At 39.2% G+C, this 57,671-nt stretch carries 57 protein-coding genes (2 of these 57 cut by a window edge); 46 read left to right on the forward strand and 11 right to left on the reverse strand.

Features of this window, described 5'->3' with window-relative positions; translation table 11 throughout:
* The 8 genes from COJ96_RS04675 to COJ96_RS04710 form a co-directional block, all read left to right on the forward strand.
* Positions 1-1,455 carry the 3' portion of an aldehyde dehydrogenase family protein gene (locus COJ96_RS04675; protein ID WP_098571815.1) on the forward strand. The gene continues 63 nt to the left of window position 1, outside the view, so only the last 1,455 of its 1,518 coding nucleotides appear in the window; the start codon falls outside the window, past its left edge; the stop codon is at positions 1,453-1,455.
* Between the two features lie 84 nt (positions 1,456-1,539).
* Positions 1,540-2,415 (forward strand): 3-hydroxyacyl-CoA dehydrogenase, encoded by an 876-nt coding sequence (locus tag COJ96_RS04680; RefSeq protein ID WP_098571816.1) that lies wholly within the window; start codon positions 1,540-1,542, stop codon positions 2,413-2,415.
* On the forward strand, positions 2,412-3,617 hold the full coding sequence (locus COJ96_RS04685) for a 3-oxoadipyl-CoA thiolase (protein ID WP_098571817.1): 1,206 nt from the start codon (positions 2,412-2,414) through the stop codon (positions 3,615-3,617). Before COJ96_RS04680 ends, COJ96_RS04685 begins: the two co-directional genes overlap by 4 nt.
* Positions 3,618-3,802: 185 nt before the next feature.
* On the forward strand, positions 3,803-4,579 hold the full coding sequence (locus COJ96_RS04690; RefSeq protein ID WP_098571818.1) for an enoyl-CoA hydratase-related protein: 777 nt from the start codon (positions 3,803-3,805) through the stop codon (positions 4,577-4,579).
* Positions 4,580-4,677: 98 nt separating this feature from the next.
* Positions 4,678-5,577 (forward strand): phenylacetic acid degradation operon negative regulatory protein PaaX, encoded by a 900-nt coding sequence (gene paaX / locus COJ96_RS04695; RefSeq protein WP_098571819.1) that lies wholly within the window; start codon positions 4,678-4,680, stop codon positions 5,575-5,577.
* A 135-nt stretch (positions 5,578-5,712) separates the two neighbouring features.
* Positions 5,713-6,672: an NAD(P)H-dependent flavin oxidoreductase gene (locus COJ96_RS04700; RefSeq protein ID WP_098571820.1), complete on the forward strand. Its 960-nt coding sequence runs from the start codon at positions 5,713-5,715 to the stop codon at positions 6,670-6,672.
* Positions 6,673-7,106: 434 nt separating this feature from the next.
* A complete protein-coding gene (locus COJ96_RS04705) occupies positions 7,107-7,457 on the forward strand; it encodes a DUF485 domain-containing protein (RefSeq protein ID WP_098571821.1) in 351 nt (116 codons plus the stop codon).
* Positions 7,457-9,007: a solute symporter family protein gene (locus tag COJ96_RS04710; RefSeq protein WP_098571822.1), complete on the forward strand. Its 1,551-nt coding sequence runs from the start codon at positions 7,457-7,459 to the stop codon at positions 9,005-9,007. Before COJ96_RS04705 ends, COJ96_RS04710 begins: the two co-directional genes overlap by 1 nt.
* Before the next feature lie 164 nt (positions 9,008-9,171).
* Here COJ96_RS04710 and COJ96_RS04715 read toward each other — a convergent pair whose 3' ends face one another.
* Positions 9,172-9,630 carry an Lrp/AsnC family transcriptional regulator gene (locus COJ96_RS04715; RefSeq protein WP_098571823.1) on the reverse strand — a complete coding sequence of 153 codons (459 nt, stop codon included), beginning with the start codon at positions 9,628-9,630 and terminating at the stop codon, positions 9,172-9,174.
* Positions 9,631-10,004: 374 nt separating this feature from the next.
* On the opposite strand from COJ96_RS04715, the gene COJ96_RS04720 reads away from it, so the two are divergent.
* From COJ96_RS04720 to COJ96_RS04740, 5 genes are all read left to right on the forward strand, one after another.
* Entirely contained in the window at positions 10,005-11,144 is a 1,140-nt protein-coding gene (locus tag COJ96_RS04720) for a Leu/Phe/Val dehydrogenase (RefSeq protein WP_098571824.1), read from the forward strand.
* A gap of 25 nt (positions 11,145-11,169) precedes the next feature.
* Entirely contained in the window at positions 11,170-12,237 is a 1,068-nt protein-coding gene (gene pdhA / locus COJ96_RS04725; RefSeq protein ID WP_098571825.1) for a pyruvate dehydrogenase (acetyl-transferring) E1 component subunit alpha, read from the forward strand.
* Complete coding sequence (locus COJ96_RS04730) at positions 12,237-13,259, forward strand: alpha-ketoacid dehydrogenase subunit beta (protein ID WP_098571826.1); 1,023 nt, start codon at positions 12,237-12,239, stop codon at positions 13,257-13,259. The genes pdhA and COJ96_RS04730 overlap by 1 nt, the downstream gene beginning before the upstream one ends.
* Before the next feature lie 12 nt (positions 13,260-13,271).
* Positions 13,272-14,558 carry a dihydrolipoamide acetyltransferase family protein gene (locus COJ96_RS04735; protein WP_098571827.1) on the forward strand — a complete coding sequence of 429 codons (1,287 nt, stop codon included), beginning with the start codon at positions 13,272-13,274 and terminating at the stop codon, positions 14,556-14,558.
* A 368-nt stretch (positions 14,559-14,926) separates the two neighbouring features.
* A complete protein-coding gene (locus tag COJ96_RS04740) occupies positions 14,927-16,303 on the forward strand; it encodes an amino acid permease (RefSeq protein ID WP_098571828.1) in 1,377 nt (458 codons plus the stop codon).
* Between the two features lie 136 nt (positions 16,304-16,439).
* On the opposite strand, the gene COJ96_RS04745 is transcribed toward COJ96_RS04740, so the two are convergent.
* Positions 16,440-17,069 carry a class I SAM-dependent methyltransferase gene (locus tag COJ96_RS04745; protein WP_098571829.1) on the reverse strand — a complete coding sequence of 210 codons (630 nt, stop codon included), beginning with the start codon at positions 17,067-17,069 and terminating at the stop codon, positions 16,440-16,442.
* A gap of 170 nt (positions 17,070-17,239) precedes the next feature.
* Here COJ96_RS04745 and COJ96_RS04750 point away from each other — a divergent pair, with 170 nt between their 5' ends.
* The 11 genes from COJ96_RS04750 to COJ96_RS04805 all read left to right on the forward strand — a co-directional run bounded on the left by COJ96_RS04750 (position 17,240) and on the right by COJ96_RS04805 (position 29,603).
* Positions 17,240-18,046, forward strand: a complete 807-nt coding sequence (locus tag COJ96_RS04750; protein ID WP_218936497.1) for an RQC domain-containing protein — start codon at positions 17,240-17,242, stop codon at positions 18,044-18,046.
* A gap of 239 nt (positions 18,047-18,285) precedes the next feature.
* On the forward strand, positions 18,286-19,287 hold the full coding sequence (locus tag COJ96_RS04760; protein WP_257148433.1) for a PhnD/SsuA/transferrin family substrate-binding protein: 1,002 nt from the start codon (positions 18,286-18,288) through the stop codon (positions 19,285-19,287).
* Positions 19,288-19,599: 312 nt separating this feature from the next.
* Positions 19,600-20,343: a class II aldolase/adducin family protein gene (locus tag COJ96_RS04765; RefSeq protein ID WP_098571831.1), complete on the forward strand. Its 744-nt coding sequence runs from the start codon at positions 19,600-19,602 to the stop codon at positions 20,341-20,343.
* A gap of 45 nt (positions 20,344-20,388) precedes the next feature.
* Positions 20,389-21,639: a Rieske 2Fe-2S domain-containing protein gene (locus COJ96_RS04770; RefSeq protein ID WP_098571832.1), complete on the forward strand. Its 1,251-nt coding sequence runs from the start codon at positions 20,389-20,391 to the stop codon at positions 21,637-21,639.
* Between the two features lie 2 nt (positions 21,640-21,641).
* Positions 21,642-21,905: a hypothetical protein gene (locus COJ96_RS04775; protein ID WP_098571833.1), complete on the forward strand. Its 264-nt coding sequence runs from the start codon at positions 21,642-21,644 to the stop codon at positions 21,903-21,905.
* 99 nt (positions 21,906-22,004) lie between these two features.
* The gene (locus COJ96_RS04780; RefSeq protein ID WP_180229979.1) at positions 22,005-23,087 is read left to right on the forward strand and encodes a TAXI family TRAP transporter solute-binding subunit; all 1,083 of its coding nucleotides are present in this window, start codon (positions 22,005-22,007) and stop codon (positions 23,085-23,087) included.
* A 47-nt stretch (positions 23,088-23,134) separates the two neighbouring features.
* The gene (locus COJ96_RS04785) at positions 23,135-25,102 is read left to right on the forward strand and encodes a TRAP transporter permease (RefSeq protein ID WP_098571835.1); all 1,968 of its coding nucleotides are present in this window, start codon (positions 23,135-23,137) and stop codon (positions 25,100-25,102) included.
* A gap of 59 nt (positions 25,103-25,161) precedes the next feature.
* A complete protein-coding gene (locus COJ96_RS04790) occupies positions 25,162-25,839 on the forward strand; it encodes an isochorismatase family protein (protein WP_180229980.1) in 678 nt (225 codons plus the stop codon).
* Positions 25,840-26,073: 234 nt separating this feature from the next.
* On the forward strand, positions 26,074-26,868 hold the full coding sequence (locus COJ96_RS04795) for an IclR family transcriptional regulator (protein WP_142332958.1): 795 nt from the start codon (positions 26,074-26,076) through the stop codon (positions 26,866-26,868).
* Positions 26,869-27,072: 204 nt separating this feature from the next.
* Positions 27,073-28,299 carry a Gfo/Idh/MocA family protein gene (locus COJ96_RS04800; RefSeq protein WP_098571838.1) on the forward strand — a complete coding sequence of 409 codons (1,227 nt, stop codon included), beginning with the start codon at positions 27,073-27,075 and terminating at the stop codon, positions 28,297-28,299.
* Positions 28,300-28,382: 83 nt separating this feature from the next.
* On the forward strand, positions 28,383-29,603 hold the full coding sequence (locus COJ96_RS04805) for an MFS transporter (RefSeq protein ID WP_098571839.1): 1,221 nt from the start codon (positions 28,383-28,385) through the stop codon (positions 29,601-29,603).
* Between the two features lie 221 nt (positions 29,604-29,824).
* Here COJ96_RS04805 and COJ96_RS04810 read toward each other — a convergent pair whose 3' ends face one another.
* Positions 29,825-30,607 (reverse strand): VOC family protein, encoded by a 783-nt coding sequence (locus COJ96_RS04810; RefSeq protein WP_098571840.1) that lies wholly within the window; start codon positions 30,605-30,607, stop codon positions 29,825-29,827.
* Positions 30,608-30,681: 74 nt separating this feature from the next.
* Here COJ96_RS04810 and COJ96_RS04815 point away from each other — a divergent pair, with 74 nt between their 5' ends.
* Positions 30,682-31,569: a hypothetical protein gene (locus COJ96_RS04815; RefSeq protein ID WP_142332959.1), complete on the forward strand. Its 888-nt coding sequence runs from the start codon at positions 30,682-30,684 to the stop codon at positions 31,567-31,569.
* A 115-nt stretch (positions 31,570-31,684) separates the two neighbouring features.
* Here the strand turns inward: COJ96_RS04815 and COJ96_RS04820 are convergent, their stop codons facing one another.
* Both COJ96_RS04820 and COJ96_RS04825 read right to left on the reverse strand, forming a co-directional pair.
* Complete coding sequence (locus COJ96_RS04820) at positions 31,685-32,701, reverse strand: TDT family transporter (protein WP_257148434.1); 1,017 nt, start codon at positions 32,699-32,701, stop codon at positions 31,685-31,687.
* A 216-nt stretch (positions 32,702-32,917) separates the two neighbouring features.
* On the reverse strand, positions 32,918-33,820 hold the full coding sequence (locus COJ96_RS04825; RefSeq protein WP_098571842.1) for a VanW family protein: 903 nt from the start codon (positions 33,818-33,820) through the stop codon (positions 32,918-32,920).
* A 167-nt stretch (positions 33,821-33,987) separates the two neighbouring features.
* On the opposite strand from COJ96_RS04825, the gene COJ96_RS04830 reads away from it, so the two are divergent.
* The 3 genes from COJ96_RS04830 to COJ96_RS04840 all read left to right on the forward strand — a co-directional run bounded on the left by COJ96_RS04830 (position 33,988) and on the right by COJ96_RS04840 (position 36,137).
* Positions 33,988-34,407, forward strand: a complete 420-nt coding sequence (locus COJ96_RS04830) for an RrF2 family transcriptional regulator (protein ID WP_098571843.1) — start codon at positions 33,988-33,990, stop codon at positions 34,405-34,407.
* A gap of 110 nt (positions 34,408-34,517) precedes the next feature.
* Positions 34,518-34,910: an IDEAL domain-containing protein gene (locus tag COJ96_RS04835; protein ID WP_098571844.1), complete on the forward strand. Its 393-nt coding sequence runs from the start codon at positions 34,518-34,520 to the stop codon at positions 34,908-34,910.
* A 102-nt stretch (positions 34,911-35,012) separates the two neighbouring features.
* Complete coding sequence (locus COJ96_RS04840) at positions 35,013-36,137, forward strand: NADH-dependent flavin oxidoreductase (RefSeq protein ID WP_180229981.1); 1,125 nt, start codon at positions 35,013-35,015, stop codon at positions 36,135-36,137.
* A 118-nt stretch (positions 36,138-36,255) separates the two neighbouring features.
* Here COJ96_RS04840 and COJ96_RS04845 read toward each other — a convergent pair whose 3' ends face one another.
* Complete coding sequence (locus COJ96_RS04845; RefSeq protein WP_373561652.1) at positions 36,256-36,672, reverse strand: DoxX family protein; 417 nt, start codon at positions 36,670-36,672, stop codon at positions 36,256-36,258.
* Positions 36,673-36,814: 142 nt separating this feature from the next.
* Entirely contained in the window at positions 36,815-36,946 is a 132-nt protein-coding gene (locus COJ96_RS28190; RefSeq protein ID WP_142332961.1) for a YjcZ family sporulation protein, read from the reverse strand.
* A gap of 404 nt (positions 36,947-37,350) precedes the next feature.
* Between COJ96_RS28190 and COJ96_RS04850 the strand changes: the two genes are divergently transcribed.
* From COJ96_RS04850 to COJ96_RS28445, 8 genes are all read left to right on the forward strand, one after another.
* A complete protein-coding gene (locus COJ96_RS04850; RefSeq protein WP_098571845.1) occupies positions 37,351-38,121 on the forward strand; it encodes a transporter substrate-binding domain-containing protein in 771 nt (256 codons plus the stop codon).
* A gap of 60 nt (positions 38,122-38,181) precedes the next feature.
* Positions 38,182-38,826, forward strand: coding sequence for an amino acid ABC transporter permease (locus COJ96_RS04855; RefSeq protein WP_098571846.1), 645 nt, complete (start codon positions 38,182-38,184; stop codon positions 38,824-38,826).
* Positions 38,823-39,551 carry an amino acid ABC transporter ATP-binding protein gene (locus COJ96_RS04860; protein WP_098571847.1) on the forward strand — a complete coding sequence of 243 codons (729 nt, stop codon included), beginning with the start codon at positions 38,823-38,825 and terminating at the stop codon, positions 39,549-39,551. Before COJ96_RS04855 ends, COJ96_RS04860 begins: the two co-directional genes overlap by 4 nt.
* A gap of 184 nt (positions 39,552-39,735) precedes the next feature.
* Complete coding sequence (locus tag COJ96_RS04865; protein WP_098571848.1) at positions 39,736-40,737, forward strand: macro domain-containing protein; 1,002 nt, start codon at positions 39,736-39,738, stop codon at positions 40,735-40,737.
* 78 nt (positions 40,738-40,815) lie between these two features.
* Entirely contained in the window at positions 40,816-41,469 is a 654-nt protein-coding gene (locus COJ96_RS04870) for a vWA domain-containing protein (RefSeq protein ID WP_098571849.1), read from the forward strand.
* A 148-nt stretch (positions 41,470-41,617) separates the two neighbouring features.
* Positions 41,618-41,977, forward strand: a complete 360-nt coding sequence (locus tag COJ96_RS04875) for a protoglobin domain-containing protein (protein ID WP_098571850.1) — start codon at positions 41,618-41,620, stop codon at positions 41,975-41,977.
* Positions 41,978-42,229: 252 nt separating this feature from the next.
* Positions 42,230-42,856, forward strand: a complete 627-nt coding sequence (locus COJ96_RS04880; protein WP_098571851.1) for a TetR/AcrR family transcriptional regulator — start codon at positions 42,230-42,232, stop codon at positions 42,854-42,856.
* 137 nt (positions 42,857-42,993) lie between these two features.
* Complete coding sequence (locus COJ96_RS28445) at positions 42,994-43,170, forward strand: hypothetical protein (protein ID WP_180229982.1); 177 nt, start codon at positions 42,994-42,996, stop codon at positions 43,168-43,170.
* Positions 43,171-43,286: 116 nt separating this feature from the next.
* On the opposite strand, the gene COJ96_RS04885 is transcribed toward COJ96_RS28445, so the two are convergent.
* Entirely contained in the window at positions 43,287-44,429 is a 1,143-nt protein-coding gene (locus tag COJ96_RS04885; RefSeq protein WP_098571852.1) for an SLC13 family permease, read from the reverse strand.
* Between the two features lie 194 nt (positions 44,430-44,623).
* Complete coding sequence (locus COJ96_RS04890; protein ID WP_098571929.1) at positions 44,624-45,319, reverse strand: AIM24 family protein; 696 nt, start codon at positions 45,317-45,319, stop codon at positions 44,624-44,626.
* A gap of 302 nt (positions 45,320-45,621) precedes the next feature.
* On the opposite strand from COJ96_RS04890, the gene COJ96_RS28450 reads away from it, so the two are divergent.
* Complete coding sequence (locus tag COJ96_RS28450) at positions 45,622-45,759, forward strand: hypothetical protein (RefSeq protein ID WP_180229983.1); 138 nt, start codon at positions 45,622-45,624, stop codon at positions 45,757-45,759.
* Between the two features lie 137 nt (positions 45,760-45,896).
* Here the strand turns inward: COJ96_RS28450 and purF are convergent, their stop codons facing one another.
* Positions 45,897-47,276 (reverse strand): amidophosphoribosyltransferase, encoded by a 1,380-nt coding sequence (purF, locus tag COJ96_RS04895; protein WP_098571853.1) that lies wholly within the window; start codon positions 47,274-47,276, stop codon positions 45,897-45,899.
* Positions 47,277-47,471: 195 nt separating this feature from the next.
* Here purF and purK point away from each other — a divergent pair, with 195 nt between their 5' ends.
* The 8 genes from purK (at position 47,472) to purD (ending at position 55,548) form a co-directional block, all read left to right on the forward strand.
* Entirely contained in the window at positions 47,472-48,599 is a 1,128-nt protein-coding gene (gene purK, locus COJ96_RS04900; RefSeq protein ID WP_098571854.1) for a 5-(carboxyamino)imidazole ribonucleotide synthase, read from the forward strand.
* A gap of 64 nt (positions 48,600-48,663) precedes the next feature.
* On the forward strand, positions 48,664-49,383 hold the full coding sequence (purC, locus tag COJ96_RS04905; protein WP_098571855.1) for a phosphoribosylaminoimidazolesuccinocarboxamide synthase: 720 nt from the start codon (positions 48,664-48,666) through the stop codon (positions 49,381-49,383).
* Positions 49,376-49,630: a phosphoribosylformylglycinamidine synthase subunit PurS gene (gene purS / locus COJ96_RS04910; protein WP_098571856.1), complete on the forward strand. Its 255-nt coding sequence runs from the start codon at positions 49,376-49,378 to the stop codon at positions 49,628-49,630. The genes purC and purS overlap by 8 nt, the downstream gene beginning before the upstream one ends.
* Before the next feature lie 12 nt (positions 49,631-49,642).
* A complete protein-coding gene (gene purQ, locus COJ96_RS04915) occupies positions 49,643-50,326 on the forward strand; it encodes a phosphoribosylformylglycinamidine synthase subunit PurQ (RefSeq protein WP_098571857.1) in 684 nt (227 codons plus the stop codon).
* Positions 50,313-52,601, forward strand: a complete 2,289-nt coding sequence (gene purL, locus COJ96_RS04920; protein ID WP_098571858.1) for a phosphoribosylformylglycinamidine synthase subunit PurL — start codon at positions 50,313-50,315, stop codon at positions 52,599-52,601. The genes purQ and purL overlap by 14 nt, the downstream gene beginning before the upstream one ends.
* A gap of 14 nt (positions 52,602-52,615) precedes the next feature.
* Positions 52,616-53,650, forward strand: coding sequence for a phosphoribosylformylglycinamidine cyclo-ligase (gene purM / locus COJ96_RS04925; RefSeq protein ID WP_098571859.1), 1,035 nt, complete (start codon positions 52,616-52,618; stop codon positions 53,648-53,650).
* A gap of 2 nt (positions 53,651-53,652) precedes the next feature.
* Positions 53,653-54,231: a phosphoribosylglycinamide formyltransferase gene (gene purN / locus COJ96_RS04930; protein ID WP_098571860.1), complete on the forward strand. Its 579-nt coding sequence runs from the start codon at positions 53,653-53,655 to the stop codon at positions 54,229-54,231.
* 54 nt (positions 54,232-54,285) lie between these two features.
* Positions 54,286-55,548, forward strand: a complete 1,263-nt coding sequence (gene purD / locus COJ96_RS04935; RefSeq protein WP_098571861.1) for a phosphoribosylamine--glycine ligase — start codon at positions 54,286-54,288, stop codon at positions 55,546-55,548.
* Between the two features lie 183 nt (positions 55,549-55,731).
* On the opposite strand, the gene gltC is transcribed toward purD, so the two are convergent.
* Entirely contained in the window at positions 55,732-56,634 is a 903-nt protein-coding gene (gltC, locus tag COJ96_RS04940; RefSeq protein WP_098571862.1) for a glutamate biosynthesis transcriptional regulator GltC, read from the reverse strand.
* Positions 56,635-56,762: 128 nt separating this feature from the next.
* Between gltC and gltB the strand changes: the two genes are divergently transcribed.
* A protein-coding gene (gltB, locus tag COJ96_RS04945; RefSeq protein WP_098571863.1) for a glutamate synthase large subunit crosses the window boundary here: on the forward strand, positions 56,763-57,671 show its start. Its footprint extends 3,645 nt past the window's final position; 909 of the gene's 4,554 nt are visible here — the first part of the coding sequence; the start codon lies at positions 56,763-56,765; its stop codon lies off the right edge, out of view.

Raw genomic sequence — 57,671 nt, forward strand, 5'->3', positions numbered from 1 at the left:
ATCATCAATGGCGAAAAGGTAGAAAGCAGCAACGGCGCTACGTTTAAAACATATAATCCTGCTACTGGCGAAGTCATTGCGGAAGTAGCAAAAGCGTCAAAAGAAGATACAGAAAAAGCCATTCAAGCCGCTCGCAATGCCTTTGATTTTGGCAAATGGAAAAAATCACCGGTTAATAAACGTTCTCGTGTGTTAAATAAAATCGCTTCGATCATGCGTTCAAGATTTAATGAATTAGTAGAGTTAGAGATTTTAGATACTGGCAAATCTTTGCATGCCGCACAAGGTCAAGTGATGCAGGCAATTGAAGACTTCGAATTTTATGCAGGTGCCATCGTAGGACATGGCGGTACGGTGAACCCTCTGCCAGGACAATTCCACAACTATACTGAAAAAGAACCTGTGGGTGTTTGCGCGCAGATCATTCCTTGGAATTACCCATTAATGATGGCTGCATGGAAGATTGCTCCTGCCATCGCTGTCGGATGTTCAGTTGTTGTAAAGCCTGCTAGTTTAACACCGCTTACAGCTATTATTCTTGGAGAAATTTGTTTTGAGGCGGGAGTACCTGAAGGAGTCGTGAATATCGTTCCAGGTTCAGGTGCAGAAGTTGGAAACTACTTAGTGGAGCATCCACAAGTGGATAAAGTAGCCTTCACTGGTTCTACACCAATCGGTAAAGATATCATGGCAAGAGCGTCACAAACGTTAAAGCGTGTTACATTAGAGTTAGGCGGTAAATCTCCTAATATCGTATTTGACGATGCTGATATCGATGCAGCGGTAGACGGTTCTTTATACGGTATTTTCTACAATACAGGTCAGTCATGTGAAGCCCGCTCACGTTTATACGTACACGAAGACATTTATGAAGAATTTGTAAGTAAATTTGTTGAAAAGACAAAGAAATTGAAATTAGGAAATCCATTTGACAAAGAAACACATGTTGGTGCGATTATTGATCAAGGCCAATGGGATGTAGTAGATGGTTATGTGAAATCTGCCATTGAAGAAGGGGCAGAGATTTTGGCCGGCGGTAAAGGGGCAAAAGTCGAAGGCTTTGAAAATGGATTCTGGTACGAGCCAACTGTTATTGCAAATGTTAATCATGACATGAAAGTAGTTAAGGAAGAAATTTTTGGACCAGTTGTCGTGATCATGAAATTTAAAGATGAAAAAGAAGCCATCAAATTAGCTAATGATACTGAATTTGGGCTAGGTTCAGCTGTTTGGTCGAAAGACGGAGCACGTGCTACTCGTGTAGCAAATCAAATTCAAGCTGGTATCGTAATGGTGAACTGTCCGTTCTCAGCCATGCCTGGAACACCATTTGGCGGTTATAAACAATCCGGTTTTGGCCGTGAGCTATGCATTGAGACGCTTGATCTATATACGGAAACAAAAAGCATTATTTCGTACTATGGCAGCCGTCCGTTAAATCCATTTGGTGTGTAATTCTATGATGAGTACGGATAAAGCTCCTAATGAGTTTTATTCGTACTCATTTGCATAATAGTGTGTTGAATAAGGAGGACAACGATGATTAATAACATTGTAGTAGTAGGTTCGGGTGTAATGGGAAGAGGAATTGCCTATGTAGGAGCAGTCGGCGGATACTCGGTTACATTAGTGGATGTGAATGAAGCGGCATTAGAAAATGCCAAAAAGGAATTGAACAGCATTTTTGAAAAAGGATTATCCCGCGGGAAAATATCTGCTGAAACGGTAGAATTGTCCAAGAGAAATCTTTACTATGCTACTAATTTACAAGAAGCGGCCAGTGAAGCGGATTTAGTGATTGAGGCGGTTCCTGAGAAAGCTGAAATCAAAAAAGCGGTATTTGAAACGATTGAAAAATATGCACCAGCTCATTGTTTCTTTGCGACAAACACTTCAACAATGAGTCCTACGGAAATTGCTTCATACGGAAACCGTACGGAAAAAACAATAGCGATGCACTTCTTTAATCCGGTTCATAAAATGCCGCTTGTAGAAATTATTCGCGGCTTGGAAACAAGTGATGAAACAGCACAAGTGATTAAAGAAGTGGCGGAAAAGATGGGAAAAGAAACAGTTGTCATTAATGAGTTCCCTGGATTTGTCACAAGCCGTATTAGCGCCTTGGTCGGTAATGAAGCTTTTTACATGCTTCAAGAAGGGCTGGGTACACCTGAGGAGATTGATAAAGCCATTAAACTGGGATTGAACTACCCAATGGGTCCTTTTGAACTTGTAGACTTGGTAGGATTAGATGCCCGATTAAATAATTTAAAGTATTTGCATGAGAAGCTTGGTGAAAAATATCGTCCGGCTCCGTTATTAGAGCAATATGTGAAGGCAGGACGTTTAGGTCGAAAATCAGGCAAGGGAGTATATGATTATACTACCAAAGAAAAAGAGGCGGTTAAAAAATGAGAGAAGTTGTAATCGTAGATGCTGTTCGAACACCAATTGGCAGATATAACGGAGCATTAAAAAGTGTACGTCCAGATGACTTAGGTGCGGTTGTCATCAAGGCGCTTGTAGAACGTAATCCAGCTCTTCCAGCTGATGAAATTGAAGAAGTAATCTTTGGAAACGCAAACCAGGCAGGGGAAGATAATCGTAACGTAGCCAGAATGTCGGCTTTACTGGCAGGTCTTCCTGTTAGCGTTGCGGGTACAACAGTGAACCGTTTGTGCGGTTCTGGATTAGATGCTGTCATGTATGCAGCGAGAGCGATTGCGATTGGAGAAGGGGACATTTACATTGCCGGCGGAACGGAAAGTATGACACGTGCGCCTTTCGTTATGGCAAAGCCTGATAAAGAATTCCCTCGCGGTGGTATGGAGCTTCAGGACACGACGATTGGCTGGCGCTTCACAAACAAAAAGTTAGAAGAAATGTACGGCGTAGACACAATGCCGAAAACAGCTGAAAATGTAGCTCAGCGCTTTAATGTTTCGCGGAGTGATCAGGATCAGTTCGCTATTGAGAGTCAGCAGCGAGCGAAAAAAGCGATGGAAGAAAATCGTTTTGCAGAAGAGATTGTCCCTGTCGTATTTAAAGATCGAAAAGGAAATGAAATTGTTGTCGATACGGATGAGCATCCTCGTCCAGATACAACATTAGATAAACTGGGAAAATTAAAGCCTCTGTTTGAAGGAGGCACGGTTACTGCGGGTAATGCTTCAGGTGTCAATGACGGAGCATCAGCGTTATTGATCATGAGTGCCGATAAGGCGAAGGAATTAGGATTAAAGCCTTTAGTGAAGTATGTAGTAGGAGCGACAGCAGGATTAGAGCCGGCTATCATGGGATTAGGACCGATTTTTGCTACAAGAAAAGCGCTGCAGCGTTCTAATCTAACGGTAGAGGATCTCGGATTAATTGAATTGAATGAGGCATTTGCTTCTCAATCTTTGGAATGCATCCGTCAATTGGAACTGGATACAACTAAAGTGAATGTAAACGGAGGGGCGATTGCGTTTGGCCATCCGCTTGGGGCAAGCGGAGCCCGTATCTTAACAACCCTTATATACGAAATGAAGAAACGTGATGAAAAATACGGCCTTGCGACGATGTGTGTTGGTGTTGGGCAAGGAATAGCGGCAATCGTAGAGAATGTAACAGAATAACGGGAGGGCCCTTATTTGACGACATGCCAAGTAAGGGTTTTTTTACAAATAGGCTGTGTTAAAGATTAATGTTGTTTTTTGCGCTCTGTTGACCTTCGTTCCAGGCACGAAGACTCCTGCGGGNNCTGGAACGGAAATCAACAGATAAGTTTAACACAGCCTACAAATAAAAAGAGGTGTAGAAAATGTCTAATGTTTTGTATAAAATAGAAGATAGTATAGGGTATGTAACAATAAATCGTCCTGACGTATTAAATTGTTTTGATTATGAGACATTAAAGCAATTACAAGAAGTGGTAGATACTATTGAGCTAGATCCTGAAGTGAGAGTAGTTATTTTCACTGGAGCAGGTGAGAAGGCTTTTAGTGCAGGTGCTGATTTAAAAGAGCGTAAAACTTTAACCGATGTACAAGTAAGAAGAAACGTAAAAGCAATTCGGGATGTATTCAACAGCATCGCATCTCTTCCACAGCCAACGATTGCGGCGGTAAATGGGTATGCGTTTGGCGGCGGGTTTGAATTAATGTTAGCCTGTGATTTTTCCATTGCAGTAGAGGAAGCGAAACTGGGACTCACAGAGACGAGCTGGGCGATCATTCCTGGCGCTGGCGGTACGCAGCGGTTACCGCGGTTAATTGGCGAGGCAAAAGCGAAAGAGCTGATTTTTACCGCGCGAAAAATCTCTGCTTCAGATGCTTATGGTTGGGGAATACTGACGAGAGTTGTTAAGCGGGATGAACTAATGAAGTCCTGTGAAGAGTTTGCAGCAGAAATGCTGAAAAATGGTCCCATTGCTTTAAAGCAGGCGAAATATGCAATTAATCAAGGGATGAATGCAGATTTGCAAACTGGATTGGCAATTGAGTCGAAAGCCTATGAAATAACAATTCCAACCGAAGATCGATTAGAGGCTTTACAAGCGTTTAGTGAGCGGAGAACGGCTAATTTCACTGGAAAATAAAAGTTGCGTTAATCAGCATTGGACAATAATAGATCTCTAGTCTCCACTTCTTTAAAATCAAACAGATCCAGGCGGTGCAAACAGAAAGAGGGAGATAAATGAGTACTGCTAATACGCAGTCCATGATTTTTACGATTTATGGCGATTACTTACGTCATTATGGAAATAAGATTTGGATTGGAAGTTTAATACGCTTATTAAAAGAATTTGGACATAATGAACAGGCTGTTCGGGTTGCTGTTTCGCGTATGTTGAAACTAGGGTGGATTCAGTCAGAGAAAAAGGGGAATAAAAGTTATTATTTTCTAACTTCTCGAGGTGCTAACCGTATGGAAGAAGCCGCGGGAAGAATTTTCAAGCTGAATCCTCATGAATGGGATGGAAAGTGGCGAATCCTTATGTATACCATTCCGGAAGAAAAAAGACAAATTCGGGATGAACTCAGAAAAGAATTACTTTGGAGTGGCTTTGGAAGTTTTGCCAATGGCTGCTGGATATCTCCCAACGCCTTAGATAAGGAAGTTGAGCTCTTAATCGACAAATATGATATTAGGCCATACGTTGATTTCTTTTTATCAGAATATAAGGGGCCGAAGGAAAGCCAATCGCTAGTAGAGAGAAGCTGGCCTTTATCTGAGATTGAAGAAAAGTATGAACAATTTATCTCGGATTACAGCAGGAAATACATTGTGCATCAAAGTATCATGCAAAGAGGCGAGATGACCGATGCGGAATGTTTTGTTGAGAGAACGAATCTTGTTCACGAGTATCGGAAGTTTTTATTCACTGATCCCGGTTTGCCGAAGGAACTTTTACCTGCGCGCTGGAGCGGTAACCATGCGGCGTTGTTGTTTAGTCAATATTATAAATTATTAGCTGAGCCGGCTAACCGCTTCTTTGAAGAGGTTTTCCAGGAAGATAATGATTTAAGGCGTAAAGATCAATCATACGATGCTTCTGACCATCATTTAATAAGCGATCAAATAAAAAACTCCTAGAGGGAAGCGTGCCTCTAGGAATTTTTTTGGTGCATTCTTTTTTGAAAAAAATGCATATTATGGCCCTTTATGTATGAATATGATTGTGTTTAAGTTGATTCTATTATAACATTATTTATAAGGGGAGTGGTAAAAGTGAAATATATAACGGAACAATTGCATATTAAATACCCTATCATTCAAGGGGGCATGGGAAACATCAGCAATGCGCCTCTCACGGCGGCTGTTTCAGAAGCGGGAGGCCTAGGAACAATTGGAAGCGGTACCATGTCGCCGGACGAAGTAGAACACATTATTCTAGAAACGAAGAAGAGAACAAATAAGCCATTCGCTTTAAATATTGCGATTACTGTTACACCTTATATAAAGGAACTAGTAGAGTTGGTAATAAAACATCAGATTCCCGTTGTATCATTATCTGCTGGGAATCCTGCTCCTGTTATTCCGGTTCTTCATGATCATGGAGTAAAAGTCATTGCTGTTGTCGCTTCCGTAAAGCATGCGCAAAAAGCAGAAGCGGCGGGAGCGGATATCTTAGTAGCGGAAGGATTTGAAGCAGCTGGAATTAACTCCAATCTTGAACTGACAACCTTCACACTTATTCCGCAAATTGCTCAATCTGTAGGTATTCCCGTACTTGCTGCTGGAGGAATAGGAGATGGAAAAGGCCTAGCGGCGGCGTTGATGCTAGGTGCCAGCGGTGTCCAAATCGGTACTCGGCTGATTGCTACCAAAGAGGCTCCTTTTCATCACACCTATAAACAAAACTTGGTTCACGCAAGTGACACCGACACGGTCATTGTAGGGCGTTCTGTGGGGCGTGTAAGAAGAATGTTAAAAACCCCCTATGCACACAAATTGCGTAATATAGAAGAGCAAGGGATGACTTTAGAACAATATAATGAGATGACGTCCGAAAAACAGCATGTAACGGGAGCGATAGCAGGAGACTTAGAAAATGGTTTTATTAATAGCGGACAGGTAGCAGGATTGATTTCTGGCATCCCTAGCGTGAAAGAGCTGTTGGACAGCATGATGGAAGAAGCCAGCAGGCAAATTAATAGAGTAGCTATGGACTTTATTACGTTAAAATAAACAAAAATACCTTTAAAGCGCCCAAAGGAAGTTCCTTTGGGCTTATTGGCGTGCAAATCTGGCCACAATAGCTCAATTCCTCCTGTCTGATATGGAGGTAACGGGCAGCAAGACTTCGCAGATGGAAGGTTATTTAATATAGAACTAGAGAAAAACTAATTCTGTTCAGAAATGTCTGAATTTTATTTACAAATGTTCAATCCTATGGTATTTTAATCAAGTAAAGTATAACAGATATTAAACCGTCGTTTATAATTTGTTTGTTGTTAAATAAACGTTGCGTTTTTTAATCTTCAGGAGTGTGATAGATAGAAAAATTGCTATTTACTATTTAATTTAAGGGTTTTGGTAGAAGATTTTGATTTGGGGAATTTAAATACATAACGAATGATTGTGGTTGATTAATTACATTTGTTATAAAAGGGGGAACATGTATGGGAGTGCAATTACAAGAACAGAAACTACACACGCAGGTAGGACAAAAGGCTTCTTACACATCATTGATCCAAACGAGTGATTTTCAAACGCTGGTAAAGAAAAAGAAATCATTTATTTTGCCAATGGCCGTCTTTTTCTGTTTATTCTATTTTGCCTTACCTATTTTAGCCGCTTATACGAAAATATTAAATTATCAGGCAATTGGTCATATCACATGGGCATGGGTTTATGCATTACTGCAATTTGTACTCGTATGGGTATGTGGTTTTGTCTACATTAAAAAATCTGAAAAATTTGATAATTCAGCGGCGGCTATCATAGCGAAACACAAGGAGGAATTGTATTAATGAGTCTATTGGCATTATCCTTATTCCTGGGAATCATCGCTTTAACATTGGTCATCACCTATCTTTCATCTAAAAGAACAAAAAATGCCAGCGATTTTTACACAGCCGGAGGTGGATTGACGGCATGGCAAAACGGTCTAGCGGTAGCCGGGGATTTTATGTCTGCCGCTTCGTTCTTGGGGATTACAGGAGCTATCGCTTTAGTGGGGTTTGATGGATTTTACATGAGTATTGGAAATCTAGTTGCCTTTTTATTTTTGCTCTATCTGGTTGCTGAGCCACTTCGAAATCTAGGAAAGTACACAATGGCCGACATGATTACGGCACGCTTCAATTCCAAAAAAGTTCGAGGGGTAGCTGCAGTTAACACACTGGTTATCTCGATCTTTTATATGATTGCTCAGCTTGTTGGGGCAGGCGGACTTATTAAGTTATTGCTTGGAATCGATTATGCGACATCCGTATTGCTTGTCGGTATCCTGATGACGATTTACGTTATTTTCGGCGGAATGACCGCTACCAGCTGGGTGCAAATTACAAAAGCTATTTTATTGCTCATCGGATCATTTGTTATCACGTTTATTGTGTTTGCTAAATTTGACTTCAGTGTTATGAATATGTTTCAGCATGTAAAGTCCTCAACGCCATTGGGAGAAGCGTTCTTGAATCCAGGAAACAAATACAAAGATGGGTTGGATATGATTTCCTTTAATATGGCACTAGTCTTAGGGGCAGCAGGTTTACCGCATCTTCTTGTCCGTTTCTTTACCGTAAAAGATGCAGCGACGGCACGTAAATCAGTCGTTTATTCCACATGGTTCATTGGCGCGTTTTTTATTATGACCATCTTTTTAGGCTTTGGTGCAGCTGCATTTGTAGGCTTTGAAAATATTGTTGCTGCGAATCCTGCTGGAAACATGGCAGCACCTTTGTTGGCGCAAACGATGGGCGGAGATTTTTTATTTGCTTTTGTTTCTGCCGTTGCTTTTGCTACCATTCTTGCGGTCGTTTCCGGACTTGTGCTCACATCCGCATCTGCGTTTGCTCATGATATTTATGGAGAAATCATTAAAGGCGGAAAAGTAACAGAGAAGCAGCAAGTATTTGTAGCACGTATGGCTTCTATCGGAGTGGCTATTGTTTCTATTTTACTTGCATTGTCTGCCCAAAAATTAAATGTCGCTTTCTTGTCTGTATTGGCCCTTGGTATTGCTGCTAGTGCAAATCTTCCTGTAATTTTATGTACAATTTACTGGAAGCGCTTCAATTCAACAGGGGCTATTACAGGAATGCTAATTGGATTAATCAGCTCCGTTGTCCTTGTGTTATTGAGCCCGAATGTATGGAGTCCAACGCCGGGAGCTGCCATTTTTACCGGGGATCCTATTTTCCCGATGCTAAATCCAACTATTTACACGGTGCCGCTAGGTTTCCTTGGAGCATATTTTGGAACAGTTCTGTCTAGGGAAAAATCGAATGCAGAAAGCTTTGCAGAGGTTATATATAAATCAAACACGGGGTATGGGATTAGTGCTGCGAAAGACCATTGATATATAGGTACTAGACTTTAAGTTTAAAATAAAGTAAAGGAAGGTGTTACCTTAATCGGTAGCACCTTCATTTTTGGTTGTTGGTTAAAGAACGATTCCAAGATGAAATGAAACTGGACATTTAGTGGAGTAGTTTTTCCTTTTTTCTATCCATTGCACCTGGTTTACTTTTTTTCTTCATTAACATCATGTGGAGTGATGCAGCGAAATGAGACGGGTGATGATAAAACGATTGATGTATTTACATTTCCGTAAGGAGCCAGCCGGTCAATAAGCCTGCTTAGATGATCCATCCCTGTAACGGCAGCCTTAAGTAAATAGCTAACTGAGCCAGTTAATCGATGACATTCAATGATGTCAGGGTCATCGATAATCCGCTTCTCAAATTCTGTATAAGATAATAACTTGAGTTCACTTACCTGAATATAAACGATTACATCACGTCCAATGGCTTCGAGAGATACCCGGGCACTGAATCCTTCAATAATTTCCCTATCTTGTAGCCTTTTTAAACGCTCAGTAATGCTTGGACGACTAAGGGATAATTTCTTCGATAATTCACTTAAAGTAATCCGTCCGTCCATTTGAAGAAGTTCAAGCAGACGAATATCTAATTGGTCCATAGAAGTATTCCCCTTTTAAAAATGAAGTTAAATATTGAAAAACTTATGCAAAATATAATGATTATCACCAAAACTTGTACATTTTGGTATGTTTTTCAATTATATTATAGCTTATTATTAAATGGAAGCGTAATCTTTCTAATTTTTAAACAAATAAAAAGATAAACGATCTACTGCCAAGCAACTATTTAATTAAATGTAATCGCTACCAAAGCGAAAAGCAGGCAGCCAGAGATGGTCATTCGAGAAGAAAGAGTCAAGCAGGTCGTCGAAAATGAAAGTTCTTCATCATTAACAAAGGAAAAGACGTTGTTTTTTCTCTTTTTTTAAAATGATTTTCTACTATAATCACAGTGCTAATGGAGGTAATTTAAATGAACGTGTTAGAACATTCTGTACAAAAAACTGAATCAGTTATTGAAAAAATGCATGAGCACGAGCAAATTGTTTTTTGCAATGACCCGACAACAGGATTGAAAGCGATTATCGCCATCCATAATACAACACTCGGACCTGCATTGGGGGGCTGCCGTATGCGCCCGTATCGTACAATGGATGAGGCCTTGGAAGATGTACTGCGTTTATCTAAAGGGATGACATATAAATGCGCTGCTGCCGATGTCGATTTCGGTGGAGGTAAAGCGGTAATCTTCGGTGATCCTGCAACGGATAAAACACCGGCTATGTTTAGAGCTTTCGGCCAGTTTGTTGATTCTTTAAACGGACGTTTTTACACAGGAACAGATATGGGTACTTCAATGGATGACTTTATCCATGCCTCAAAAGAGACAAATTGCATCGTAGGAATTCCTGAAGCATACGGAGGCGGCGGTGATTCATCCATTCCGACTGCGCTTGGAGTCATTTACGGTATCAAAGCAACGAATAAAGTCGTTTTTGGTTCAGATGATCTTTCTGGAAAGACCTACACTATCCAAGGTCTTGGAAAAGTAGGGTTCAAAGTTGCCGAACAATTGCTTGAATCCGGCGCTGATTTATACGTAAGTGATATTAATGAAGAAGCCATAAAAGCCATTCAAGACCGTGCAAAACAATTAGGAAGCATTGCTCGTGTAGTAAGTGGAAATGATGTGTATTCTGCAGAAGCAGATGTATTTGTTCCTTGTGCTTTTGGTGGAATTATTAACGATGAAACGATCGAACTGTTAAAAGTAAAAGCAGTAGCTGGTTCGGCAAACAATCAGCTTCTTACTGAGAAACACGGAGAAGTACTGAAACAAAAAGGAATTTTATATGCTCCAGATTACATTGTAAATGCTGGAGGTCTAATTCAAGTAGCAGATGAACAATATGGCTACAATAAAGAGCGTGTATTATCGAAAACAAGATCCATTTACACATCGTTATTGGAAGTGTACAGACAGGCAGAGTTGGATGATATCACGACCATCCAAGCTGCAAACCGACTATGTGAAAAACGAATAGAAGACAGAAAAAAGCATAATAGCTTTTTTACTCATACCAAACGTCCTAAATGGGATATTCGTAAATAATAATTTCTGTTTATGAGGTGATGACATGTTAACGGAATTTCCAATATTTCAAATTGTTGATGAATACGGCCAAGTAATAAATGAGGATTACAAAGATAAAATAACTGAAGATCTTGTTAAAAAATTCTACTATAATATGGTTCGCATTCGTACCTTTGATCGAAAAGCCATAAGTTTGCAACGTCAAGGTAGACTTGGAACGTATGCTCCGTTTGAGGGTCAGGAAGCTTCTCAAGTTGGAAGTGCACTTGCGCTTGAAAAAGATGACTGGGTATTCCCTACTTATCGTGACCATGGTGCCACGTTAACGTTTGGAGCCGGCATGGCCCGTACATATTTATATTGGAATGGACGTGTGGAGGGATGCGTGCCTGAAGAAGGGAAAAAGATTTTCCCACCTGCCGTTCCTATTGCAACACAAATCCCGCATGCAGCAGGGGCTGCTATGGCGGAAAAAAGAAAAGGAACGAAAAATGCAGCGATTGCCTATTTTGGAGACGGTGCCACTTCAGAAGGTGATTTCCATGAAGGATTGAATTTTGCCAGTGTGTTTAAAGCTCCAGTTATCTTCTTTAATCAAAATAACGGCTTTGCGATTTCAGTGCCGATTAAAAAACAAATGAATTCAAAAACGATTGCCCAAAAAGCACTCGCTTATGATATGCCGGGTGTCCGTGTCGATGGAAACGATATTTTTGCTGTGTATTTCCAAACGATGGAAGGACTTGACCGTGCCCGTCAAGGTGAAGGCCCAACTTTAATTGAAGCTATGACATGGAGATATGGTGCTCATACAACGGCAGATGACCCAACGAAATATCGTGATCAGTCCGAGAGTGACATAATTCGAGAAAATCGAGATCCTCTTCTTCGTGTAGAACGCTATATGAAAGCAAATAGCTTCTGGGATGTAGATTGGGTAATGAAGATCAAAGAAGAAATCGCAACCGAAGTAGAACTGGCGGTAAAAGATATGGAAAGCTATCCAAAACCAAATATCAATGACTTATTCGATAATGTATTTGAAAAGCCGACTTGGACAATTGCAAAACAAAAAGAAGAATATTTTCAATTGATCGGGAGGGAAGCTTGATGATTTTAAATGTAGACAGACCGGCAGATATCCAAACTGTAAAAACTAACGAACTTACACTCGTTCAAGCCGTAACAGATGGGTTGCGCACGATGTTAAAAGAGGATGAGCAAGTCATTTTGCTTGGTGAAGATATCGGTAAAAACGGTGGTGTATTCCGTGCTACCGAGGGGTTGCAAAAAGAATTTGGGGAAGAACGCGTTATTGATACGCCGCTGAGCGAAGCAGGGATTATCGGAACCTCTATCGGAATGGCTGTCAATGGATTCAAACCCGTAGCGGAGATGCAGTTTTTTGGCTTTATTTATCCGGCGTATGAGCAGATCATGACACATGTATCACGAATTCGTATGCGTACGATGGGAAGCTATACCGTTCCAATGGTCATCCGAGCTCCATACGGTGCCGGCATCCGTGCCCCGGAGGTTCATTCAGACAGTGTGGAAGCGTTGTTTACACATATGCCCGGAATAAAAGTGGTTTGCCCTTCATCTGCATACGATGCAAAGGGTCTGATCATTGCAGCTATCGAAGATCCGGATCCCGTTTTATTTTTAGAGTCCATGAGAATCTACCGTTCTAACCGTGAAGAGGTTCCAGAAGGAAAGTATATAGTTGAAATTGGAAAAGGGAAAAGGCTCAAAGAAGGAAATGACGTTTCTGTTTTTGCATGGGGTGCGATGGTACCAGTAGCCATGAAAGCAGCGGAACAGGCCGAAAAATATGGCATTACCTGTGATGTCATTGATTTAAGGACCCTTTATCCACTTGATAAGGATATTATTGCAGAATCTGTTCAAAAAACCGGCCGTGCGGTGATTGTTCATGAAGCCCATGCTACAGGCGGAGTGGGTAATGATATTGTTTCCATTATAAATGATACATCATTTTTGCATATGAAATCTCCGATTGAGCGCGTGACAGGTTTTGATGTACCAGTACCATTATTTGCGCTCGAAGAACATTATTTACCTACACCAAAGCGGGTATTTAACGCAATCGAAAAAGTTATGCATTTTTAGGAGGGGAAAACATTGGTTGAAGTAAAACTTCATGATATTGGTGAAGGGATGACAGAGGGAGAAATTATCCACTATTTTGTCAAAGTGGGGGATTCGGTCAAGGTGGACCAGCCACTTGTAGAGGTACAAACAGATAAAATGGTAGCTGAGCTTCCTTCCCCAGCTTCAGGGAAAGTAAAGGAAATTGTTGTGGACTATGGTAATACGGTCTCCGTTGGTACTACTCTTCTTGTACTGGAAACAGAAGGAGCAAAAGCGGTTGAGATGGAAGAGAAACATGCAGAAGCAGCTTCTTATAAGGAAGAGGCGATACAATCACAACCGCAGCAAATAGCAGTGACTGAGCAAAAAGGAGAAAAAAAATTCATCATCGCGGCGCCTTACACAAGAAAAATTGCACGAGAGTTTCGTGTAGATATTAACCAAATTACAGGTACTGGTACATTTGGGCGCATCACTGTGGAAGATATATATAACTTTGTTAAAAAACGTGATGAAATCCAATCTTCTAAGGAAATGAAAGCGCCTTCCGCTGAAGCGACTAAAGCAAAAGCAGAACCTAAACAAGAGATTCAAAAGCAGGAAGTTCCGAACATAAATGAAACTAATGCAGAAGTAATTCCGTTTAGAGGCCGTCGGAAGCAAATTGCAAAGAAAATGACCCAGTCACTTTATACGATTCCTCATGTGACACATTTTGAAGAAGCAGATCTTACTGAGCTGCTCGCCTATCGAAATGATTTAAAAGAAATGAATATTAATGTTTCGGCTGTTGCTTTCTTTATCAAAGCGATCGCAGTGGCATTAAAACAATTCCCTGTATTCAATGCCAAGCTTGATGAAGAAAACGAAGTAATCCGTTTAGAGAAGGAATATAACATTGGAATTGCCACGGATACGGAAAACGGTTTAATTGTACCTATCATTCATCATGCTGACCGATTATCTGTTCGTCAAATTCATGACAAGTTGAAAGAGTTAACGAAAAAAGCGCAAGAGGATAAGCTGACGTCGGCTGAATTAAAAGGAGGAACATTTACCATCAGTAATGTCGGTCCATTAGGAAGTATCGGCGCTACTCCGATTATAAATCATCCGGAAACAGGGTTAATTGCCTTCCATAAGACGAAAAAAATGCCTGTTGTTATGGAAAACGATGAGATTGCGATTCGCTCAATCATGACCATGTCGATGGCGTTTGACCACCGCGTTGCAGACGGTGCAACAGCAGTAGCCTTTACGAACCGCTTTAAACAATTAATTGAAAACCCTAAGTTGTGGCCAATAGAACTTGCATAGTAACCAATAAATCCACTAAACTCCAAGAATATAACTAGTAAGTCCCACAAAGCTCAGGGACAATAGAACACCAAATTAGGAAGACTACTCCACATTATTTTGGTAAAGTATTATCCAATAGATTGGTTGAAGTCTTCCTATCTCAAAAAGCAGCTAAGTTGTAGAAACAGATCTTCCGAAAATAAATCGGACCTCACCAGAGGCTTGTGTGCTAGAAAGAAATTTTCAAAAAAGAACAACGGTAAAACGTGTAAGCGTTTGCATTAAAGGTTTAATCCGGTTGGACAAGTTCGTTACCATCCAGGAAACCCGTTGATAGTTCATGTTGATCTTGTCGTTCTGATAATAGAGTTTAGGAGGACTAATTAATGAAAGATGCATCATTGCAAAAGAAGTTGTTGCCGCGGCATATAAGTATGATGGCCATGGGAGGAGCAATAGGGACAGGGATTTTTAAAGGTAGTGCAGAAACCGTATCAATAGCAGGACCAGGTGTAATCTTTACATATATGTTTGCAGGACTATTGCTTCTTGTTGTTATGGGAGCTATAGCAGAAATGGCTATCGTCTATCCAAACACAAATATGAAAGGCTTTGTTCAGAAAGCATTTGGTAAGCGTGCTTCCTTTGTTATAGGCTGGATGTATTGTTTCATGTGGCTGGCTGTATGTGTGATCGAGATTGTCGTGGCAGGCAGCTTCTTGCAATACTGGTTTCCATCCATTCCTCTTTGGGAATTAAGTTTAGGCTGTGCCGCTTTAGTTATTGGAATTAACATGATGAATGTTAAAAATTATGGGGAATTTGAATTTTGGTTTGCAGGCATTAAAATCACCATGATTATCGTATTTATCATATTAGGAGCAGGTATTCTATTTGGAGTCATCCCGAGCAATCAATCCAACTATCTTCACAATTTTACAGAGCAAGGCGGTTTTTTCCCGAATGGGTGGATGTCAATCTTTACTGCTCTGTTAATTGTAATGTTTTCTTATGGAGGTTCTGAATTAATAGGATTAACAGTAACAGAAGTAAAAGATGCAGAACGGATTTTACCTAAGGTGATTAAAAGTTTTGTTTGGAGAATTATTTTGTTTTACACGCTGCCGATTCTGGTCATTTGTGGTTTAATTCCTTGGAATGAAATTGGCATCAGTCAAGCGAGTCCCTTTGTTCAGGTGTTATCCATGGCCGGCCTGAAGGGAGCAGCTCACCTTATGAACTTTATTTTAATTACAGCTGTCTTATCTGCAGCCAACTCCGGTATATACGGTTGTACACGGATGCTTCATTCCCTAGCGGTTGAAGGGGAAGCTCCAAAGTCTTTCTCTTTTGTATCAAAAAAGGGTGTTCCATTATACAGTTTAATATTAACAGCAATTATATTAGTCGGCGGCTCCATGATTGCCTTTGTTGCGCAGGAAAAGGTATTTACTTTATTAATGGCGGTTCCGGGTTTTGTTGTATCGTTGGTCTGGATTGGTATTTGTCTAGCACATTTAAAACTTCGCAATTCCTACCCTAAAGAACCAAGCTTTAAATTGTGGGGATTCCCATATGTAACTGCGATTACAGTCGTTACGTTAAGCATCATAACAGTTTTATTTTTGTTAGATGTACAGAATCGAGTGAGTATTATTACTTGTCTCGTTGTTTTAACGGTGCTATTTTTGATTTCCATCTTTAAGTTTAAAAATGTGGATGAAAAAGATACCATGATAGTAAAACAGAATAAAGTAGTATAGTCATATCCATATTTAAGAGAATAGATATACAATTAAAAGAATGATAGGGGCCATAATGGCTCCTATCATTTTTTACATTTAAAAATATAAATTACATTACAAAGTAAGTGCTTTTTGTATGCAGACAAATCCTAATTTATAGTGCCTTTTGGCATTTTACCATTAAAAACTTAAATGGAGGTTTATTTTCCGCATTCTTATGTGGTTCAACAATTTCCGAAAATTCTATCAGTCCATATTTCCCGAAATCTTGTTTAATGGAGTCATCATCATAAAAATACATTTTTACCCCTTCCATGATCTCGAAATAGTCTTTCCCTAGTTGTTTACCCTTTCCAAACATTGGGGCTTCTTTTGAAATAGTAGTAAAAATCATATAACCGTTGGGCTTTAACTGACTATAGCAATCTTTAATTAACTTCTCTCTCTCACGATCATTTAATAAGTGAATAAGTGCATAACAAAATATACCATCATAAAGCTTATTATCAAAGGGCATATCGGTTACTGAACCATGAAATATAGGAATAGTAAGCCCATTTTGCCATGCCAATTCAATCGCTGTTTTTGAAATCTCAATACCTGTTACATTTATATCGTTGTCCAAAAAAACCTTTGCATTTCTTCCATACCCAATACCAGGAATCAATATATCCTTTACATTCTTTTCAAGGAAAAAGTCCTTTGTTAAAATTGCGGAGTCTGAGGGTTCGAATCCCCACATCATTTGATTTTGGATAAAACTTGATTCCCAAAATTCCGTCATACCTTAATCTCCTTTACAAAATTGCTTAAATAATCGTTCCTGTTGAAAGATTATAATATCCATGGATACACAAAGCAATTCTGATCATATTTTTTATTAAATTTTCGATAAAATATCAAGAAAGTACTATACTAGAAATTAATAGAGTTTTTTTAAAATGAGGGATAATTATGGTGAAAAAAGGAAATAAGGTGAGGTATGAGCTTAATCCAACAGGAATTAAGTCTGTGCCGGACAATGAAATTAAAACCATTTTGCGTGGGGCAGATGATTTAATCATGAGTGGCGGCCGGGCTATGCTTGCCAAAATTCTAGCAGGGTCAAAAGATAAAAAGTTATTAGAACTAGAATTGGACTACAGCCCTGTATACGGGGCGTTGAAAGGTAATTCTCAAAAAGAGATTCTCGCAAAAATAGACTGGCTAATTCTTCATCATTATTTAGCTATAGAGTATGACGGCAGACTGCCAATGCTAGTCTATACGGATAAAGGCTGGAACATTGAACGCGAGACCTATGCGGATGAATTATTGGAAAAGCTTATTGATGCTGCTGAAAATAGAAGATATGAATTTGTTGAAACCTTAAAAGACCGGAACCGAAGCTTAATTCTACTATTATTAGAGAAAATCGCAAATTCAGGCAATAAAGATTTAATCACAATCTTGAATGCATGGCAAACTATAGAATTTAAAAAACTTAGGACAAAAATTCAAGAAGTGATCGATTTATTGGAGAAAGTAGAAGAAAAACCGAAGAGAGAAGAAAACCAAGAATTGGTCTCTTTTTCTGCCAATAAAAAATGGCTTTCGATTCCTGTAGAATTCCGGAGACAATTAGAACGAAATGTTTGGTGTAGTTATTGTTGTGATGTTGTTAAAATTGAGAAATATACTGTTAAAGAATTTTCTGGTGGAATTGTGTTGGAAGGGAAATGTCAAAAGTGTGGTAATGATGTGGCAAGAGTTATTGACTAAGCAGCGGATCGGATAAATCACCTGAATCATTCTATGAGATTGGTTTTTTTGAACTATATGGAATCCCCCCCAATCCAATTAAGGATTGGGGATTTTTTTGCTTGTTTTTTACTAAAGATGTTTTTCTTTCTAAACTATAAATTCTGAAAATAATTAATATTCAGTATTGATTAAACACTACATCAGCAGTATAATCAAATCATGATGTGGAATGTATTTCGCATTGTGAAACGGAAAGGGTGATCAAATTGTCAAAGCTGCATTTAAATTTTGCGTGTTGGGATTATGACCGAATTCAAGCCTTAACCAATGGCACTGTTCAAGCAAAAGGAATTGATTTAAACTGGCTGAACATGCCGGTTGAAGAAACTTTTTGGAGAATGATGCGCCATCAGGAATTTGATGTATCCGAATTATCGTTATCCTCTTATTTAATTGCTAAAGACCGCGGTTTTCCAAACTTCACGGCAATACCTGTTTTTATGTCTCGAAGTTTCCGTCATTCAGGCATTTATATTAATAAATATTCTGGAATTGAAAAAGCGGAGGACTTAAGAGGAAAACGGGTTGGAATTCCAGAGTACCAGTTGACGGCCTGCCTTTGGATTCGTGGAATATTACAACATGAGTATGGTGTTCATCCGTCCGAAATGAACTGGTTTACAGGTGGACAGGAGACCCCGGGCCGAGTTGAAAAAATAAAACTCTCGTTACCAGACAATATTAATATCCAGCCAATAAATGAAGAACAAACCTTAAATCAAATGCTTGAAGATGGAGAAATAGATGCTTTTATTGCTCCACGAGCTCCATCCTGTTTTTTAAAGGGGTCGCCGAAAGTGCAACGGCTGTTTCCAGACAATGTATCTATCGAAAAAGATTACTATAAACGAACAGGCATCTTCCCAATTATGCATGTTGTTGCTATTAAGGATGAAATTCTGAAAGAGCATCCATGGGTTCCTGCCAATCTTTATTCGGCTTTTGTGGAAGCAAAGCAGAAAGTTTATGACGGATTTAACCAAACAGCAGCTTTAAAAGTAACTTTGCCTTGGTTTGTTTCTGAATGGGAAAATACCCGTCAATTAATGGGAGAAGATTTCTGGCCATATGGGTTGGAGAAAAATCGAAAAACTTTAGAAGCAGCTGTTACGTATTCGTATGAGCAAGGAATGATTAATAATCGATTAAGTGCGGAGGATTTGTTTGCACAATCGACTCTAGAAGCATACACACTATAAACTTAAAGCTTATTTGGCCATAAAGCTAGTCTTTATGTTCAATTAGAGCTGATGCTACCTTTTTTTGAAAAAATGAATTCAGAAAATAAATAATATTCAGTATTGACTAAGGTTTTCACTGTCAGTATAATGAAAAACATAATAACCACATTATGGAACGCGTTCCGCTATATGGAATTATAACAAACTATGAACTTTCGAAATTTTTACTCAAAAAGTTAACTTGGTGGTTTTTATAGACCTCAATGAAAGCGGTTTAATGAAATAATTTTAATCCTTTTGACAAAAAAATTTTTAAAAAGGGGAAAGATCATGGGGCAAGTAGATGAAAAAGAGTTAAAGCTTCAAGTAGCAAAAGCAATACGCTTGTTAGAAGCGGTTGAACTGCTGGATATGAATGGGCATGTCAGTTGTAGGATTCCAGGTACTGACCGATTTTTCATTAATTCCCGAAAGGCAAGCAGAGCATCTGTTACAGTGGGTGATATCGTAATGTGTGATTTAAATGGAAAATTGTTAGAGGGAGATTCAGAACCGCCAAGCGAATACCATATTCACACAGAAATCTATAAAAGACGCAGTGACGTATTAAGTGTAATTCACAACCATCCGCATTATCAAACCGTGCTTGGAATAGCAGATGTGGCAATGAAGCCAGTTTTCGGAATCGGATCCTTTGTGGACAACGTACCTGTTTATGAGAAATCAAGTTTAATTAACACCGCGGAATTGGGAGCAGAATTAGCCGAAACAATCGGTAAGGAAATTTCTGTTCAGCTGCGTAATCACGGAACGGTTGTTGCCGCTGAAAGTGTAAAGGCGGCTTTCGCTCGATCAGTATTTATTGAAGAAAATGCAAAAAAACAATATGATGCTTTGCTCTTGGGACGAGAGATTAGGGTGCTAACCGGAGATAATCTAGTCCGAACAAGAGAGACAGCCTGGCAGCCAAGTATTATTGAGAAAGTATGGACCTACCATGAACAAAGGGCATTAAAACAAGACATCTTAGAAGGTATTGATGAACAATCACCACAAACAATGATGTCTAAATAGGTAAGGGTTAAATCTTATAATTATGAATAATAGGAGGGCATTTAGATGTTAAGTCAAGAACAAAACGAGTTGTTAACTAGTGTTGGACCCGATACACCAATGGGAAATTTAATGCGCCGCTATTGGATTCCAGTCGCTGCAGTGAGTGAACTAGAAAACAAGCCAACAAAAAAAGTCAGAGTTTTATGTGAAGATTTGGTTCTCTACCGTGACCTGTCTGGCAATCTAGGTTTAATTGACGAGAGATGTCCTCATAGAAAAGTATCTTTAGTATATGGAATGCCTCAAAAAGAGGGATTGCGCTGCCAGTATCATGGATGGTGCTTTAATCAAAAAGGGCAATGTACGGAGCAGCCAAATGAACCGGATACCAGTACCTTTAAAGACCGGATTAAAACAAAATCATATCCGGTTGAGGAAATGGGTGGACTCATTTTTGCTTATCTCGGTCCAGCACCGGCACCATTGCTTCCACGTTTTGACGGCTTTGTCGTCGAGCATGCTGTGCGTATGATTGGCAGCGCGGTTATCCCTTGTAACTGGCTGCAAATTATGGAAAATTCACTTGACCCCGTCCATACTGAGTGGCTCCATGGTCATTATCATGCTTATGTAACAGGTTTAAAAGGAGAAACACAGGAAGTGGCCTTCCAACGCAAGCATAACAAAATTGCTTTTGATGCATTTGAATATGGCGTTGTTAAAAGGAGATTGCTAGAAGGACAGTCAGAAGACAGTGATGATTGGCGCATCGGACATCCAGTCGTATTTCCTTTTATGCTTGCGGTTGGCAGTGGCGGTCTTGGGTCTTATCAATTCCAGATCCGAGTTCCGATTGATGATGAAACAACATGGCATATCTGGTATATGGCGTATGCACCAGGACTTGATGTAGAAATTCCTGATCATTTAAAAGAAATTCCATTATATGATGTTCCTTACAGAGATGAAAACGGCGAATTTATTACCGATTACATTGATGGACAGGATATTATGTGCTGGATTACGCAGGGGACAATCGCAGACCGAACGGAAGAACGTTTGGGGACTACGGATAAGGGGATCATTTTCTATCGGCAAATGCTTAAAAAGGAAATTGAAAAAGTGGCACAGGGTGAAGACCCGATTGGAACGATTCGGAATGAGGCGGATAACCATATCATCGTCCTGCCGTTGGAGAGAAAAAAGCATCATTTCAGTGACGGATTTGAAAGTGTATTTAAGAGATTCCAGACGCGTTTCTCACCAATTATTGACGATGTAGTCGCTTTATTTGACAAAGTGGGGGTTAAGTAATAATGACATTTATGCTGAGGGGGAAAGACAAACCATTTGTCGATTCCTCCCTAATCCAAAAGGGTGAGAGAGACACTACATTTGCCCCAACAGTCAATTACTGCAGCCATTGCGGTCAGTCGATGAGCGACTCGCGCAGTTTCATTACGGAATATTGGAGATCAGAGCAAAATGTATATTTTTGCTGGTGCCATTCTTGCGGGTACCTTTGGGAGTCAGCAGAGGTAAAGCAACTGACAACAATGGAGCTGGAAGAAGAAGATTAAGGTTTTTTTGGATACGCCTTGGAAGGTGTAATCCTCTATATGTTTTTGAAAGCGATTCCAGTAATAAGGACTGAGAACCAAAAAACAGGGGGCGAAATCGTGAAAAATACTAAATTTTCTAAATGGGGTCTTACAATCATTGGCTGTACGTTGTTAACTGGAATGGTGGCATGTTCCAACGGTGAGTCGACTCAAAAATCAAACTCTTCACCAGCTGCAAATACTGGAACTGTGAAAAGCCAGCCAGTTGATAAAACAGACACCAATGCCATAAAAGTGACATTGGCTGGCGGTTCAGTAGGCGGTTTTTGGTCCGGTCTTGGTCAAGTCGTTTCCAAATCATTCGCTGACAGTTATCCGGGATCAGCGGCAACCTATGAACCAGGGAGCGGTGCTGGAAATATTAAGTTAGTCGATGAGGGACAAGTTGAGCTTGGGCTTATTCAAGATGTGGAAGGGATTGCAGCAATCAAAGGGTTACCACCGTTTGCCCAGAAATATGAAAATATGCACGCGATTGGAAGTATCTACCAAAATGCATCCATGCAGATATCCGTCCGTGATGCCTTTGCGAAAAAGTACAAAGTTAAAAGTTTGAAGGATATAGCTGAGAAAAAAGTCCCTGCAAGGATTGCGATTAATCAACAAGGAAACCTGAACTCCTTGGCAGCCAATACAGCACTTGAAGCAAACGGAATTACAGATGAAAAATTGAAAGATTGGGGAGGATCCCTCACATGGGAAGGCAGTTCACAGCGTTGGGAAGCAATGGGAAGTAACCGAATGGATATTACCATTGACTTTGTTTTTGCTCCAGACGCGAAAGTGCAAGAAAATGCAGTTCAGACTGACCTTCAGCTTTGGTCTGTTAATCAGGATACCATCGATACTCTAGGCAAAGAGTGGAGGTTAAATGCATACACCATTCCAAAAGGAACCTATCAATTTCAGAAGGAAGATGTACAGACAGTGGGAATCAACGGGATTATTTTAGTCAGCGACAAAGTCAGTGCTACCGATCAATACAAGATGGCCAAGTCATTAGTTGACAACCTAAAGAACATTCAAGCTCTACACCCGGCTGTGAAAAACATGACAGCAGAAAATCTGGCAGATACTGGAGCGATTCCATTAGCTCCAGGAGCAGAAGCATTCTATAAAGAAATTGGGGCTATTAAGTAATTTCTAATATCTGACCATTTGCATGAATCGAGGAAGGTGGGAGTTAATTGGGTTCTCAAAAAGTTGAAAAAGAAATGGGACTATTCCGGGCATTTTTTAAGGAAGGCAACCGAAGAGTCCTAACCGGTTTCTTTCGTAAAATGATTTTAACGATGGCTATTATTTTGACTATCTTTGAAGTATGGCTTGGAGCAATTGGAACAATGGATCTATATCAATATACCACTGTATTTTATCCTTTAGTTTTAACCGCTGCCTTCCTGCAATTTAGTTCGACGAAGAGAGTGAAAGGGCAGAAGCCAACATGGCTGGATATTTTTATGGCTGCAATGTCACTTGGTATTGGTGTTTACTTCTTAATAAATATTGAACTTTATTTGAAGCGTATCCCATTATTTAATCCGTTAACCCCGTTAGAAATGGCAATAGGAATTGCGACGGTACTATTAACACTCGAAGCAACAAGACGGACATTGGGTTTTACACTTACTTCTGTAGTCCTCGTTATTTTAGCCTACGTTTTTTGGGGGCAGTATATTCCTGGCGCGTATTCTCATCGCGTAATAGACTATAATCACTTTTTAGATGATATGGTCTACACAACGAATGGAGTTTTTGGTACACCGCTTGGCGTGGCAGCAACCTATGTTTTTCTATTTGTTTTGTTCGGCGCGTTTTTTACTGCAGCTGGAGGGGGAGAGTTTTTCTTCCGTTTAGCGGCAACCATTTCAGGCAGAAGTGTTGGTGGACCTGCCAAAATTACGGTTATCACATCCGGAATGTTTGGGATGATATCTGGCAGTCCGACTGCAGATGTGTTAACCACAGGATCGATTAATATTCCTACGATGAAAAAGATGGGTTATTCACCCGTATTTGCTGGAGGAGTGGAATCAGCCGCTTCCACAGGTGGCAGCATTTTGCCGCCGATCATGGGTTCCGCTGCCTTTTTGATGTCTGAATATGCAGGAATCAGCTATGGTGCAATCGTGATAGCGGCGACAGTTCCTGCTTTACTCTACTATTTAGGAATCTTTTTACAGGTGCATTTCCGTTCCATCAAACAAAATATGCCTACGTTAAAAGAGGAAGAGATCCCCAAAATAAGCGATGTGTTTAAAGAAGGCTGGATCTACCTAGTTCCTCTCGTATTCTTGGTAATTGGCATTATGAACGGAATGACCGCTTCCTTGGCTGCTGTATTGGCAACGGCAATTGTCATTGTGTGCAGCTGGGTAAAACCAGAATATCGGATCGGGTATAAAAAATTGATCCTAATTTTTGAAGAAGTGATTGAACGAATGGTCCCTGTGACCATGGCCTGTGCAGCAGCTGGAATACTGATTGATGGAATTATGCTGACAGGTCTTGCCTCCAAGTTTGGAACATTAATTTTCTCGCTAACAGCTGGAAGTCTATTCTTAACATTAGTAGCCACGGCAGTTTTATGTGTTATTTTTGGAATGGGGATGCCTGTTTCTTCTGCGTATATCTTGACGGCAGTGTTAGCAGCACCATTATTGATCAATATGGATATACCTGCGTTGAACGCCCATCTATTTATCGTGTACTACTCCTGCTTATCGGCTATCACTCCTCCTGTGGCAGTGGCGGCATTTGCAGCTTCAAGTATCGCACAGGCGGACCCGGTAAAAATTGGTCTGAATGCTTGTAAACTAGCGATTGTCGCTTTTATTTTACCGTTTATTTTTGTCTATGATCCAGGAATCCTTTTAAAAGGTACATGGTGGGATATCGCTTCCAGTATCGTATTGTCAGTGATTGGCGTTATTGCGATTGCTGCTGCTGTGGAAGGCTGGTATAAAGCAAGAATGAACAAGTTGGAACAAGTGATCTTATTAGTGGGCGGCATCTTACTAATTGCACCGGGGTTGATTAGTGACGTAATAGGACTCATTATTACTGTTACGATTTTAAGTGTGAATCGAATAAAAGCTAAGAAGAGCCTAAACCCAGATAAGAATACAGAGGATGTCAATATTCTTGAAGCATAAGCGGTAATATGTGTCTCCAGATTAAAACCTGGAGACTTTTTATGATAAGGAGGCTTGAAATGAGTGAAGTGAAACAATATTGTTGGCATGATGTGATAGATTCTGACACGAGGGATATTTATCAATCATATGAACGGGTAACGTTCATTGGAATGAAGCCTGCTGTGCTTCTGATCGATCTTTATAATCTGGTCTACGAAGGTGGTTCTTTGCCTGTAAAAGATGTGGTGAAAAAGTATCCAAGTTCGTGCGGGATTCATGCTTGGAATGCCATTGAGCCAACAAAACAATTGATTTCATTGGCTAGAAGTCATCAAATACCATTGATTTACTCCACACAAGGTACAAATCGCATTCAAGCAACAAATAGGCAGCGAAATGTTGTACATGATAACTCTTATGAAATACATGAAGCTTTCCAACTAGCACCAACCGATATTATCATTCAAAAGGAACGCGCCAGTTGTTTTTTTGGAACTCCATTGATCGCTTACCTAACTAGGATGGACATTGATTCTTTAATTATTTGCGGTGAAAGCACAAGTGGATGTGTTCGAGCTACGGCTGTAGATGCTTATTCTTACGGATTTCATCCGGTTATAGTAGAAGAATGTACATTTGACCGAAGTATTATTTCTCATAAAGTAAGCTTGTTTGACCTTCACCATAAATATGCAGATGTTATGAGCCTTGGTGAGGTGAAAGGGCATCTTGATTTAAGATTGAGTGCGTTCTAAAAATCAGTCGAACCTAGTTCACTCTTTATATATTAAACTACTGTGGTAATGATAATCCACAGCTCTGGTCCTAAAAGGGTTTTTGATTGATTACCCGTTCATTTCCAAAAGCAGTAGTAACTCTTACCCATAAAAACATGATAAACTATTATGTATATATAGTTTAATTTAGGTATTTTCTTGCGTAGGAGGTAAGTGTTGGTACATATTGGTTTTAGAGACGGAGGAGTTTTGATGAAAGAATCAATTCAAACAGTACAATCTGTGGAAAGAGCTTTGAGAATTATGGAATGTTTTACACTTGAAAATCCGCAAAAATCATTAGGTGAACTGGCCGCCGAAACGAATTTGTCAAAAAGCACCATTTATCGCTTGCTTGCTACACTGGCGATATGCGGCTACATAAAACAGGATAAACAAACCCAAAAATACAGTTTAGGGTTTAAGCTATTTAATTTAGGTGCTGTGGTGAGTGGAAATATGTCTTTAAGGGACACAGCATTACCGTTTATGAAAAGGCTATCTGAAGAATTGTCAGAAACAATTGATCTAAATATTATTGAAGCAGATCAACGAGTGTGCATTGAAATGGTGGAAAGTTCAGAGGAAATTCGTAATATTGTCAAAGTTGGCCAGCGTAATGTTTTATGGACAGGGGCTTCCGGTAAAATCCTGCTAGCAAACCTGGAGGAAACCGAACGTAAGAGAATTATTGCCGATGCGAAAAAGCTTAATCAATTGCCTGTAGAGGAAATCGTATTAGAAAATGAGCTTGAGATTATTCGCAAACAAGGATTCGTTCTCTCTATTGATGATCGACTTAAAGGTTCATTTGCGATTGCTTCACCCGTTTTCGATCATACTAGAAGACTTATTGGTGGATTAACAGCAGCTGGGCCAATCCATCGATTATCAGAAGATCGAAAGCCATTTATTATTAAGCAAGTTATGTATACTGCTTACAAGATTTCAGAATCCATGGGAGACAGTGGTGCGCAAAGTCGCTTCAACATGCAAATAACACAGTAATTAACGATAAAAAACTGTACGGATACAAAGTTAGATTGGTATTCGTGCAGTTTTATTTTATTTTCAGAATATTTATAACAATCATTGAAAACAAATTCAAAAAAATGCTATAATTTTCTTAAGCTAATAAAATGGAATGCGTTCCGTATTGTGAAAAAAAGATGAAAAAGTTTTCAACTAATCACAAATGAAAGGAATGATATAATGATGAATTTTCAAGATCATCCGTATTTGCTCCGCATAGGGATTGTCGGATTGGGAAATGCGGGTAGTGCCCTGCTTCCAAGTATTGCAAAACACCCAAATGTAAAGGTTACAGCAGCAAGCGGTAGAAATGAAGAACGGTTGAAGAAGTTTGCTGGGGATTATCAGGCTGAGTATTACTTGAGTGTAGAGGACTTATGTCAAAGTGAGCAGGTTGATGCTGTTTACATAGCAAGTCCGACGGAATTTCATGTAGAACATGTGAGAATTGCAACGCAATATAAAAAACATATTATTGTTGAAAAGCCTTTAGCAGTATCAGTTGAAGAGGCTGATTTGCTTATTCAGGCTGCTGAACAGGCGGGTATTCATATGATCGTCGGACATTCGTTTAGTTTTGAACCGCCTATACGAAAGATAAGAGAAATTATTGAAAAAGGTACGCTTGGGAAGGTGCGGATGATTAACAATTGGTATTATAATGACTGGATGTACCGTCCGCGTACACCTGAAGAGCTAGATACAGAGCTCGGTGGTGGTGTAACCTATCGACAGGGTTCTCACCAGTTTGATGTTATTCGATATATTGGCGGAGGTATGCTTAGAAGTGTCCGTGCAATGGCTGGTCGGTGGGATGAATCTCGTCCGACAGAAGGGGCCCATGCAGCCTTTTTAGAATTTGAAGATGGGACTGCAGCAACTGCTGTTTATAATGGATATGATCATTTTTTAACTGCGGAACTTACGTTTGGAATTGGTGAAGGTGGTCCATCACAAAGGAATCAAGGCTACGGGTCTTCTCGTAAAGCTATTCAGCAATTGAGCAGCAGTGAGGAGGAAAGGAGGTTAAAAAGTCTAAAAGGATACGGTGGAAAACATGCAAAAAACTATGATCAAGAAAAAGCTCATCAGCCGTTTTTTGGATTAACGGTTGTTAGTTGTGAGCGGGGCGACATCCGTCAATCACCGAATGGGTTGTACGTTTACGGAGAAAGCGATAAAGTGGAGATTCAGCTTGGGAATGAAACCGGTCGGGATGTAATGATTGCCGAGCTATATGATGCGGTTGCCTTTGATAAGCCTCCTATTCATGATGGTAAATGGGGCAAAGCAAATTTAGAAGTTTGTCAAGCAGTCCTGAAATCTGCCAGGGAACGTAAGGAAATTTACCTGAAGCATCAAGTAGCTATTAACTCATCTAAGCAAATAGCGAGAAATAAATATTGATAAAAATTTGGAAAAGGGTGCAAGACGAGCTTCAACACACCAGGTGTTGAAGCTTGTTATCCTTTATTTGAGGTGAGGGAAGGGTGGTTCTTTCTTACTTTTTAATCATTCAAACGTTAATTTCTATTGCAGTGCAGGGAACACGACCAATTGTTTCTTTATTTGCCGATTCACAAGGTATATCCGTGAGTGTCATTGGAATTTTGGTTTCGGCTTATGCATTTTTTCCAATGCTTTTTGCCGTTAAAGCTGGGAAGTGGCTGGATGCATACGGCGCTCGGCATATGTGTTTGTTAGGAAGTATTGGTTTGTTAGTGTCTGTATTGATTCCGATCATCATCCCGATTGTTCCAACACTTTTTTTTTCGCAATTACTAATGGGGTTTTCGCAAATTTGCTGTCTCATTTCATTGCAAAAAACGGTTGGAAACCTTCCAGGGAACCAGGATAATCTTATTGCTATGTTTAGCCTAACAGGTTCGCTAGGCGAGCTAATCGGGCCCCTCGCAAGCGGGTTTGGGTATGAATACGTTGGTTTTCGCTTTACGTTCGCCATGGCTGCTGTAATTGTCGGTATCGTCTTAATCAGCTGCTTGCTTGTACCAATTAAATTCTGGAAAAGTGCACTTGCCTCTAGAATAGAAAAAGCGGGTAATAAAACATCCTCATGGAAAATGCTAAAACATGTTAATTTACGGAAAGCACTTATTATCAGCGGGTTAGTATTGTATTCAAAAGATCTTTTTGTGGCTTATTTTCCTGTTTTGGGTACTGGAGTCGGAATGAACGCTAGCAGCATCGGGATCGTTTTATCCCTTGTGGCCGCATCATCTATTGGAGTTCGTCTCATACAATTTCGCCTATTGCAAATCTTTGGGCGGGGTAAAATTTTAACCTCCACATTGATAATCAGCGGGCTTTCTTTTATGTTATTGAATGTAAGTGATTTTCCAGTTCTCTACGGACTCATCGCTGTCTTTCTAGGGATTGGGTTAGGATTAGGGCAGCCCCTTAGTCTGGCTTATGCAATGAAGGTAAGTCCGCTAGATAAGCAGGGAGAAGTATTGGGCTTACGGTTGACCTTTAACCGATCTTCCCAGTTCGTCTCGCCCTTTTTCTTTGGGGCAGTGGGAAGAATAGCCGGGGTTTCAGCTATTTTTATGGTATCCGGGATTGTCCTCCTTTTAGGAGCTTTTTTTACTCGATTGCAGAAGGTGGAAAATGGAAATGCACATGATAGTATGAGTGATTTATCTTTTTCATCTAGAGATGAAAAAGAAAGACTAGCGAAAAAAACAAATTAAAACATATCTCAAAATAAATAGGGGCAAAATTCTTCTAATGTTTGAACTGATGTGAAATTCTTTAAATGGAAAAATTGTTAATAAAAATGCACTAATAGATGTACCAGCAAGGAGTAGCGTCATATAAAAAATCCCAAATTATCACAATTTAAAATTGAGAATTTGGGATTTGTCGTTCTTCTATGAGTGAATGATATGTGGGGTGGTGGCAGGAAACTAAGTTATGCTTTTACTGGTTGTTCCCGATTTACATCATCGCGGCGACGATCGCACCAAATGGTAGAGCCATGTTTAAGGTATTCATCGTAGCACCATTTAATAGGCTCCCAATCAGGCTCGAAGATTAAGTAACTATTTGTAAAGATTTCAACACGAAGGCCGCTGCCTGGATCTTTTACATAAATGTACATCGCTTGTGAAATACCATGTTTACCAGGTCCAACAAAGCCAACTTCATTTTCACATAAAATGTCAGCTGCACGTAAAAGGTCTTGAGAGTTATCTAGCCAGTAGGCGATATGGTGCATTTCATTGGGTCCAATTGAATTTTTCGTCGTCATCATCGCAACATCGTGTACTAAGTTTGTAACACTCATCCAGCTAGCTACTTGTTCATCATCTGGATTAACGAAGTATTCGCGAAGCTTAAAGCCTAATGTTTCTGTTAAGTAGTTTACTATTCGTTTATTATCCATTGAAGTTTGCAAATTGACATGGTCGATGCGTCGTGGTGAAACACCTTTTGCCCAAGATTTATATACTTGATTTTTCAGCACTGATTTACGACCTTCCTCAGCTGCTGGTTTTTCCATATCGTAATAAATTTCAAAGCGGTGCCCACTTGGTAATTCAAAACGAATCGCTTCTCCTTGACCTACTTCTTCACCATCTTTAATCCAGCGTACATCTGTGCCAGCATCTTCTAAAAGAAGTGCAAAGGTTCCAACATCCGCACGCCGTTTTGCTTTCCATCCACAAAAGCTTGATCGTCCCAAATTAACCATTGGGCAGATCTGCCTTGGGTAAAAAGATATATTTGAAGGATATTTGGCCCAGATCCGAGGAAATTGCCAGCCTAGTGGATTCTACAATTTCATCCGATTTATATCGTGAAGCCTATGAAAATGTATTTGAAGGGGACGAGAAATGGCAGGGTCTAGCATATGATGATCATCCGATTTTTAGGTGGGATGATCGGTCCACGTACTTTAAAGCATCCCCTTTCTTCAAAGCGGAGATCAAAGAATACAAGCCAGGAGATATTCACCAAGCGAGAGTCTTGTTAATGCTCGGTGATTCGGTTACTACAGACCATATTTCCCCGGTCGGCAACATTCCTTATGAGAGTACAGCTGGACAATACCTTATTGAGCAAGACGTCGAACCCGCCAACTTCAATTCTTACGGCTCGCGCCGAGGAAATCATGAGGTACTTGTCAGGGGAACTTTTGCCCATCCAAGGCTTAAGAATAAATTAGTAGAAAAAACAGGAGGTACAACTCTCTATGTACCGAGCGGGGAAGAAATGGATGTCTATTCCGCATCCATGGTCTACCAACAGGAAAATACGCCGCTGATTATTTTAGCCGGCAAAGACTATGGAATGGGGAGTGCAAGGGATTGGGCCGCAAAGGGTACCTCCCTCCTTGGCGTCAAAGCAGTTATCGCGGAAAGTTTTGAAAGAATTCACCGAAGTAACTTGGTTATGATGGGGATTGTGCCGCTTCAATTTTTGCCTGGAGAAAGCTATGAATCGATGAATTTGGATGGTCTAGAGACGTATTCCATTATGGGGTTGAACGAGCCGCTCAGTCCGATACAAAAGGTGGGAGTGGAAGCCATTAAACCGGATGGCTCAAGGACCCTGTTCCAGACAGTATTGCGCTTGGATACCCGCATGGAGATTGAGCTTTATTCGAAAAAGGGTGTTTTTCAGAGTATCCTAGACCAATGGGTAGAGAGATAGAAAGATTAGCATGGTGTAAAATCAAAAATTAAGGAATTCTTTAGAGACTTGGCTGGCAGACACATGCTTCAATTGGCAGCCAACAATAAATAGGCATAATGAAAAAGCTCCCCAATTAAAATGGAGAGCTTACTTCGTTTTCTTTACTAATTTGTCTTGATAATTGTTTATTAGCTTTTATGAGATCACTAACATAAAGCATAAGTTCAAACATTAGAAGAAGTATTACTATCCATACGCCTTCGTTTAAGATTGTGTCAATCACAATGGATCCAATCAATAAATGGGTATGGATAAGGGATGTAAAAGTATAAAACATGGCAAAAGTAAACACTCTACTCCATTGTGTAACATCATAAATAAAGATTGCTTTTTTAAAGCCGTAGTGTTTAAACCGTTTAAAAAGCCTGTAAATTTCAATAGATTCTACCATAATGAAAATAAGAAGGGCTACTCGCCATATCCATCTTATCGTTTCAATACTAACGATGCCGGTGACTAAACAGGCAATCCCTGAAATAGATAAAGCCCCATGTAAAATGCAGTTCGTATTGTTCCAATCCTTTTCAATAGACCAAGGGTTTTTTATGTATCTATATAAAATAAAGAAAACACAAACAAGATAAAAACTAAATCCTATGATTAGTAAAGGTAGATTAATGAAATCAGAGAATTCTTTGAAAACAGTGTTAAGTAACAGGACGATTGATTGTGTACTTACAGTAGTAAGAAGAAGTATTCCATGGACATTCGAATATGATTTTGTTCGAGTGATTTCTATAAAAGTTTTTACACTGATCCCAATATAAATCATCCACAGGAAGATATTAATAAAAGCAAGAATAACCGAAATAAATCCCAATTCGATAAATTGTTTATAAAATAAAATGCCACTAATAGATGTGCCAGCAACCCATGTACCGATCCCAAAACGATTGATCCGATTGGCATAATGGATGTCTTTAAATTTCCCATCCAGACTGGCAATGATCAAAGAAAGAATAAAGGCAAACCAAAGGGATAGGTTAATAATGCTTAGAATTTTTCCAATTATATGTTGGAAGAACTGGATTCCGAAATAGTTTAATAGAACACCTTGCGTAACAATCCCAATTGCCATAACCATAGCCATGGTTGAAGTTCTAATATAAAGTTTTTTAAATCTGAAAAATAAAATTATGCAAACCAGAAGGAAAATCAATATCAATAAATAAACCACATTTATCACCATTACCATAGTAGTATCTACCAAGTATACCATCAATCAATCTGGAGGTCTGCACATTTGATCAGGTTCTAAATATAGGAATGTGTTGAAATTAATAAGCACCAAAAAACCCAAGTGATCTCACTTGGGTTGGTGATTTTGATCATTAGGAAGATGTGGAACTTTTCTAGGACTAAAGTTAATGAATTCTGAAGAATATAACTCAATGGTTAACTTGTTCCCTAATGTTTTTGCTTGAATTAGAATGGGTTCATGGTATTTATTTTTAAATACAAAATCTGGTCCATTCCAACTAACGGTTGCATCCCTCCCTGGTGGAATATAGGTAACCTTTCTACTATGTGAAACACGTTGGATAACTTTTAATCCCGCATTATCCACTGCATTAAAAAGGGTAGATGATACTTGACAAATCCCACCACCAATATCTTCTGAAAATTTTCCCCTATAAATCACTGTTGCAGGCATATAACCTTTTTCTGCTGTTCTTTTACCAACAACTTTATTAAAGGAAAAAGTTTCCCCTGGGAAAAGAACAAAATTATTAATGGCTTTTTTGGCAAGATAAATATTATTGGTTCGTTCTTTATTATATTTATTGAAGGATGTTACGTATTCTCCAATTTTTTTATTTCGAATATCCGCTAGTAATTCACTGTCAATTTTAGGATAAATTGTTTGTAAGGGGATCTCTACTTTAGATGATCCATTGTTAAAATAATAAGAATATACTTGTTCTGTAAAGATTTGACGGTTTAATCGGTAACCGACTTTTTCAGATATGATATTCCCGTTATTATCAATAAATGCATTTTTAGGACTTTTAGAAACATGTTTGTCCATTTCATCCATAAATTTATTAAGATTTTCTGTGTCAATAATAGGTAAACCGGGCAAGTTCATCGAAAAGTCAGGATGATTAACGATTGAGAAGGTTTGACCATTGGTAGTTGTTAATAAACTGCCTGGTATATTCACCTGTTGAGATAAAATTAATAATCCAAGTAACCAAGTAAAGTTCATATTCCTAGAATCCCTCCTAACTTTAATATGAGGAGAAAACTACAATTCCATGTATATGAATTTGTACTTTGGTACCGGTGATTTCATAAAAAATTGAGTTTTTTTGTTGACTTTATAAACTGTAAATAATAAAATTACATTAATCTTCTTGAGGAGGAAGCATTGAAGTGAATAGTGATTTTACGATAGCCGTCCATAGTTTAGTCTATCTAGCATATTTACCAGATCACATGGCTAGCAGTGAGTCAATCGCTGCCAATGTTTGTACAAATGCGGCACGGATTCGCAAGATCATGAGCTGTTTGCGCAATCATGGATTTGTTAGGACCAAAGAAGGTATTGGTGGTGGCTATATTCTCGACTGTGACTCACAAGATGTCTCATTGGCAGATATTTATCGTATTGTTTCACGCGGAAGCCTAAAACCAAACTGGTGTACAGGGGACCCTGAGCAAAAATGTGTCATCTCGTCTAATACCCAGGTGGTAATGGACCAGATTTTCAATGATGCTGAATTATATTTTGAAAAATATTTAGAAAATATTACACTTAGTTCTGTTTTAGAAAAAATTAAACATTGTCCATGATTTAGTTTTTTCTATTGGTCATACTGTATATTATTTTATTACAGTATGATGAGATGATGTTTTTTTAAAAACTAAACTGTAATTTTTTTTATAACATTTAAGGGGTGTAGATGACAATGGCCGATAATTATCAATTTGAAAATGGGGATTGGATACAGGGTATATCGAGAGGTGGAGAACTGATTCACGGGTATGTTGAAACCGTAGACACTACCAAAGGAATGTTACAAATAAATGTGGTTGATAGTGACAATGAAAAAGCGATTGGAAAATCGATTTGGATCGTAAATAAACAGGCTGAAAAGCTACCCGAGACAACTGATAGAAATGAAAGTGAGCTTTTAGCTTTAATAGACTTGGCTTTACTATTTAAAGATGAGCAGTGGTTTAAGGAATTATCGGCGAAATTAGTATCTACTAAAAAAAATCATGAAGTGCCTATAAAAAAATCTGAATTTCTAATCAGTGGAAACAGAAAGAGGAATTTTGATATAAAAAGGTAATTTTAAACCACTCAAAAAACCAAACTATAAGGTGAAGTTATAGCAAGGGTAACAGTATTTTTTCTTATATAACATAAATGAACATACAGGAGGAGTAATGACATGATGAATGAAAAATATGCACCATTATTTGAGTCATTTACGATAGGAAAGGGGATTTACTTAAAAAACCGAATAGTCATGGCACCGATGACCAATTTCTCATCCAATCCTGACGACACTGTTTCAGATGCGGAAGTCAAGTATTATCAACGACGTTCCAATGGCGTTGGAATGGTCATTACAGCATGTACTTATGTGACCAGAAATGGTAAAGGATTTCATGGTGAATTTGGTGGAGACCGAGATGAAATGATCCCAAGTTTGAGTCGACTAGCATCAGCCATTAAAGAACAAGGTGCGAAAGCAATTTTGCAAATTTTCCATGGCGGCCGTCAGGTTCCACCTGAATTAGTGGATGGTGACGTGGTAAGTGCTAGTGCAGTTCCTTCAGAAGGTGAAGGAAAACCCGTTCCCCGCGCATTGACTGAAACAGAGGTCGAATCTATTATTCGCGATTTTGGAGAAACCACTCGACGCGCCATTGAAGCAGGTTATGATGGAGTTGAAATACATGGTGCCAATGGATATCTGATTCAGCAATTTTTCTCCCCTCATTCTAATCGTCGGGATGACCGATGGGGCGGCACGCTTGAAAAACGGTTAACTTTTCCGTTGGCGATTGTCGATGAAGTAAAGAGAGTGGTTGCTGAATATGCGAAGGAGCCTTTCTTGGTAGGCTATCGTTTTTCCCCGGAGGAACCTGAAACACCTGGAATCACGATGGCTGACACACTGGCACTAATAGATGCACTAGCAGAAAAAGACCTTGATTATCTTCATGTTTCATTACTGGATTTCAGGTCAACCCCTAGACGAGGAGTGGAGGATACACGTTCACGTATTGAAATCATTCAGGAACGTGTAGGGAACCGAGTTCCAGTTATCGGTGTTGGTTCGATTTATACAGCTGATGATGCCTTAAACGCATTGGAAACGGGCGTCCCATTAATCGCATTGGGACGTGAACTGATCATTGATCCTGAGTGGGTGCAAAAAGTGGAACAAGGAAGAGAATCTGAAATTGTCACCAAAATAAACAAGAATCATCAGCACGAACTGGAAGTACCAGATCCCCTGTGGCAGGCAATTGTTCATACGCCAGGATGGTTTCCGGGAGTAGAATAGAACAGTTAAATACTTAAACAAGATGGAAACTCCCTCCAAATAAAAGAAGGGAGTTTCCTTTTCATTTTGATTTAACATCACTAAAAATGGAATCCTTACTACAAGGGGGTCAGGCACTTTATCGAGTATATCCCTTGTATAGATAGACCAGCAATACCAACATGACAATATCTAAACGAGCCCCAAAAGCGAATGGGAGAAGGCCCGTGTGCAGTAGGGGAACCTTTGTTAAAAGAATGGCTGCCATCATAATACCCATTAAAGGTACCACCGCATTTTTTACGGCTTTATTTACCAGTAGTAGAATTCCACAAACTAATTCTATTAAAATAACAAGCTTTAACATCATGTGGGGATAGGGCAGTCCTAAGCCAAGAAAATGATTCGTCACTTCGGTACCCAATAATTTCATAAGTGCTGAGGTAATAAATACATAAGCAACAGTTATTCTAATAACTTTATCAGTATATAAAATAAAAATCCCCCCTTTGTATATCTCTATGCAAGAAGAGGGACAGACCATTACAAAAAACATACATTAACTTCAATCAGGAGCGGTTCCCAAGTTAACGGAAGCTTTGGGAAGCAGTAAGGGACATGGGGTCATACCATGTCCCTGATTTTTCATCTACTCTATAAAACTAAATGATTTTTTGAAGAATTGATCTAGTCTTGCCCTATTCAAAGCAAAAAGCAAATGCACCGATTATGATTAATAAAATAAACAACACTATTATAATGATAAAATTTTCACACCCACGAACATTAATACAGTGTCCTTGAACAGGAGTCGCATAGCCATAATACATCGGAGGCTGGGGAATAGCATTAGAGCATCCACTTATTGTTGGGATTGCGTTAGTATACACTTAAACACTTCCTTTCGATGGTAAGGACAGTAACTAGGCGATTACCCTATATCATATACATTGAGATGAAATTGGAGCCCGTATTAATAAAATTTTTTATGCAAGTGTTGCCATAACCTAACCTGAGTTGGTTTGATTGTTATCGAAATAAATGTTCTCATGTCCCTGTTTTTCTATTAATATGGTCCGCTGTTGAAATTATCTTATTATGTTAATTTTATAAAAAAATAATCTATATTCCAATAATTTTATCTTTTTTATGTTTATCATATGTGTTATATTAACTAGGTGAATTCTATCAATTCTGCATATGAGAATAATCTGACAAAAAAGGGGAGATTAAAATGAAAAAGTTTGGTTTATTTAGTTTGTTTTTAATCCTTACCATCTTTATCGCTGCGTGTGGAAGTAGTGACACAAAAAGCGGGAAAGAGGAAGCAGGTAAGGTGTATAAAGTTGGTGTAGATACGACGTATCCTCCATTTGAATTTAAAGAAGGAAACGAATATAAGGGTATCGATATTGAATTAATCAATGCTATTGCAAAAAATCAGGGCTTCAAAATTGAACTTTCTCCAATGGATTTTGGTGGAATCATTCCAGCAATGCAAGCTAATCAGCTAGATGTCGCTATTGCAGGAATGAGTATTACAGAAGAAAGAAAAAAAATAGTAGATTTCTCAACACCATATTTTGATGCAGGGTTAACATTAGTTGTGAAGAAAGATAATTCAACGATTAAATCCATCAATGACCTAAAAGGCAAAAAAGTTGCAGTTAAAAAAGGTACATCTGGTGCAAAATATGCACAAGACAATGCTTCAAAATTAGGAATTTCTGTTGTTCAATTTAATGATAGTCCTGCAATGTTCCAAGAGGTATCTAACGGAAATGCGGATGCACTGATTGAAGATTATCCTGTAATTTCTTATGCAATTGCCCAAAAAGATCTTGGCTTAAAAATCGTAGGTGATCGCTTGAACGGAGATCAATATGGAATTGCTGTTCTAAAAGGAAAAAATTCAGATCTTTTGAAAAAAATCAACGATGGTCTTGCTGAATTAAAGAAAGACGGAACCTATGATAAAATTATCAAAACTTATCTTGGTGAATAATTAATTTATAAGCAATAAGCGCGCTTAATGCGCGCTTTCTTTTTGAAAGGAGATGAGAAGATGGATATTATTTCTGCAGCGTTACCGATGTTATTCAAAGGTCTTCAAGTGACATTATATATATTTGTGATAGCTATTATTCTAGGTTTTATCATTGGTTTACTGGTCGCTTTATTGAGATTGGCACCGAATAAGATCTTAAATTGGATTGCAAAGATTTATGTGGATGCGATTCGAGGTACGCCATTTATTGTACAGTTGTTTTTTATCTATTTCGGCGTGAATTCTTTACAAATAATCTCCTTAAACAGCACGACTGCTGGGATCGTCACTGTTGCCATTAATGCAGGGGCATACTTTGCTGAGATTATCAGAGCAGGAATTCAATCGATAGATAAAGGACAAACTGAAGCGGCAAGATCGATTGGTTTTACAGGGGCACAAACGATGCGATATGTGGTTCTCCCACAAGCATTTAGAAGAATGCTTCCTACTATTACAAACCAGTCCATTATTAGTTTAAAAGATACTTCACTTTTATCTGTTATTGGGATCGCCGACTTAACACAGCAAGGGCAAATTCAAGCTTCGGCAACCTTCGAAGCATTCAAGATCTGGCTGGCTGTTGGTGTCATTTACTTTATCATTATTTATTTATTAACTATCTTAGCTAATTTCATCGAAAGGAGGATTCAGGTTCGATGAGTATAATTAAGGTTAAAAATCTGCAAAAATCGTTTGGTAAGGTAGAGGTTTTAAAGGATATTAATGCAGAGGTACAAGAAAAAGAAGTAGTTTGTGTGATTGGCCCATCGGGGTCAGGAAAAAGTACGTTCCTTCGCTGCTTAAATCGCCTCGAGGAAATATCAGGCGGGGAAGTAGTTATTAACGGACAAGATATCACAGACAACAAGATTAATATCAACAAGGTTAGACAAGAAGTGGGAATGGTTTTCCAGCAATTCAATCTCTTTCCTCATAAAACCGTTTTAGAAAACATCACGATGGGACCTATTAAAATTCGCTCAACCGAAAAATCTGCGGCGGATAAGTTAGCACTTGAACTACTCGAAAAAGTAGGGTTAAGAGAAAAAGCTAATAGTTATCCGGGTGAACTATCCGGGGGGCAAAAACAACGTGTTGCTATCGCTAGGGCACTTGCAATGAATCCTAAAATCATGCTTTTTGACGAGCCGACATCTGCACTTGACCCTGAAATGGTCGGAGATGTATTAGAAGTAATGAAACAGCTGGCTAAAGAAGGGATGACCATGGTGGTTGTTACTCATGAAATGGGCTTTGCTCGTGAAGTGGGAGATCGGGTCATTTTCATGGACGGCGGCTATATAGTTGAAGAAAATGAACCAAATGAGTTATTCAGTAATCCACAGCATGAACGTACTAAGGCGTTCTTAAGTAAAGTGTTATAAACAATCATTTACCTCGTTGTGAGTAGGAAAAAAATACGAGCCATCAAGTACTAGTGTTTTCAATCTAGTATTTGATGGCTTTTTTTGATGCAAGTTCTGACATGAAAAAATGGTATAATCTCACTAGGGTTATACAAATTGTGGGAGATAAATGCAATATAGTATTGTTTAGGAGGGGAAAAGGTTGCCATTAGAAATTGTTCGTCATGATCTTACTAAGATGAAGGTGGATGCGATTGTCAATGCTGCAAATACATCATTGAAAATGGGTGGGGGTGTTTGTGGTGCTATCTTTCGTGCAGCTGGTGTTTATGAGTTGCAAAAAGCTTGCGATCAAATGGGGGAATGCAAGGTTGGAGAAGCTGTATTGACGGACGGCTTTAACTTAGAAGCAAAATATATCATACATACTCCTGGACCGATTTGGCAAGGTGGTTCCAATCAAGAAGCCTTACGGTTAAAGAATTCTTACTATAACTCCTTGGAGTTGGCCAGGAACCAACAGTGTGAATCCATCGCATTCCCGTTGATATCGACAGGCATTTATGGTTACCCCAAGGAGGAAGCATTACAAATTGCGGTTTCTACGATAGGTTCATTTTTATTACAGCATGACATGCTCGTTTATCTAGTTGTTTTTGATAAGAGCTCTTTCGGTTTAAGCAAGAAACTATTTACATCGATTCATCAATATATTGATGAGCATTATGTGGAAGAAATAGAAAACGTGTTTGCGCGTAATAGACAAGAACCCTACATATGGGAAAGCCAGCAAGAAATCGAGATTGTTCAGCAGGATGTACATAAAGAAGCAGAGTATTCGTTAGTCAATCTATTGGACGAACTTGATGAATCTTTTTCCGAACGGCTGCTTCGTTTCATTGATGAAAAGGGTATGACAGATGTGGAAACATATAAACGAGCGAATATTGACCGGCGATTATTCTCCAAGATACGGAATGAAGCCGATTATACTCCGAAAAAGAAAACCACGATTGCATTTGCCGTTGCTTTAAAGTTAAACGTGGAGGAAACGATGGATCTTCTAGCCAGTGCTGGTTATACTTTATCACGGAGCAATAAATTTGATGTGATTATTGAGTACTTTATTCAACAGGCAAATTACAATATTCATGAAATCAATGAAGCCTTATTTGCTTTTGACCAGCCATTACTTGGCGCTTAAAAATGTCGCTTTCAAAGCGACCATTTGGTTTTGAATATTTGTTATCCTTTGTTTATCACAAAGCGGAGGATGATAATCATGAAAAGAAATCTAACAGAATTAGTGTTTATTTTGGATAAAAGCGGCTCCATGGCAGGTCTTGAAGCAGATACCATCGGCGGATATAATGCGATGCTGAAGAAACAGCAAAAGGTAGAGGGAGAAGCTATTGTAACAACTGTGTTGTTTGATCACGAATACGATTTATTACACGACCGAATCAATGTAAGGGGCATTTCTCCTATTACTGAAAAAGATTATGAAGTCGGCGGCACCACTGCGTTATTGGATGCGATTGGTTTTTCGATACAAAAAATTGTGAATGTACAAAAGAGGACCAGAGAGGATGAACGTGCCGAAAAAGTACTCTTCGTGATTACCACGGATGGGATGGAAAATGCTAGTCGTGAATTCACAGCGGACAAAATCAAAAAAATGGTTCAGTGCCAAAAAGAGAAATTTGGGTGGGAGTTCCTGTTCTTGGGTGCCAATATCGATGTCATTTCAACAGCTGCGCGATTCGGTATCGATGAGGACTTCGCTGTTGAGTACCATGCAGACGGTGAAGGAACGCAATTAAATTATGAGGCGGTAAATGAAGCTGTGGTTAACCTTCGCAGTGGCAAAAAGATTGATCGAAGCTGGAAAAAAGGCATTGAAAGGGATTATAATCGTCGTTCGAGGAATGTTTAATTTACTTTAAAGTTTGGACACCTGCTGTGGACAGAGGTGTCTTTTTTTCTTCCATAATCACTTTCCGTGATGTAAATCACAAATTTTGATTTTAATTTACACTATAATGATAGGAGAAATTACTTTACATAAGAAAATGAGGGAATGAATGATGCCGATTGTATTGGAACAGGAAAAAGTGAATGAGTTAGTTGACCGTTTTTATGATAAGCTGCTAAAGGATTCCTACTACATTAACATGTTTAATGAAAGAAACACGGATATCGAATTATTGAAGGAGCGGCAAAGAGTATTTATCAACCGACTCGTTGCCGGGGAATCTGATCAGGAACAAGGGAAGCAAGTCTCACAAGTGAAAGAACGACACCCATTTCAAATCGCTCCAGATAGGGCAGCAATCTGGTTTGGTAAATTGAAAGAGACGATGGATGAAATGGACATGGATGTTAGTGTAAAAAAACAACTGACTGAAAAAGTCGATTTTTTGTTGAATAAGATTATTAAGTGAATCCCGAATAATTCATTGTAATAAATGAATGTTTAAGCTCTTGTTAATTTAACAAGGGTTTTTTTTGCTGTATGGATAGAAAATAGTCTTTGGTGCCTGACACCATTATATTTGTCTTGTATGAGAATTTCAGGAAAATTTTGGTTGATTTTTCAGGTGGATTTAAGTTAAAATTTAAATAAACCGGACGGTCGTTTTGAACGTTTCACATATTTTATATAAACAATTATTAATAATAAAGGCGGAGATAAAATGCCCCCGATAGTCTCTGATGATTATAAAGAGAAAAAGAAAAAAGAAATCTTGTCAAGTGCGTTTTTTTGCTTTGCGAAGAAAGGTTTCGAAGTTGCTACGATTAATGATATCGTGGAACATTCCGGTATCAGCAAAGGTGCGATTTATAATTACTTTCAAAGTAAAGATGAAATTTATCTTGAATTAATGAGTACAGAAACGAGTCAAACTTACGATGAACTGAATCAGGAAATATCTAAAAAGACATCAGCTATAGAAAAATTAAACTACTTGTTCGAAATATACTTAGACCTAAATCCTTTTATCGAAGAAAATAAAGCACGTTTTTCAGTTCACTTAGAGTTCAAGCTTCACTCTTCAAGGAACAAAGAATTAAAGGAACGTTTACGCAATCGCAGGCAAACATATTTTATTTCGCAGGTCACTGATATTCTTAGAGACGGGCAAAAGTCTAGTGAAATAAAACAAGATGTGAATCCCGAAATATTTGCTGATCTTTTTTGGTCGATGGTTGATGGAGTGGTCTCACAGACAATAGTATACGAAGATTATCCCTACCATGAGGTATTAAAAGAAATAAAAAAAATGTATATCCTAAGGGTAAAAGAAATATCTGAGCAATAAGGCAAGCCCCTCTAATCGGCTTGTTTTTTGCACGTATGAATTGCTGATAATATCAGGAACAAATAAAGAATAATTGAACCATTATATAAACCGAACGGTCGTTTTTTATATTTTTTGTGTGAGAGGATGAACTAAATATGAGAATGTATGATTACCAAACTATGATGGGAATTAAACAACAGGAAGTGGAAAAAAACGCCAAGTCTGCATGGATGTATGTTAATAACACTCAAAAACAACAGCAAGATGAAAACATGTATGGCAAAAAATCTTTAAGGAAGAGATTGGAGAATTTTTTAGGATTATCGAATTAAAGAATAGGTTATCGCAAGATACAACTGAATAAATGGTGAAAAAGCTCCTGTTGCTTCAAAAAATTAAGCATAGACACCATCCAATTCAATGGATGGTGTCTATTTTTTTAAAAATTTTATAAAAGTTTAAGGATAACGAACTGAATCAAAGTTAAAAACGCTAAAATAGTAAAATTATAGAAACTGAATTTGATTAAATACCTTTTACTTTCGATTGGATTTGCCTGTATAAATAGTTTGTAAGAAATTACACTGGCCAATGAGGCAACAATTGTCCCGAGTCCGCCAATATTCACTCCTAATAATAAAGGTTTCCAATCAGTTGTGAATTCTGCCAATAGAATGGAGGCTGGAACATTACTGATAAACTGGCTTAAAAAAATTGAACTAAAATAGACGGACGTAGTATCTTTTAAACTTGTATTGGCAAATGCTTGTAATGTATTTGAATTGGATATATTTCCAATAAAGATAAAAAAGCAGATAAACGTTAACAAAAGTAGATAATCAATCTTTATCAATAATTTTACATTTAATATGACCACGGTTATCAAAGTTACCACGAAGGCGACTTGGAAACTGACCAATCCAAAAATTGAAGCAACGATAATTGCTAGAACCAATCCCCAGACTGCTAGCTTTTTCCAATCGTCTATTGGCACTGGATTTAGAACAACTTTTAATTCTCTATATTGCATTCTTTTTATAAGGAAAAAAAGAGAACTAATTCCAAGGACAGCCATGAATAGAACCGTCGAAAAAAATGGAAATGGCCGGATTCCATAATGCGAATAGATGAACAGATTTTGCGGATTGCCCATTGGAGTTAAACTACTACCAATGTTTGCTGCAATGGTTTGAAAAATTATCGTCTCCATCATGGGCATCTGGGTCTTCCTACTGACCACAAGTGTCAAGGGTACAAATGTAAGCAGCGCCACATCGTTTGTGACAAACATTGAGCTAAAAAAACATAACAATATCAGAATTGCTGAAACAGAGCGGGTGTTATTACATTTATTAATAACAGCAATTGCGAATTTGTCTAGGAATCTTAATTCTTCTAACGCCTTAATGGTTAGCATCAAGCTAAATAAAATAACTAACACTTGAAAATTGATATACTCCGGTTTTGGAGGATAAATTAAACAGCTTGTCGCAGCTAATACAAGAGAAACTGTAAAAACAATGTCTTTTTTTAGAAAAGCAAATTTCAACTTGAGTCTTTTGTTTTCTTGAATTAATACAGATTCTTTCACAGGGCACCACCGGTAGTTAATAGAATATAACAACTATATGATTCTACCATGCCCATTCATAGTTGGAAATAAGAAAATACCAAAGGAATATATCTTTAAATACCTGTTCAGTGGGAACAACAAAGAAGTGCCTGACACCTTCAAATGAATGGTGTCAGGCACTATCTAGTTTTTAGTATGATTATTTAAACCTATTAACTTTGCTTTGCTTTCATATAAACCTCTTCGAAGGGCTGAATTACGACAAAGCCTTCACCTTCGAACTTCATTTGAATAGACTCTCCGCTTCCTCTGCCAAAGAATGTTTTCAAACTGATATCGGTTTGAAATTTAGGTTGAAGATTGCCAGACCAAGCTACAGTTGCATTTGGATCGGTAATCACAGGATTTCCAGGTGATACCCTTAAGGTGAGTGGTTCATAATGGGCAGTAAAAGCGATCAATCCACTTCCTTCACATCGAACATTAAATAAGCCTCCTGCCATCATCCCTGCAATTTTCTTCATTAATTTTATTTCCCATTTAATACTTGGTTCAAATGCAAGTAAATCATTGCCATTAATGTAAATAGATTCGTTTTGCAAATTTAGAATAATAATTTTCTTACCGCTATCGGCTAGATATAATTTCCCCTTTCCATTGGCCTTCATTAATGAAGCACCTTCTCCGGTGAGCGCCTTTTTGAACGCGGTTCCTAGTCCATGTTCTAGCATTCCTTCGCGGACAAATTTAATTTCCCCTTGGTAAGAAACCATCGATCCCGCTTTGGCCCATACTTGACCATCTAGATTTACTTCCAACATCCGAGGAGTTTCTAACTCAAAAAGACCCTGTCCCTTATCAACCTGCTCCGATTGTTTGATAAATTCTTCAATTGAGTATCTGTCCACTGCTCCCACATCCTTCCCTCTCTATAACGACGAGTTCTATTCTATTATGTTTCATATATATATGGAAGAAAATGAAATTTTATCCTTTTGATCTTCCATGAGCGCGCCTGGAATTTCAAAATATGGAAAAACACAAACTAAAATGAATAAAAACATTGTAGACAACTAAATAATATTTATATTCAGTGAGAAAGTCCTAAGATTTCAAGCGTCGTGTTCCATCTCTTTCTCCTGATACAGGAAAACCTTATATTTAAGTTATTAAAGATATCTATGACAAATGTCGCAAAGGAGTAATGATAATGGAAAATGAAAATCAGTATGTTGCAGCTTCACTATCACCCAATTTAATAAATGAAATTCAATCACTAGAGGAAAAGCTAAGTGAGCAAGCACATAAAAAAGTAGTGGTTATCGCATACGAAAATGATAATAATTAGTTAGGTGTATATCTTCAGGAGAAATAGGATACTATTTCTTTTTTATAAGTCGGAATCAACTATTCGCAATAAAAAGCAAAAACCTTCATAAATTTTGAAGGTTTTTCTTTATCTTAGTCCTAGTTTAATGAAGATTATCACTTAAGATACAAATCAGTTGGATATGCACCACTAAAACAAGCGATACAATGGCGGCTAGTATCTGCCAGATCTACATCGACAGCCTCTAATAATCCCTCGGTGCTTAAAAAGGCTAATGAGTCTGCTCCAATCACACTTCCCATTGCACGTTCATGCTCATGTTTGTTCGCAAAAAGTTCTTCTTTGGTTGGCATATCCACTCCATAAAAACAAGGATTTTTTACCATTGGGGAACTAATTCGTACATGGACCTCTTTTGCACCTGCTTGACGAATCAATTGAACAATTCGCTTGCTTGTCGTTCCACGTACAATCGAATCATCAACAAGCACGACCCGTTTATCCTCGAGAATTTCACGAACAGCACTTAATTTTAAACGAACGGCCAAATCGCGTAATTCTTGGGTTGGTTCAATAAATGAACGACCGGCATAAGGATTTTTGATGATTCCCATTTCATATGGAATTCCTGATTGTTGGGCAAAACCCATGGCTGCAGGGACACTTGATTCTGGAACAGCAACAACAACATCAGCAGGTGTAGGATGTTCTTTTGCTAAAATCTGGCCTAATTCTTTTCGAATGGATAAAACACTTCTTCCATGAATCACACTATCTGGACGAGCAAAGTAAACAAATTCAAAGGAGCAAAGAGAAACATCACCTTTTGCAGCAAATCTGCCTGTTTTAATTCCCGTCTCGTCAACAAGAAGCCATTCTCCCGGTTCAACATCCCTCCAGAACTTAGCATCAACCGCATTAAGTCCACATGTTTCTGAAGACGCGACAATGGATTCACCAATTTTTCCGAGGCTAAGGGGACGTAAGCCATGACGATCTAGGGCAATCAGCATATGTTTATCTGTCATGATCAGTAAAGCAAAGGAACCGTCAATCCGCTTAAGAACATCCGGTCCTGCCTCATCAAAATATTGTTTACTGGAACGCGCTATTAAATGAGCGATAATCTCAGTATCAGTGGTTGTCTGAAAAATGGCACCCTGTTGCTGGAGAACCTTCCGCTCAACATTGGCATTTACTAAATTCCCGTTATGGGCAACGGCCAAATTGCCCGCACTGTACTTAAATACAAGAGGTTGTGCGTTTTGTAGTAAACTTGCACCAGAAGTAGAATATCGTACATGACCGATGGCCATATTTCCACTTAGTCCATCAAGGATCTCACGTGAAAATACTTGGGTAACTAATCCCATTCCCCTGTGATGCCTGAATGATTTTCCATCACTAGCCACAATTCCTGCACTCTCCTGGCCGCGGTGTTGAAGTGCATGAAGTCCATAATATGTTAAATGGGCTGCTTGAGGGTGATTAAACACTCCAAATACACCGCATTTCTCCTTCATTTCTGAATCCATATGTGTATTCCTCCCGTTAATTTCATTTCATTATTTTTGGCGAAAGCAGAATTTTTATCCTTTTGATTGTCTTGTTGAAATTGTATTAGCTTTGTAAATAATAGAAAATTTTTTGATTAAAAAAGTATTTGAGTGCATTTCAGGAAAACCTAACATTATTAAAAGTTTAAAAAAGGATGAAGGAGGAAAAATGCTTTGACAGTCATTAAACCCTGCTCAACGATTGGTATCTTAGGGGGTGGCCAGCTAGGAAGAATGATTTCAATTGCTGGCAGAAATATGGGATATCGCTTCATTACTTTGGATCCGACACCTAACTCACCATGTGGACAAGTGGCAGATCTTCAAATCACAGCTCCCTATACTGAGCTCAAAGCAGTTAAAGAACTTGCCGATTCCTCAGATGTGATTACTTATGAATTTGAAAATGTAGATTCTACTATAACATCTATTTTAGAAACTACATCCTTTGTACCTCAAGGAAGCGAACTGCTCAAAATAACCCAAAATCGTATCTTGGAAAAATCTACCTTAAAGTCCTTTGATGTGAAAGTAGCACCTTTCTTTGTCATAGGTTCGGAAAATGACTTCGAAACGGCAATCGATCGTATGGGATTCCCTTACATAATGAAAACAGCTACAGGGGGTTACGATGGGAAAGGGCAATGGGTTATAAAAAGCAGGGAGGACATTCCCATTGCGATCGAGGCTTGGCAAAATGCAGGGATGGACATGATCATCGAGCAATTTATCCCGTTCTGTAAGGAATTATCCGTGATTGTTGCGCGAAATATCCAAGGTCAAACTAAGACTTTCCCGGCAGCTGAAAATATCCATATTAATAATATCCTGCATCAGTCCCTCGTTCCTGCAAGAATTAGCGATGAGCAAAGAATTCAAGCGGAAACGGAAGCATTAAAAATAGCTGACTCCTTACAAGTAGTTGGATTAATTGCGATCGAAATGTTCCTTACGAATGATGGTGAAATTATCGTAAATGAGTTAGCACCAAGACCTCATAATTCCGGGCATTATTCCATGGATGCATGTATTACTTCTCAATTTGAGCAGCATATTCGGGCAATATGCGGACTGCCTTTAGGAGATACTACTCTTTTAAGCCCGATTATCATGGTTAATATTTTAGGTCAGCATGTAAATAAAGTGCTAGATAAAATTGAGCAGTTACCACCAACAGCCAAACTACATTTATACGGCAAAAAGGAAAGCGTAGAAAATAGGAAAATGGGTCACATTAATTTTTTAGGTTCAAATCTTGAGCAAATAGACAGGCAAATTCAGGATCTTGGAATTTGGTCATAAGGGAACGTGGATTAGAGTCGTTCTGCTAAAAACATAACCAACGAGTGAAAAGAGTGAAAAAATAATGGAAAAATTAGAACAGCTTTACGAAGGAAAAGCAAAAAAAGTATACAAAACATCAGAACCAGGAAAGTATTGGATTGAATATAAAGATGATGCCACTGCCTTCAATGGCGAGAAAAAAGGACAAATTGCTGGAAAAGGAACTTTAAATAATGAAATAAGTGCCATTTTCTTAAGTTTGTTAAAAGAACAAGGCGTGGAAAATCATTTTATTAAAAAGATTTCATTAACAGAGCAGATTGTTCAGCAAGTAGAGATTATCCCGATTGAGGTTGTCGTTCGAAATATTGCGGCGGGCTCCCTTGCAAAAAGACTGGGATGGGAGGAAGGGAAGGAACTGCCGGGAGCCATTGTGGAATTATACTATAAGAATGATGAATTGGGAGACCCTTTGATTAACAATGATCATATTGCCATTCTTGGACTCGCATCAGAGATAGAAATGGTTGAACTTCGAAAACAAGCCCTAAAAATCAATGAGATTTTAAAAGAGTTTCTTTTAAACAAAGATATTATCTTAGTTGATTTTAAATTAGAGTTTGGAAAAACCCCAGCTGGCACTATTATCTTAGCGGATGAAATCTCACCGGATACGTGCCGCTTTTGGGATGCCCATTCAAAGGAAAAGTTAGATAAAGACCGGTTTAGGCGGGATTTAGGAAACGTTGAGGAAGCCTATCAAGAAATACAACGGAGAATTGGGGGTAATGTCAATGTTTAAAGCAACAGTATATGTAACCTTAAGAGAAAGTGTACTAGATCCACAAGGGAATGCCGTTCATGAGTCGTTGCATTCTCTTGGATATGATGAAGTTGGGGATGTACGAATAGGGAAATACATGGAGCTTGAAATTAATAGCGATGATCAAAAGGCGGCAGAAGAACGAGTAAAGGATATGTGTGAGAAACTGTTAGCCAATACCGTAATTGAAGACTTTCGGTTTGATCTTACCAAGCAGGAAGGATAGGAGGGGAATAGGATGAACTTTGCTGTACTGGTTTTTCCTGGTTCAAATTGTGATGTAGACATGTATAAAGCAGTGTTAGATACGATTGAACAGTCTGTCGAATATGTATGGCATCTTGAAACGGACCTATCAAAATATGATGCAATTCTTGTTCCAGGGGGCTTCTCCTATGGGGATTATTTGCGTCCAGGGGCTGTTGCGAGCTTGTCTCCTGTTATGGAGCAGGTGAAAATAGCTGCTGAAGAAGGGAAATTGATTCTTGGTGTCTGTAATGGGTTTCAAATTCTAACTGAAGCTAATCTTTTGCCAGGTGCTTTACGAAGAAATCAACGGTTAAAATTTCATTGTGACTACATTGATTTAGTAGTAGAAAACAACCAAACCCCGTTCACATTAGACTATCAAGAAGGCGAAACGATACGTATTCCGATTGCCCATGGTGATGGTAATTATTATTGTGATCAAGAGACATTGGATGAATTAGAAAAGAACAATCAAATCGTATTCAGGTATAAAGGGACGAATCCAAATGGGTCGATTTCTGAGATTGCAGGGGTCATCAATGAGAGAGGAAATGTTTTAGGATTAATGCCCCACCCGGAACGTGCGGTTCATAAATGGCTGGGAACAGATGACGGAAAACGTATGTTTTCATCTATTTTAAGTTACTGGAGGAAACAATATGGGACAGCATAAAGAACCAACTCCTGAGCAAATTGTCCAGCAGAAGGTCTATCGGGAAATGGGATTAACGGATGAAGAATTTGATAAAGTAATTGAAATCCTTGGGCGGAAACCCAATTATACGGAAACCGGCATATTTAGTGTCATGTGGTCCGAGCATTGCAGCTATAAAAATTCGAAGGTAGTTCTCAAACGTTTTCCGACATCCGGCCCGCACGTCTTACAAGGCCCTGGAGAAGGAGCAGGTATTGTTGATATAGGTGATAATCAAGCAGTGGTGTTTAAAATTGAAAGCCACAATCATCCTTCCGCCATTGAGCCTTATCAAGGTGCTGCAACAGGAGTCGGCGGGATTATTCGTGATGTTTTTTCCATGGGTGCCCGTCCGATCGCTTTATTGAATTCGCTGCGTTTTGGCGAACTTGATAATCCAAAAACGAAATATATCTTTGAAAATGTGGTCGCGGGTATTGCAGGATATGGTAACTGTATGGGAATTCCAACGGTTGGCGGGGAAATCTACTTTGATGCTTCCTATGAAGGGAATCCCCTTGTAAATGCCATGTGTGTGGGTTTAATCAACCATGATGAAATTCAAAAAGGCGTCGCAAAAGGAATTGGTAATCCCGTCATTTATGTTGGAGCGGCTACCGGCAGGGATGGAATTCATGGAGCTACCTTCGCTTCTGAAGAGTTGAGTGAAAATTCTGAAGCGAAACGTCCAGCCGTCCAAGTGGGCGATCCTTTTATGGAAAAATTGCTGCTTGAGGCCACTCTTGAATTGATCGCCTCTGGTCATGTGGTTGGGATACAAGATATGGGTGCGGCAGGGTTAACCAGCTCCAGTTCTGAGATGGCCAGTAAAGCGGGAAATGGAGTTGAATTGGATCTTGATCTTGTTCCACAGCGAGAAAAAGGTATGAGTGCTTACGAAATGATGCTCTCCGAGTCACAAGAAAGAATGCTGGTCGTTGCGAAAAAAGGAAAAGAAGGGGAAGTAAAAAAGATATTTGATAAATGGGGACTCCACTCTTCTGTGATCGGTAAAGTGACAGATGATAACCAACTCCGTTTACTTCACATGGGAAAGATCGTGGCGGAAATCCCCGCGGACAAGCTTGCAGAAGATGCGCCAGTGTATTGTAAGCCATCGAAAGAGGCGCCGTATTACAAACAATATTCATCCATAGACATAACTGCAACCATCGAAGAGCCAACGGATTATAATTCTGTCCTGCAGAAGCTTCTAGCATCGCCTACGATTGCCAGCAAAGAGTGGGTATATCAACAGTATGACTATATGGTTAGAACAAATACCGCTGTCATACCTGGATCGGATGCGGCTGTCGTTGCTATTCGTGGAACACGAAAAGCCCTGGCGATGACAACGGATTGCAACGGAAGGTATGTTTATCTTGATCCGTTTGTTGGAGGAGCAATAGCAGTAGCAGAAGCGGCCCGCAATGTGGTTTGTTCGGGTGCTGAGCCTTTAGCGATTACTGATAACTTGAACTTTGGAAGTCCGGAAAAGCCGGAAATCTTCTGGCAGTTTGAAAAGGCAGCGGATGGAATTAGTGAAGCATGCCGTCAACTCAATACTCCTGTTATTGGTGGGAATGTCAGCTTATATAATGAGACAAAAGGAGAAGCTATTTTTCCAACACCAACCATTGGCATGGTAGGGCTAATTAGGGACATCGAACATATTACAACTCAAGAATTTAAAAAAGACGGAGATTTAATTTTTTTAATTGGGGAAACCAAAGCAGAAATAGGCGGGTCGGAATACCAAAAAATAATGACTGGTAAGATTGAAGGGCGCCCGCCGCAGTTAAACCTTGATTTGGAGAAGAAGATACAAGCTTTTACCCTAAAAATGATTCAAGAAGGATTGGTGCAGTCAGCTCATGATACAGCGGAAGGCGGTTTAGCAGTTGCTTTAGCAGAAAGTTGTATAAGTGGGAAGATAGGTGCCGAAATTCAAGTAACCGAAGACCTGCGAACAGATTTTAGCCTTTTTAGTGAATCTCAATCTCGAATCATTCTTTCCGTTTCTCCGGAAAATGCAGAGAAGATTAAGAAAATGGCAAAACAGCAGGAGGTGCCACTAAAAGAAATCGGTCATGTGAAAGGCCAGGAACTTTCAATTTCACATAATGGTAATACCGTTATTTCTATGCCGATTACTAAATTGGCAGAAGCCTGGCGGAATGCTATACCTAACATTATGCGTTCGGGATTATTAAAAAAGCTTAATATGCAGGAAATCTCTGCAAATTTACCGTAAAGGAGAGAAAAGGAATGAGTGATGCTTACCGCCATGCTGGGGTCAATATTGATGCGGGAAATGAAGCCGTTGAACGAATGAAAAAACATGTAAAAAAAACCTTCAGGCCAGAGGTTTTAACGGGTTTAGGAGGATTTGGGGCCCTTTTTAAACCAAATTTGTCGAATATGGAAAAGCCTGTTTTTGTTTCTGGTACGGATGGTGTAGGGACCAAATTGAAAATTGCTTTTGCCATGAACAAGCATGATACCATTGGCATCGATGCCGTTGCCATGTGTGTGAATGACATCATCGTCCAAGGGGCCGAACCACTTTTTTTTCTAGATTATTTAGCCTGCGGTAAGATTATCCCGGAAAAAATTGAAGCCATCGTTAAAGGAATTGCAGATGGCTGTGTACAGGCGGGGTGTTCACTAATTGGCGGGGAAACTGCCGAGATGCCGGGAATGTATCAGGATGAGGAATATGATATTGCAGGCTTTACGGTTGGTATGGTGGATCAAAAACATGTCATTGATGGATCAAAAGTACAAGAAGGCCAGGCACTTATTGGGTTAGCTTCAAGCGGAGTACATAGCAATGGGTTTTCACTTGTCCGCAAGGTTCTATTGGAGGATGCTAAGCTCTCATTAGGTGATTATGTAGAGGAATTGGGGACTGAATTGGGAAAAGTGTTGCTTGAACCCACCAAAATTTATGTGAAATCGGTCCTTTCAACGATACGGAAATTTAATGTCACTGGAATGGTGCATGTAACAGGCGGGGGTTTTTATGATAACATTCCACGAATTTTACCCAAAGGTTTACAGGCTGAAATTAGGGATGGATCATGGAAGGTTCCGGAGATTTTTTCTTTTATCCAAGAAAAAGGTAAAATTTCTGATTATGATATGTTCCGAACTTTTAATATGGGAATAGGGATGATTTTAGTGGTCGATACTGCGGACTCTCGGGGCGTATTGGATCACTTGGAAACGTTGGGTGAAAATGCGTTTGTAATCGGTACAGTGCAAAAAGGAAACGAAGACGTCGTATTCAAGAAGGAGTAAGTATGAAGATTGCCGTTTTTGCTTCTGGTACGGGTTCTAATTTTGCTGCGATTCTAGAATCCATAAAATTAAAAAAAATCAATAACGTTGAAGTGGTTTTACTGGTCAGTGACCGTCCTGAAGCTCTTGCAGTCCGCACCGCTATTAATGAATCAATCCCGGTTTTTACTTTTACAGCAAAAGATTATCCGAATAAACAAGCCTATGAAGAAGAGATCCTTGAAAAGGTAACTCAACTGGAGGTGGATTTTATCGTGCTGGCTGGATATATGAGACTGTTAGGTCATGTTTTACTTCATGCATTCGATCGGAAAATTATCAATGTCCACCCGTCTTTATTACCAGCTTTCGCAGGAAAGGATGCCATTGGACAAGCACTCGTTTATGGGGTAAAGGTAACCGGAGTTACGGTCCATTTTGTGGACGAAGGAATGGATACTGGACCGATTATCGACCAGCGTGCCGTAACAATTGATTCGCAAGAAACCAGGGAAACATTGATAAAAAAAATTCAGGAGCAGGAGCACAAATTATTACCAGAAGTGATCCAAAGACTGGCGAATAAGGAGGCTGTAAAATGATAGGGACCTTGATAACAGGCATAAGCCATTTTAAACACTAGGAGGTAAGACGAAATGAAGGTGTTAGTGATAGGGGGAGGCGGCCGTGAGCATGCGATAGTTTGGAAACTGTCACAAAGTCCTAAAGTTACGCAAATTTATTGTGCGCCGGGCAACCCTGGGATTGCAGAGTTAGCGGAATGTGTTTCCATTGCTGTTTCAGACATTCGGAAATTAGCGGATTTTGCACAAAAAGAACAAATTGATCTTACATTTGTAGGACCAGAAGAGCCGCTCTCATTGGGTATTGTTAATTATTTTAAAGAACAGGGTTTAGCGGTATATGGACCTTCAAAGGAAGCGGCATTAATTGAGGGAAGTAAGGCGTTCGCTAAAGATTTAATGATGAAGTATCAGATTCCTACTGCTAAATATGCTTCTTTTACTAACTATGAGGATGCACTCGCTTTTGTCCGCGGCGAAGGGGCACCAATCGTAATAAAAGCAGATGGCTTAGCTGCAGGAAAAGGTGTCGTTGTGGCAAAAACACTGGAAGAAGCGGAAGAAGCACTTCAAAGTATGATGAAAGAAGTATCCTTTGGCTCGGCGGGAGCGAGGGTGGTTGTTGAGGAATTTTTAGAAGGAGAAGAATTGACCCTGCTCGCTTTTGTGAATCGGACTACTGTAAAAGCGATGGTTCCGGCACAGGACCATAAGCCGGTAAATGATGGCGACAAGGGACCTAACACTGGTGGAATGGGAACGTATGCGCCATTACCACATATTGATTCATCAATGGTAGAGCGGATTATTCATGAAATAGTCCAACCAACGGCAAAAGCTATGGTAGAGGAAGGTTCCCCATTTGAGGGAATCCTCTATACTGGTTTAATGCTGACAAAATCAGGTCCAAAAGTCATTGAATATAATGCACGCTTTGGCGATCCGGAAACACAGGTAGTCCTTCCATTGCTTGAAACAGATTTACTTGATATTTTACTGGCAAGTCTCACCGGAGAATTAGAGAATGTAGAAGTGAAATGGAAAGACCAGTCTGCGGTTTGCGTGATTATGTCTTCTGCTGGCTATCCGGGAGCATACGAAAAAGGTCAAGTGATCAAAGGATTGGAACATATAACTTATCCGACTATAGCCTTCCATGCTGGCACCACTGCAAAGGATGGAGAAATTCTAACAAATGGCGGCCGAGTCCTGGGGATCACTGCTATTGGCGACCATTTGCAGGAAGCGAGAGATTTGGCCTACCAATCCGTAGAAAAGGTATCTTTTATAGGTGCTCATTACCGAACAGATATAGGATCTAAGGCATTTCGTTGACTATTTCGTTGACTATTAATATCTAATTTTAAAGAGGTTTATCAAGGAAGATGAGCCAATAGAGGAAAGCCTGCTTATAAACAGGCTTTTTTGTCTTTAAATAAAATTCTTTCACATCTGTATCATTAATGTCCACGCCATATGGACAAATGGATTAAAGTGTCTTTAAATGGTGCCTGACACCTATTGAAACTGCTCTAATACACGGAAGAAATCGATTGCAAATTGGTAGAAGAGGTTTTCGGATGGTGCTAGGTCTCTATATTTTGGTGTGATGAGGCCGACGGTTCGTTTTACTTGAGGGGAGTCAATTGGTATTTTTACCGTGTATCGCGGCATGGATTCATAAACGGTGCTTTCTGGTAAGAGGCATACACCAATGCCTGCTGATACCAGTCCCTTTAATGCATCCAAATCCTCTCCCTCTGAGGTGATATTTGGTACGAATCCAGCTTCTTTGCACGCCTCTATAGCAATTTTTTGAAGAATATATCCCTGCGGGAATGAAACAAAGGAATCGTTTCGTAACTCGTTTAGTTCTAATCTTTTTCGATTGGCAAGTGCATGGTTGGAAGGAAGCAACGCAGAGATGTTTTCTGTAAATAGTATCTTTGCTTCAATATCAGGATCTTTCGTTGGTACTGGCCCAATAAACGCTAGATCAATTTCACCATTCTTGACGGCTTCAATTAAATATTGATAAGAGCCTTGCTTCAAATGGAAAACAACGTTTGGTTGTTTTGTTCGAAAGGCGGAGATAACCGTTGGAAGCCAATAGCTTGCAAGACTTGTTGGATAACCAATTTTAATGGTGCCGGATTGAGGATCTAAATACTCATCTACCTTTTCTTTTGCCTCATCAATCAATTTGACCGCTTTTTTAATATGGCTTAAAAAACTTATTCCAATCTGCGTTAACTTAATATTCCTTCCGGTTCGTTCAAATAAACGAACACCGAGCTCATCTTCTAATTTAGCAATCTGAAAACTTACGGCCGACTGTGCAACATTGAGATTATCTGCCGCCTCGGTTACATGTTCACGCTCAGCAACCTCCATAAAATATCGTAATTGACGTAGTTCCACCTTAAACCCTCCATTCATATAAAAATGAGATTGATTTAATCTTAATTATATATTGTTTATATGTATATAAAAACATAAAATTACTATCATACTGATTTATCGGAAAATTAAGAACGGGGGAGATAGTAATGACGTTTCATCAACTACCAAAAGCACAAGGTCTCTACCGCCCAGAATATGAACATGATGCATGTGGAATTGGATTGTATGCCCATATTAAAGGGATCGCATCTCACGAGATTGTCAAAAAAGGACTCAGCATGCTATGTAAACTAGATCACCGCGGCGGTCAAGGAAGTGATCCATTAACAGGAGATGGCGCTGGACTCATGGTCCAGATTCCGGATGCGTTTTTCCGCATTACCCTTCAGAACGTCCAATTACCTGAAAAAGGACGATACGGGGTAGGGATGCTTTTTTTCTCAAAGAATGATGTAGAAAGAGAAAAAATAGAGTCCTATATTAATAAAGTGGTAGAAGAAGAAGGGCAGACCGTTCTTGGTTGGAGAACTGTACCTGTCAATGATGAAACCATTGGAGAAACTGCCAAGCAAAGCCGTCCATTCATCCGCCAAGTATTTATTGGTGCCAATGAAGGACTGAAGGATGAATTATCTTTTGAGCGAAAACTATATATTATTAGGAAACAATCAGAACTTTGGGCGAAGGAATCTGATTTACGTTTTTACTTTGCCAGCCTTTCAAGCAGAACGATTGTATATAAAGGGTTATTAACACCAGAACAGGTGGACAGATTTTACCTGGACTTACAGGATGAGAGTTTTGTATCGGCTTTTGCTTTAGTGCATTCCCGCTTTAGTACAAATACGTTCCCTAGTTGGGAACGGGCACATCCAAACCGCTACCTAATCCATAATGGAGAAATAAATACACTTCGCGGCAATGTTCAATGGATGAAGGCCCGAGAAAAGCAATTCGTCTCGGAAGCTTTTGGTGAGGATCTGCAAAAGGTGCTTCCAATCCTTGATACCGATGGAAGTGACTCGTCGATTTTAGATAATGCGCTTGAGTTTTTG

Source organism: Bacillus sp. AFS073361, assembly GCF_002567005.1.
In the GTDB taxonomy this organism is placed as follows: domain Bacteria; phylum Bacillota; class Bacilli; order Bacillales; family Cytobacillaceae; genus Neobacillus.

What these genes read in the sequence shown, in the direction of transcription:
- purF (WP_098571853.1), bottom strand. Translation starts at nt 47,276, where the DNA reads ATGGATTCAGAAATGAAGGAGAAATGCGGTGTATTTGGAGTGTTTAAT.
- purC (WP_098571855.1), top strand. Translation starts at nt 48,664, where the DNA reads ATGGAAAAATTAGAACAGCTTTACGAAGGAAAAGCAAAAAAAGTATAC.
- COJ96_RS04860 (WP_098571847.1), top strand. Translation starts at nt 38,823, where the DNA reads ATGAGTATAATTAAGGTTAAAAATCTGCAAAAATCGTTTGGTAAGGTA.
- COJ96_RS04765 (WP_098571831.1), top strand. Translation starts at nt 19,600, where the DNA reads ATGGGGCAAGTAGATGAAAAAGAGTTAAAGCTTCAAGTAGCAAAAGCA.
- COJ96_RS04775 (WP_098571833.1), top strand. Translation starts at nt 21,642, where the DNA reads ATGACATTTATGCTGAGGGGGAAAGACAAACCATTTGTCGATTCCTCC.
- COJ96_RS04740 (WP_098571828.1), top strand. Translation starts at nt 14,927, where the DNA reads ATGAAAGATGCATCATTGCAAAAGAAGTTGTTGCCGCGGCATATAAGT.
- pdhA (WP_098571825.1), top strand. Translation starts at nt 11,170, where the DNA reads ATGTTAACGGAATTTCCAATATTTCAAATTGTTGATGAATACGGCCAA.
- purQ (WP_098571857.1), top strand. Translation starts at nt 49,643, where the DNA reads ATGAACTTTGCTGTACTGGTTTTTCCTGGTTCAAATTGTGATGTAGAC.
- COJ96_RS04880 (WP_098571851.1), top strand. Translation starts at nt 42,230, where the DNA reads ATGCCCCCGATAGTCTCTGATGATTATAAAGAGAAAAAGAAAAAAGAA.
- COJ96_RS04845 (WP_373561652.1), bottom strand. Translation starts at nt 36,672, where the DNA reads ATGTTTTTTGTAATGGTCTGTCCCTCTTCTTGCATAGAGATATACAAA.
- COJ96_RS04875 (WP_098571850.1), top strand. Translation starts at nt 41,618, where the DNA reads ATGATGCCGATTGTATTGGAACAGGAAAAAGTGAATGAGTTAGTTGAC.
- purD (WP_098571861.1), top strand. Translation starts at nt 54,286, where the DNA reads ATGAAGGTGTTAGTGATAGGGGGAGGCGGCCGTGAGCATGCGATAGTT.
- COJ96_RS04745 (WP_098571829.1), bottom strand. Translation starts at nt 17,069, where the DNA reads ATGACGGAATTTTGGGAATCAAGTTTTATCCAAAATCAAATGATGTGG.
- COJ96_RS04795 (WP_142332958.1), top strand. Translation starts at nt 26,074, where the DNA reads ATGAAAGAATCAATTCAAACAGTACAATCTGTGGAAAGAGCTTTGAGA.
- COJ96_RS04750 (WP_218936497.1), top strand. Translation starts at nt 17,240, where the DNA reads ATGGTGAAAAAAGGAAATAAGGTGAGGTATGAGCTTAATCCAACAGGA.
- COJ96_RS28445 (WP_180229982.1), top strand. Translation starts at nt 42,994, where the DNA reads ATGAGAATGTATGATTACCAAACTATGATGGGAATTAAACAACAGGAA.
- COJ96_RS04680 (WP_098571816.1), top strand. Translation starts at nt 1,540, where the DNA reads ATGATTAATAACATTGTAGTAGTAGGTTCGGGTGTAATGGGAAGAGGA.
- COJ96_RS04710 (WP_098571822.1), top strand. Translation starts at nt 7,457, where the DNA reads ATGAGTCTATTGGCATTATCCTTATTCCTGGGAATCATCGCTTTAACA.
- COJ96_RS04820 (WP_257148434.1), bottom strand. Translation starts at nt 32,701, where the DNA reads ATGGCTATGGTTATGGCAATTGGGATTGTTACGCAAGGTGTTCTATTA.
- COJ96_RS04715 (WP_098571823.1), bottom strand. Translation starts at nt 9,630, where the DNA reads ATGGACCAATTAGATATTCGTCTGCTTGAACTTCTTCAAATGGACGGA.
- COJ96_RS04685 (WP_098571817.1), top strand. Translation starts at nt 2,412, where the DNA reads ATGAGAGAAGTTGTAATCGTAGATGCTGTTCGAACACCAATTGGCAGA.
- COJ96_RS04720 (WP_098571824.1), top strand. Translation starts at nt 10,005, where the DNA reads ATGAACGTGTTAGAACATTCTGTACAAAAAACTGAATCAGTTATTGAA.
- paaX (WP_098571819.1), top strand. Translation starts at nt 4,678, where the DNA reads ATGAGTACTGCTAATACGCAGTCCATGATTTTTACGATTTATGGCGAT.
- COJ96_RS04825 (WP_098571842.1), bottom strand. Translation starts at nt 33,820, where the DNA reads ATGAACTTTACTTGGTTACTTGGATTATTAATTTTATCTCAACAGGTG.
- COJ96_RS04770 (WP_098571832.1), top strand. Translation starts at nt 20,389, where the DNA reads ATGTTAAGTCAAGAACAAAACGAGTTGTTAACTAGTGTTGGACCCGAT.
- COJ96_RS04705 (WP_098571821.1), top strand. Translation starts at nt 7,107, where the DNA reads ATGGGAGTGCAATTACAAGAACAGAAACTACACACGCAGGTAGGACAA.
- COJ96_RS04840 (WP_180229981.1), top strand. Translation starts at nt 35,013, where the DNA reads ATGATGAATGAAAAATATGCACCATTATTTGAGTCATTTACGATAGGA.
- COJ96_RS04800 (WP_098571838.1), top strand. Translation starts at nt 27,073, where the DNA reads ATGATGAATTTTCAAGATCATCCGTATTTGCTCCGCATAGGGATTGTC.
- COJ96_RS04870 (WP_098571849.1), top strand. Translation starts at nt 40,816, where the DNA reads ATGAAAAGAAATCTAACAGAATTAGTGTTTATTTTGGATAAAAGCGGC.
- COJ96_RS04730 (WP_098571826.1), top strand. Translation starts at nt 12,237, where the DNA reads ATGATTTTAAATGTAGACAGACCGGCAGATATCCAAACTGTAAAAACT.
- COJ96_RS04790 (WP_180229980.1), top strand. Translation starts at nt 25,162, where the DNA reads ATGAGTGAAGTGAAACAATATTGTTGGCATGATGTGATAGATTCTGAC.
- COJ96_RS04850 (WP_098571845.1), top strand. Translation starts at nt 37,351, where the DNA reads ATGAAAAAGTTTGGTTTATTTAGTTTGTTTTTAATCCTTACCATCTTT.
- purL (WP_098571858.1), top strand. Translation starts at nt 50,313, where the DNA reads ATGGGACAGCATAAAGAACCAACTCCTGAGCAAATTGTCCAGCAGAAG.
- COJ96_RS04835 (WP_098571844.1), top strand. Translation starts at nt 34,518, where the DNA reads ATGACAATGGCCGATAATTATCAATTTGAAAATGGGGATTGGATACAG.
- purN (WP_098571860.1), top strand. Translation starts at nt 53,653, where the DNA reads ATGAAGATTGCCGTTTTTGCTTCTGGTACGGGTTCTAATTTTGCTGCG.
- purS (WP_098571856.1), top strand. Translation starts at nt 49,376, where the DNA reads ATGTTTAAAGCAACAGTATATGTAACCTTAAGAGAAAGTGTACTAGAT.
- COJ96_RS04690 (WP_098571818.1), top strand. Translation starts at nt 3,803, where the DNA reads ATGTCTAATGTTTTGTATAAAATAGAAGATAGTATAGGGTATGTAACA.
- COJ96_RS04810 (WP_098571840.1), bottom strand. Translation starts at nt 30,607, where the DNA reads ATGGTTAATTTGGGACGATCAAGCTTTTGTGGATGGAAAGCAAAACGG.
- COJ96_RS28190 (WP_142332961.1), bottom strand. Translation starts at nt 36,946, where the DNA reads ATGTATTATGGCTATGCGACTCCTGTTCAAGGACACTGTATTAATGTT.
- purM (WP_098571859.1), top strand. Translation starts at nt 52,616, where the DNA reads ATGAGTGATGCTTACCGCCATGCTGGGGTCAATATTGATGCGGGAAAT.
- COJ96_RS28450 (WP_180229983.1), top strand. Translation starts at nt 45,622, where the DNA reads ATGGAAAATGAAAATCAGTATGTTGCAGCTTCACTATCACCCAATTTA.
- COJ96_RS04855 (WP_098571846.1), top strand. Translation starts at nt 38,182, where the DNA reads ATGGATATTATTTCTGCAGCGTTACCGATGTTATTCAAAGGTCTTCAA.